At 58.7% G+C, this 57671-nt stretch carries 43 protein-coding genes (1 of these 43 only partly in view); 13 read left to right on the top strand and 30 right to left on the bottom strand.

Annotated features, from left to right (window positions below; translation table 11 throughout):
• From EH31_RS10570 to EH31_RS10545, 6 genes are all read left to right on the top strand, one after another.
• A protein-coding gene (locus EH31_RS10570; protein WP_152553552.1) for an efflux RND transporter permease subunit crosses the window boundary here: on the top strand, positions 1-1359 show its 3' portion. 1848 nt of this gene lie to the left of the window's left edge; only the last 1359 of its 3207 coding nucleotides appear in the window; its start codon lies beyond the left edge, outside the window; it ends in the stop codon at positions 1357-1359.
• Complete coding sequence (locus EH31_RS10565; RefSeq protein WP_034960314.1) at positions 1356-1973, top strand: cation efflux transmembrane domain-containing protein; 618 nt, start codon at positions 1356-1358, stop codon at positions 1971-1973. Before EH31_RS10570 ends, EH31_RS10565 begins: the two co-directional genes overlap by 4 nt.
• A 781-nt stretch (positions 1974-2754) precedes the next feature.
• On the top strand, positions 2755-3087 hold the full coding sequence (locus EH31_RS17270; RefSeq protein WP_081853361.1) for a hypothetical protein: 333 nt from the start codon (positions 2755-2757) through the stop codon (positions 3085-3087).
• Positions 3077-5392: a type IV secretion system DNA-binding domain-containing protein gene (locus EH31_RS10555; RefSeq protein WP_034960310.1), complete on the top strand. Its 2316-nt coding sequence runs from the start codon at positions 3077-3079 to the stop codon at positions 5390-5392. Before EH31_RS17270 ends, EH31_RS10555 begins: the two co-directional genes overlap by 11 nt.
• Positions 5393-5451: 59 nt before the next feature.
• Complete coding sequence (gene mobF, locus EH31_RS10550) at positions 5452-8376, top strand: MobF family relaxase (RefSeq protein ID WP_034960309.1); 2925 nt, start codon at positions 5452-5454, stop codon at positions 8374-8376.
• A gap of 63 nt (positions 8377-8439) precedes the next feature.
• The gene (locus tag EH31_RS10545; protein WP_241765901.1) at positions 8440-9357 is read left to right on the top strand and encodes an HNH endonuclease; all 918 of its coding nucleotides are present in this window, start codon (positions 8440-8442) and stop codon (positions 9355-9357) included.
• An 11-nt stretch (positions 9358-9368) separates the two neighbouring features.
• On the opposite strand, the gene EH31_RS10540 is transcribed toward EH31_RS10545, so the two are convergent.
• The 6 genes from EH31_RS10540 to EH31_RS10515 form a co-directional block, all read right to left on the bottom strand.
• Entirely contained in the window at positions 9369-10004 is a 636-nt protein-coding gene (locus tag EH31_RS10540) for a S24 family peptidase (RefSeq protein ID WP_034960306.1), read from the bottom strand.
• A gap of 328 nt (positions 10005-10332) precedes the next feature.
• Positions 10333-13635, bottom strand: coding sequence for a DUF499 domain-containing protein (locus EH31_RS10535; RefSeq protein ID WP_034960305.1), 3303 nt, complete (start codon positions 13633-13635; stop codon positions 10333-10335).
• An 11-nt stretch (positions 13636-13646) separates the two neighbouring features.
• Entirely contained in the window at positions 13647-16394 is a 2748-nt protein-coding gene (locus EH31_RS10530; protein ID WP_034960304.1) for a DUF1156 domain-containing protein, read from the bottom strand.
• On the bottom strand, positions 16378-20604 hold the full coding sequence (locus tag EH31_RS10525; protein WP_034960303.1) for a sacsin N-terminal ATP-binding-like domain-containing protein: 4227 nt from the start codon (positions 20602-20604) through the stop codon (positions 16378-16380). Before EH31_RS10525 ends, EH31_RS10530 begins: the two co-directional genes overlap by 17 nt.
• A complete protein-coding gene (locus EH31_RS10520; protein WP_034960302.1) occupies positions 20601-24104 on the bottom strand; it encodes a helicase-related protein in 3504 nt (1167 codons plus the stop codon). The genes EH31_RS10525 and EH31_RS10520 overlap by 4 nt, the downstream gene beginning before the upstream one ends.
• Positions 24101-25015 carry a BrxR family helix-turn-helix transcriptional regulator gene (locus EH31_RS10515; protein ID WP_479682498.1) on the bottom strand — a complete coding sequence of 305 codons (915 nt, stop codon included), beginning with the start codon at positions 25013-25015 and terminating at the stop codon, positions 24101-24103. Before EH31_RS10515 ends, EH31_RS10520 begins: the two co-directional genes overlap by 4 nt.
• A gap of 77 nt (positions 25016-25092) precedes the next feature.
• Here EH31_RS10515 and EH31_RS10510 point away from each other — a divergent pair, with 77 nt between their 5' ends.
• The 3 genes from EH31_RS10510 (at position 25093) to EH31_RS10500 (ending at position 29934) form a co-directional block, all read left to right on the top strand.
• Positions 25093-25347, top strand: a complete 255-nt coding sequence (locus tag EH31_RS10510) for a DUF2188 domain-containing protein (RefSeq protein ID WP_241765900.1) — start codon at positions 25093-25095, stop codon at positions 25345-25347.
• A 25-nt stretch (positions 25348-25372) separates the two neighbouring features.
• The gene (locus EH31_RS10505) at positions 25373-26317 is read left to right on the top strand and encodes a toll/interleukin-1 receptor domain-containing protein (RefSeq protein ID WP_034960301.1); all 945 of its coding nucleotides are present in this window, start codon (positions 25373-25375) and stop codon (positions 26315-26317) included.
• A 218-nt stretch (positions 26318-26535) separates the two neighbouring features.
• Complete coding sequence (locus tag EH31_RS10500; RefSeq protein WP_034960299.1) at positions 26536-29934, top strand: TM0106 family RecB-like putative nuclease; 3399 nt, start codon at positions 26536-26538, stop codon at positions 29932-29934.
• Between the two features lie 20 nt (positions 29935-29954).
• Here the strand turns inward: EH31_RS10500 and EH31_RS10495 are convergent, their stop codons facing one another.
• From EH31_RS10495 to EH31_RS10470, 6 genes are all read right to left on the bottom strand, one after another.
• On the bottom strand, positions 29955-32426 hold the full coding sequence (locus tag EH31_RS10495; RefSeq protein ID WP_034960468.1) for a phospholipase D-like domain-containing protein: 2472 nt from the start codon (positions 32424-32426) through the stop codon (positions 29955-29957).
• Complete coding sequence (locus EH31_RS10490; RefSeq protein ID WP_034960298.1) at positions 32404-33957, bottom strand: hypothetical protein; 1554 nt, start codon at positions 33955-33957, stop codon at positions 32404-32406. The genes EH31_RS10495 and EH31_RS10490 overlap by 23 nt, the downstream gene beginning before the upstream one ends.
• A gap of 13 nt (positions 33958-33970) precedes the next feature.
• A complete protein-coding gene (locus tag EH31_RS10485) occupies positions 33971-34585 on the bottom strand; it encodes a hypothetical protein (protein ID WP_034960297.1) in 615 nt (204 codons plus the stop codon).
• A gap of 12 nt (positions 34586-34597) precedes the next feature.
• Positions 34598-35308, bottom strand: a complete 711-nt coding sequence (locus tag EH31_RS10480) for a PD-(D/E)XK nuclease family protein (protein WP_034960296.1) — start codon at positions 35306-35308, stop codon at positions 34598-34600.
• Positions 35309-35378: 70 nt separating this feature from the next.
• Positions 35379-36680, bottom strand: a complete 1302-nt coding sequence (locus EH31_RS10475) for a type II toxin-antitoxin system HipA family toxin (protein ID WP_034960295.1) — start codon at positions 36678-36680, stop codon at positions 35379-35381.
• Positions 36677-37036, bottom strand: a complete 360-nt coding sequence (locus EH31_RS10470) for a helix-turn-helix domain-containing protein (protein ID WP_051699176.1) — start codon at positions 37034-37036, stop codon at positions 36677-36679. The genes EH31_RS10475 and EH31_RS10470 overlap by 4 nt, the downstream gene beginning before the upstream one ends.
• 152 nt (positions 37037-37188) lie before the next feature.
• Between EH31_RS10470 and EH31_RS10465 the strand changes: the two genes are divergently transcribed.
• The gene (locus EH31_RS10465; protein WP_034960467.1) at positions 37189-37389 is read left to right on the top strand and encodes a hypothetical protein; all 201 of its coding nucleotides are present in this window, start codon (positions 37189-37191) and stop codon (positions 37387-37389) included.
• A gap of 1 nt (position 37390) precedes the next feature.
• Here the strand turns inward: EH31_RS10465 and EH31_RS10460 are convergent, their stop codons facing one another.
• From EH31_RS10460 to EH31_RS10375, 18 genes are read right to left on the bottom strand one after another with little or no spacing between them, the layout of a single operon-like run.
• The gene (locus EH31_RS10460) at positions 37391-40093 is read right to left on the bottom strand and encodes a conjugal transfer protein TraG N-terminal domain-containing protein (RefSeq protein ID WP_034960293.1); all 2703 of its coding nucleotides are present in this window, start codon (positions 40091-40093) and stop codon (positions 37391-37393) included.
• A gap of 12 nt (positions 40094-40105) precedes the next feature.
• Positions 40106-41542 carry a conjugal transfer protein TraH gene (locus EH31_RS10455; RefSeq protein ID WP_034960292.1) on the bottom strand — a complete coding sequence of 479 codons (1437 nt, stop codon included), beginning with the start codon at positions 41540-41542 and terminating at the stop codon, positions 40106-40108.
• Positions 41532-42347, bottom strand: a complete 816-nt coding sequence (locus EH31_RS10450) for a conjugal transfer protein TraF (RefSeq protein WP_034960290.1) — start codon at positions 42345-42347, stop codon at positions 41532-41534. The genes EH31_RS10455 and EH31_RS10450 overlap by 11 nt, the downstream gene beginning before the upstream one ends.
• Positions 42344-44065 carry a conjugal transfer protein TraN gene (locus EH31_RS10445; RefSeq protein WP_051699175.1) on the bottom strand — a complete coding sequence of 574 codons (1722 nt, stop codon included), beginning with the start codon at positions 44063-44065 and terminating at the stop codon, positions 42344-42346. The genes EH31_RS10450 and EH31_RS10445 overlap by 4 nt, the downstream gene beginning before the upstream one ends.
• Positions 44062-44811: a type-F conjugative transfer system pilin assembly protein TrbC gene (gene trbC, locus EH31_RS10440; RefSeq protein WP_034960289.1), complete on the bottom strand. Its 750-nt coding sequence runs from the start codon at positions 44809-44811 to the stop codon at positions 44062-44064. Before trbC ends, EH31_RS10445 begins: the two co-directional genes overlap by 4 nt.
• A complete protein-coding gene (gene traU / locus EH31_RS10435; RefSeq protein ID WP_034960288.1) occupies positions 44808-45821 on the bottom strand; it encodes a conjugal transfer pilus assembly protein TraU in 1014 nt (337 codons plus the stop codon). The genes trbC and traU overlap by 4 nt, the downstream gene beginning before the upstream one ends.
• Entirely contained in the window at positions 45818-46453 is a 636-nt protein-coding gene (traW, locus tag EH31_RS10430; protein ID WP_199797023.1) for a type-F conjugative transfer system protein TraW, read from the bottom strand. The genes traU and traW overlap by 4 nt, the downstream gene beginning before the upstream one ends.
• Complete coding sequence (locus tag EH31_RS10425) at positions 46450-46971, bottom strand: S26 family signal peptidase (protein WP_034960287.1); 522 nt, start codon at positions 46969-46971, stop codon at positions 46450-46452. Before EH31_RS10425 ends, traW begins: the two co-directional genes overlap by 4 nt.
• Positions 46968-47354 carry a type-F conjugative transfer system protein TrbI gene (locus EH31_RS10420; protein ID WP_241765899.1) on the bottom strand — a complete coding sequence of 129 codons (387 nt, stop codon included), beginning with the start codon at positions 47352-47354 and terminating at the stop codon, positions 46968-46970. The genes EH31_RS10425 and EH31_RS10420 overlap by 4 nt, the downstream gene beginning before the upstream one ends.
• The gene (locus tag EH31_RS10415; RefSeq protein WP_034960284.1) at positions 47347-47727 is read right to left on the bottom strand and encodes a hypothetical protein; all 381 of its coding nucleotides are present in this window, start codon (positions 47725-47727) and stop codon (positions 47347-47349) included. The genes EH31_RS10420 and EH31_RS10415 overlap by 8 nt, the downstream gene beginning before the upstream one ends.
• Positions 47724-50267 (bottom strand): type IV secretion system protein TraC, encoded by a 2544-nt coding sequence (gene traC / locus EH31_RS10410; protein WP_034960283.1) that lies wholly within the window; start codon positions 50265-50267, stop codon positions 47724-47726. Before traC ends, EH31_RS10415 begins: the two co-directional genes overlap by 4 nt.
• The gene (locus EH31_RS10405) at positions 50264-50836 is read right to left on the bottom strand and encodes a hypothetical protein (protein ID WP_051699174.1); all 573 of its coding nucleotides are present in this window, start codon (positions 50834-50836) and stop codon (positions 50264-50266) included. The genes traC and EH31_RS10405 overlap by 4 nt, the downstream gene beginning before the upstream one ends.
• Positions 50833-51702 carry a DsbC family protein gene (locus EH31_RS10400; protein ID WP_034960282.1) on the bottom strand — a complete coding sequence of 290 codons (870 nt, stop codon included), beginning with the start codon at positions 51700-51702 and terminating at the stop codon, positions 50833-50835. Before EH31_RS10400 ends, EH31_RS10405 begins: the two co-directional genes overlap by 4 nt.
• Complete coding sequence (locus tag EH31_RS10395) at positions 51699-53021, bottom strand: TrbI/VirB10 family protein (protein ID WP_034960281.1); 1323 nt, start codon at positions 53019-53021, stop codon at positions 51699-51701. Before EH31_RS10395 ends, EH31_RS10400 begins: the two co-directional genes overlap by 4 nt.
• Positions 53021-53836 carry a type-F conjugative transfer system secretin TraK gene (locus tag EH31_RS10390; protein WP_034960279.1) on the bottom strand — a complete coding sequence of 272 codons (816 nt, stop codon included), beginning with the start codon at positions 53834-53836 and terminating at the stop codon, positions 53021-53023. Before EH31_RS10390 ends, EH31_RS10395 begins: the two co-directional genes overlap by 1 nt.
• A complete protein-coding gene (locus EH31_RS10385) occupies positions 53833-54402 on the bottom strand; it encodes a type IV conjugative transfer system protein TraE (protein ID WP_034960278.1) in 570 nt (189 codons plus the stop codon). The genes EH31_RS10390 and EH31_RS10385 overlap by 4 nt, the downstream gene beginning before the upstream one ends.
• A 12-nt stretch (positions 54403-54414) precedes the next feature.
• Positions 54415-54702 carry a type IV conjugative transfer system protein TraL gene (traL, locus tag EH31_RS10380; protein ID WP_034960277.1) on the bottom strand — a complete coding sequence of 96 codons (288 nt, stop codon included), beginning with the start codon at positions 54700-54702 and terminating at the stop codon, positions 54415-54417.
• Between the two features lie 34 nt (positions 54703-54736).
• Positions 54737-55069 carry a hypothetical protein gene (locus tag EH31_RS10375; RefSeq protein ID WP_034960276.1) on the bottom strand — a complete coding sequence of 111 codons (333 nt, stop codon included), beginning with the start codon at positions 55067-55069 and terminating at the stop codon, positions 54737-54739.
• 369 nt (positions 55070-55438) lie between these two features.
• Between EH31_RS10375 and EH31_RS10370 the strand changes: the two genes are divergently transcribed.
• The 3 genes from EH31_RS10370 to EH31_RS10360 all read left to right on the top strand — a co-directional run bounded on the left by EH31_RS10370 (position 55439) and on the right by EH31_RS10360 (position 57127).
• Positions 55439-55930, top strand: coding sequence for a hypothetical protein (locus EH31_RS10370; protein WP_034960274.1), 492 nt, complete (start codon positions 55439-55441; stop codon positions 55928-55930).
• Positions 55905-56138 (top strand): helix-turn-helix transcriptional regulator, encoded by a 234-nt coding sequence (locus EH31_RS10365; protein WP_199797029.1) that lies wholly within the window; start codon positions 55905-55907, stop codon positions 56136-56138. Before EH31_RS10370 ends, EH31_RS10365 begins: the two co-directional genes overlap by 26 nt.
• A gap of 161 nt (positions 56139-56299) precedes the next feature.
• Positions 56300-57127 carry a hypothetical protein gene (locus tag EH31_RS10360; protein ID WP_034960271.1) on the top strand — a complete coding sequence of 276 codons (828 nt, stop codon included), beginning with the start codon at positions 56300-56302 and terminating at the stop codon, positions 57125-57127.
• Positions 57128-57671 lie beyond the last annotated feature (544 nt).

The raw sequence follows: 57671 nt of genomic DNA, 5'->3' as shown, positions 1-57671 counted from the left end.
GAGACACGTCTCACACAGTTCCCGCAGGTTGAGCTGGTGTTCTCGCGCACCGGCACGGCCGAGGTCGGAACCGATCCGATGCCGCCGAACATTTCGGATGCCTATGTGATCCTCAAACCGCGAGAAGAATGGCCCGATCCCTCGCTGTCCAAGGATGAACTCGTAAGCGAGATGGAAGAGGCTCTCGGTGGTCTTGTTGGCAATCTGTATGAGTTCAGCCAGCCCATCGAGTTGCGCTTCAACGAGCTCATCGCAGGCGTTCGCGGCGATGTGGCGGTCAAGCTGTACGGAGATGATCTGACCGCCATGACTTCGGCTGCAAACGAGGTCGCCGCCGTGCTGCGCGGCGTCGAAGGCGCAGCCGACGTGAAGGTCCAGCAGGTCTCTGGCTTCCCGACACTCGATATCGCCTTCGACCGGCCTACTATCGCGCGCTACGGGCTAAGCGTCGAGGACGTGGCGCAGTCCGTTGCCATCGCGCTTGGCGGTCGCAACGCCGGCCTCGTGTTCGAAGGCGATCGCCGGTTCGATGTCGTCGTCAGATTGTCAGATGCCAATCGCAACGATTTCGACCAGCTCGGCACCTTACCGATTGTCCTCCCGAATGGTGGGAGCATTCCGCTTAGAGCCGTGGCCCAATTCGAGGTCATCGATGGGCTGGCCGAGGTCCGGCGCGAACAGGGGCGAAGACTGGTCATCGTATCCGCCAATGTGCGGGAGCGTGATCTTGGCTCATTTGTCGAGCAGGCCCAGTCCGAAGTGGCCGCAAACGTCGATCTGCCATCCGCGTCGTTTATCGAATGGGGCGGGCAGTATCAGAACCTGCAGCAAGCGCAGCAACGTCTACTGATCGTGGTTCCGCTCGCCTTCGCGGTCATCCTGCTGCTGCTCTACATGGCGGTCGGCGGATGGGTCTCGGCGTTAGCGGTGTTCAGCGCGATTCCGATGGCACTGGCTGGAGGGGTCTTCTTCCTGGCCCTCAGGGGCATGCCATTCTCGATCTCGGCAGCCGTGGGCTTCATTGCTCTATCTGGCGTGGCCACTTTGAATGGTCTCGTCATGATAACCGCGATCAAGCAGCGGCTCGAAAAGGGTTTGGAGCTTGGTGAAGCGATAGTCGAAGGCGCAATTGCACGCCTGCGCCCGGTTTTGATGACGGCGCTCGTCGCCTCGCTCGGCTTCGTTCCGATGGCGCTTGCGACAGGAACCGGGGCCGAGGTGCAGCGCCCGCTCGCCACGGTTGTGATCGGCGGACTGATAACGGCAACAGCGCTCACACTGTTCGTGCTGCCTGCCATTGTGAGCCTGATTTTCGCGGAGAAATCCGAGCAGGCAAAGGGTCACGGAGAAATGCCATGAGCGGCGATCATAAATTCGAGCTTGATAGTGCTGAAAAGCGGCGAACTCTGTGGATTGTCCTGTGGCTCAACGTCGCGTTGGCTGTCGGTTTCTTGTTCGTCGGATATTTTGCCGATTCTAACGCGCTTCTCGCCAATGGTCTCGACAATGCATCTGATGCTCTTGTCTATATCCTGAGCCTTTTCGCACTTAGCCGTTCTCGAGTGTGGAAGCGCAACGCGGCTCGCCTTTCAGGTGGCTTGCTCCTGTTGTTTGCCGCTGGCGTTATTGCCGATGCAATACGTCGCTTTCTGGAGGGGTCCGACCCTGGCGGCATCGAAATGATGGCTATGGCTGCGATCGCAGCCGTAGTGAACCTCATCTGCCTCCGCCTGCTTCAAAACCTCCAGCAGAAGGACGTCAGTCTGCGTGCCGCAACGACTTTTAGCTTCAACGATTTTGTAGCAAATGGCGGGATTATTGTCGCAGGGCTGGTCGTCACGCTTACTGGCGCGAATTGGCCAGATCTATTGGTCGGCATCGCTGTTGCCGGGATCGCGATCTATGGCGGGATCGATATCCTGCGCGATACGCACAAGGATAAGCATGAGGAAGCCGGCACGACCCACAGTTAGGGCAAGAGCAAATAGGAAGTGTGCCCTTGCTTCGGGGATTGATGCTGGCTCTCGCCTCGAGGTTTCTGGCGAACTGCAGCTTTACCAGCATCCATATTGCCTTACTGAACATGAATAGGTTCTCGGTCAGCGATACAACAAGCAATGATCTTTTTCATTTGCGCTTGAAGTTGGCATGAATGCCCGTAGCCTTCAAGACTATATCCAGCGAAAGGAAGGCCCGCTTTCACCCCCAAAGTCGCTCCTAGCTTTAGGGTATTTGAACTGCCAAATGCGGTCGTAGCAAGTGGAGTTGCCACAGATAAACTACAGCACGCCGAGCTATTCGCGTTAGTAAATTGCGGGCTCAGTTCGCCCTGCTGCAGTGGCTATTTGTTACCAAAGCGGACAGCAAAGAGAACAAGCTTACGTCCTTACGTCTTCCCCTCAAGCCCGGTTTGGGCTAGGAAATCCGTGTGAAACCAGTGCCTTTTCTGTGATTGAACGGACAGGGCTTTGGTTGATCAGACCATGCACAAATGGGGAACAACTTCGCGCACACCCTACCCCGCGAATTCGGGAATTATCATTCTGATTTTATTGTGAAATCCCGTTTTGGGCGGAATCAACCCGTCTGCGAGTAGAGCGGGTTTGCGCTGATCCGCGTGCAACTCACGTCGTTATAGTGCATTGTAATCATGTCATAAACTTTCGATTGACTGCGAGTTGTTCACGATTTATTCTTTTTGTCACCTTCCGCAAGGTGAGCCAGGTTCCGTCGGCCCGACAAGGAACCTGTTTCATGACCCGACAAGATCGGCTTCAGACATTCGTATCGCTTCCCGTGGGCAACTGGGTTCGCCAGTCTGCTGCGGACCAGGGCGAAAGTGTCAGTGTCTTCATTCGCGACCTCATTGTTGCAGCCTGGCATCTCGATAACGAGACAAAAGACAGGCCCGCTGGTCTCGATCCGGCGCGCCAAAACGTCTTCATTTCTGTGGCTCTCGATGCCCTGCTTGCCGGTCATCCGGACCCGGCATTGCGGGACCGGGCCCACGAGGCTTATCGCCGCCGTCTCGAGCGGCTAGGCCTTCCACTAAGCACCAACATGGGAGGCCAATCCCATGAAGCATAACCTCCTCAACTTCACCCGCGGAAGCCAGTTGCTGGGACACTTCGCTTTCATGTTTGCAGCCGGCCTCAAAGGCCCTGTGATCCTCACGACGCTTGTGGTTCTAGGCACCTGTTACTGGGAAGTTCGAACGAGCCTGACCGATCACCAGTTCTACCTGGTCTGGATGCATATCTATGCCAGCCTCTACGCCTTTATGGAGTTCGATCCGGCAAAATTGGTCAACCTCACTCTGGCCGATGGTGGCAAGGTCGGTCTGCCTTTCGCGGTGGTTCGCGAGTTCCCTCCCATGCGTGATGCAATCGACGCATTCGTATCCGCGACCAAGCAAGGCTTGCTCATATCAGCTGTCTTTCTTGCGCCAGCTTTTGTGTTCTTCTGGTGGTTCGCCGAGCGCTTCGGTGGCCGCTCCAAAGAACGTAAGCACGAGCGCGGAGCCATGCTTGTTTCACTCGATGAACTCGAGGACGAAATCGAGCGCTATAATCGCAAATATCGCGCTGAGGAGCTGAGCCGGAAGCTCGGTTGGAAATGGCGGCTCGCAAGTTCTTCTGCGCTGGCGGAAGCCGGGCATTACATGCCCGCCCACCTCGCCGGAGTTAGCTGGCCATGGCGGCTTGAGCAAAGCCATACCATGCTGATTGGAACAACCGGGACCGGTAAGACCGTCGCGCTTACACAGCTCGTGACCGAGGCCCGTCAGCGCGGTCAACGCGCGGTGATTTTCGATCTCACCGGCGCCTTTATCGAAGCCTATTACGATCCTGCCCGCGACATTATTCTAAACCCGATCGATGCGCGTTGTCCGGTGTGGAGCGTCTTCAATGATTGCTCGAGCGAGGCCGAATTCCATGCCGCAGCCGAGGCGCTGGTGCCCCATGATGGCGGCGGATCGGAACAATTCTGGGTGCTTGCGGCTCGTATGTTGTTTGTCGAAATGTGCCTCCATCTCTCTCGCAAGGGAACAGCGACCAACGAGGCCCTGGCGCAGAAACTCATGACCGCGGACCTGTCCGAAGTGCACAAGCTGATGCGCGGGACAATGGCCGATCCGCTCACCGCTCCGGAAGCTGCACGTATGGCGGAATCGATCCGTGCGGTGTTCAATGCCAACGCTAAAGTGCTGAAGCTCCTGCCCTCGGAAGGTCCACGCTTCTCGGTCCGTGACTGGGTTAAGGGCGACTGCGAACCGGGTTCGATCCTGTTTCTTTCAGCGCGCTACGTCGACATGAGCATCTCCTCGCAATTGCTCACTCTATGGCTCGATACGGCAATGAACACGCTGATGACACTCGAGCGCACGCAGGACCTCAAAATGTGGTTCCTGATCGACGAGCTTGGTGCCCTCCATAGACTGCCCGCGCTCGAAAAAGGCCTGCAAACCGCGCGCAATTTCGGTGGTGCGATCGTCACCGGCGTCCATGCCTTTGCCAAGCTCAAGGAAATCTACGGCGAGAACATGGCCATGACACTGTCATCGCTTGCGCGGACCAAGCTGATCCTGGCAACAGCTGATCGCGAGACCGCGACATGGTGCTCAGATTTCATCGGCCATCGGCAGGTGCGCGATATGGAGGAAGGCTTCAGCTACGGGTATAACAATGCCCGCGACGCAGTGAGCCTGACACCAAGGCGGCAGGTGGAGCCTTTGCTCCTTCCCGACCAGTTCATGAACCTTCCAAGGCTGTCAGCTTACATCAAGTTTCCTGACGGTTTCCCTGCCGCCCCGGTTTCGCTCATACCCCGTTCGCGCGATCGTATTGCCGAGGGTTTCATTCCTCGCGAGAAACCGGCCTCGAAGAGCACACGGGGTTCGGGCACCACCTCGGCGAAGAAGCGAAAGACCATGCATAAAATGGACGGTGAACATCCTGCGTCCAATGATGACGGTGCTGGAAAGCCTGTCGATCCAAAGCAGCTCAAACTCAATCTGGCAGGACGTGATATTCCCCTTGATGAGGCGCGAGATCATCAGCAAGCGGATTCCCGCGAGCAGTTGGAGGCATGGCGTCAGGCCGGTGAGGCCAGGTCCAGATCCGGCGGCAATGCAGTCGTTGATGCGTCTGCGACGCTGCCACCATTTGCCGTGCAAACGGGCGATAACTCTCTGGTCGAGGCTGGCAAAAAAGACCTGGCTGAGGCCGGATCTGCCAACGCCAAAACCTCCGACAAAGCTCTTTCTCCTACCCAGAGACCATCACGCGAGGGTGAGCGCCAGCCAATCAGGCCGGCCGAAAAGGATCTGCGAGAAGGCGTTGTAAGCGATCCGCCTGCGAAGGATTTGGGAGAGTTTGAGCCCGATATGTGACGTGAACTAGGGAAGGGATTTTTCGGTCTGGAGGGGAGCCGTGACGAGGATCAGAGACGATGCTTTCCGTTGCCAATGTGCGCTCACCTTCGGCTGCAGCGGCCTACTTTGCCGCTGACAATTACTACACCGGCGCTGATGCGGATCGCTCGGGTATCTGGACCGGTAGAGGCGCCGAGCGACTTGGTCTTCACGGCAGTGTCAGCGCTGAGCAGTTCGACGCCTTGCTGCGCGGAGAACTGCCCGGCGGTATCCAGGTAGGTAATGCTGGCCAGTCCCACAGACCCGGAACGGACCTCACATTCTCGCTCCCCAAAAGCTGGTCGCTCCTCGCGCTCGTTGGTGGGGACAAGCGGATAATCGTGGCCTATCGGCGAGCGGTGGTCGAGACCTTGCGCTGGGCCGAGACCAACGCGGCACAGACCCGGATGGGCAGCAAGGAGGGTTACGGGAAGGTCGCGACCGATAACCTCACAATCGGCCTCTTTCAGCACGATACCAATCGCAACCAGGAGCCCAACCTGCATTTTCACGCGGTCGTCGCGAATGTCACTCAAGGCCCCGACGGCAAGTGGCGGGCGCTGCGCAATGACAAGCTCTGGTCTTTCAACACGCTGCTCAATTCGATGACCATGGCCCGCTTTCGCATGTCGGTCGAGAAAATGGGTTACGAAGCAGGCCCGGTCGGCAAGCACGGCAATTTTGAAGCCGTCGGCATTACGCGAGAGCAGGTCAAGGCGTTCTCTTCGCGCCGCGAAGAGGTCCTCGATGCGGTCCGTCAGCTTGGCGAGAACTCCCCAAAGTCGCGTGACGTTGCCGTGCTTGCTACAAGGAAGAGCAAGGAGCCTGTCAGGGACCGTGAAGGCCTCCTGGGGGAGTGGCAGCAAAGTGCAGGAGAGGTCGGGCTTGATCTACAAGCGATGATCGATGCATCACAGATGCGGGCAGCGGCTAAGACCATAGCAAATTCCAAAGCGGAAAGCCTTCTCCACCGCGGCATGGCCAAGCTGCGAGAATTTGCGCAGCGGATAAAAGGCGATCCGGCAGACCCGCTGATCCCCGCCCATGTGCTTAAGAAAGACGCGCCTTCCATCGCCGCTGCGCAGGCTGTCGCTTCCGCGGTGCGCCACCTGTCGCAGCGCGAAGCAGCTTTTCCCCGCGAAGGCCTGCTCAAAGTAGCACTGGATTTCGGGCTGCCAACGACAGTGGATCGTGTCGAAAGACAGGTGAAAGCACTAGTGCGGGAGGGCGCGCTGGTGCGCGGCAAAGGGGCGCATACTGGCTGGGTCGCAAGCAAGGAGGCTTTGCAGCTTGAAAGAACAATCCTTGCCGGTGTCGACGCGGGGCGCAGCGCCGTAGCGCCAGTCCTCGAACGCAAAGACGCTGTTGCACGCGTTCAGGCGGTATCAGCGATCAATCACGGCATCACGCTCAATCCCGGCCAGGAAGAGGCGGCCAGCCTGGTGCTTTCATCGCGCGACCGGATCGTCGCGATCCAGGGTGTTGCCGGCGCCGGGAAGAGCAGCGTGATGAAGCCGGTCGCCCAGCTTCTGCGCGAGGAGGGCAAGCAAGTGCTGGGTCTCGCCGTGCAGAACACGCTCGTCCAAATGCTCGAACGCGACACGGGCATTCAATCCAAGACCATTGCCCGCTTCCTGTCGCAATGGGGCCGCCTTCTGGATGAGCCCGGTAACACTGCCTTGCTGGGTGAGGCAAAGAGCGCGCTCGGCGACCATGTGATTGTGCTCGATGAAGCCTCGATGGTTTCGAACGAGGACAAGGCCAAAATGGTCCGCCTCGCCAACCTTGCAGAGGTCCATCGGCTGGTGCTCGTCGGCGACCGCAAACAACTTGGCGCGGTTGACGCTGGCAAGCCCTTCGCACTCGTGCAGCAGGCGGGTATCGAGCGCGCCAATATGGAGGTCAATCTGCGCGGACGTGATCCGGTGCTCCGGCGCGCCCAGGCCGCTGCGCAGGAAGGTCGGATTGATGATGCGCTGAAAGCGCTTGCGCCAACGACCATCGAGGCCAAGGGAGACAGCGCGATCGTTGCCGCCGAGCGGTGGCTTTCGCTTAGTCCCAATGAGCGCGCCAAGACTTCGATCTATGCTTCCGGACGCGCCTTGCGCTCGGCCGTCAACGATGCGGTGCAGGAGGGGCTCAGGGCCAATGGCGAGCTTGGACCGCGTGCCGCAAGACTGACAGTTCACTCCCGGGTAAACGCGACACGGGAGGAACTTAGGTATCCCGGCACTTACCGCGCCGGGATGGTCCTGAATGTCCGCTCGCGCGACAGTTCCCAGAAGCTGTCGAAGGGCGACTACACCGTGCAATCCATCGACCACGCCCGAAAGCGTGTCATGCTCGAAGACAGGAAGGGACGAAAGCACACATTCAGCCCCTCGCGCCTCAGACCAAGTGGGAGCGAAGACCGTTTCTCTCTGTTCGAGCGCAAATCGCTCAGACTTTTTGAGGGCGACAAGATCCGTTGGACAGACAACGATCACAAGCGCGCATTGTTCAATGCCGATCAGGCGAGGATTGTCGCGGTGGATACCAAGGGCGTTAAAGTCGAAACGTCAGCGGGCAAGGAGCTCCGCTTGTCGCGCGGCGATCCCATGTTGAAGCGCCTCGATCTCGCTTATGCCTTGAACGCGCATATGGCGCAGGGGCTGACCTCGGATCGCGGCATAGCGGTGATGGACAGCCGCGAGCGCAATCTTGCTAACCGGCAAACCTTCCTCGTCACGGTGACCAGGTTGCGCGATGGTCTCACGCTTGTTGCCGACAGCACAGAAAAACTTGGCCGCGCAATCAAAGCAAACAGCGGCGAGAAGAGCTCGGCGCTCGAAGTGACGCAGCGTCTCAAGTCAGCAGCGGCAAAAGGCATTGCGCAAGGTAAGGCCAATGAAAGCGCTGCGCCTGCGAAGGATCCGCCGGAACTGACAAAGGAGCGAGTAAAGCCATTTGAAATAGGGATTTGATGTTTGATGGCCTGGACGGAGCTGGTCTTACCAGGCACGATGCATTCAAACGGGAAATGCGGAGTGTCGTCAGTGAAGGGCGTGTTCGAAATCAGCGGCAATTCGCGCTACGACGACCTCATCACCGAGCGGTATCATTTCCCCTCGCAATATCTGTCCGAAGCCAAGCAGCTCGAGAACGATTGGATACTCTACCGTGAGACCCGCGTTTCCGGCGGCCGGATGGCCTACATCGCGACCGCATTCGTTGAGCGGATCGATCCCGATGAGACCGATCCAACCCATTACTACGCGCGCGTCAGGGACTATCTACCCTTCGATGATGCGGTTGCCTATCGCGACACGGACGGACGCTTTGCCGAGCGTATCTTGCGCGAGATGGCCCGTCCGGGCGATGCAGGAAGGACGCTGCGCGGCAAATCGGTGCGCACGCTCGATAGCGACGATTTTGTTGCCATCGTCAACAAGGGCCTTTGCGAGACGCTGGATCCGGACAACCGGATTAGACTTGAGCTCGACGAGCGGTACATTGATGATGCAACTGCGGGACTGCTGGCCGAAGAATTTGGCGAGCGCCGGATCGAGCAGATCCTTGTGAACAAGAAGATCCGATCGGCCGCTTTCCGCAACCATGTTCTCGATGCCTACGACAGCACCTGTGCCGTCACGGGTTTGCGGATCGTCAATGGTGGCGGGAAAGCAGAAGCGCAGGCGGCTCACATCTGGTCCGTCGCTGATGGCGGCCCTGACATCGTGCCCAATGGTGTGGCGCTCTCCGCAACAGCGCACTGGTTGTTTGATCGTCACCTTATCAGCTTCGACGACAATTTGTGCCTGCTCGTGTCGCACAACAAGGTGCCATCCGAGTTGCTGACGCTGTTTCCCCCGTCAGGCCAGCAGATCAGACTGCCGACTGACCCCAAAGATCATCCGCGTCCCGACTTTGTTGCAAAGCATCGCGCGCGCTTTGCCGGTTTCTGAATGTTCGAGGATTAGACCGCCCGACCAAACCAGATCACACGGCCGACCACCTGGATCTCGCACCGGTCGACATCGTCCCAGCTGGGATAGGCCGCGTTGTCGCTGCTGATAGTAATCTTGCGTCCGCCGGGCTTGAGCGTCACGCGTTTGACCACCAAAGCGTCATCGGCCCGCAGAACGTAGATACCGTCACGCAGCCTTGAACCCTCGTCCGATGCATCGACCAGCACTTCGTCGCCATCACTAAGTGTCGGCTCCATGGAGTCCCCCAAAACATGGATGATCGAGAGGCTGGCGCTCTTTGCCCGCGTCAGCGCGGCGAGCCAGCGCTCATCGAACCCGAAACGGGTATGGGCAGTCTCGCTTTCGGCAATCGCTCCAAAGCCTGCCGACGCATCCACATTCAGCACCGGAATTTCGATCAGCCCGTCGCGTATCGGTGCGGGCGGGCCACCGAGGGCTTGTTCGTCAACACCGAAGAAGCTCGCAAGGACGCGTCTATCATCGTCATCGAGTTTGCGCGGTGAGCCGCGCTTGATGAATTGCTGGATGTAGGACGAATTACGTCCGATCAACCGCGAAATAGCCGAATAGCCGAGCCGTCGCTGCTGGATCAGCCGGTCAAGCTCCTCTCTGACATGTTCCATTGTCTAATTCCTGCTGACGGTCTGAGGAATGAAGGAAATCTCCTAGACTCGATGGAACCTTCCTACTAAGAACAAAACAAGAACACAAGTCTTGAGTGAGTCGAGAAAGCCATGAAGTTATTGGACAGGATAGAGCGTCATCTCAAGGAATCGCACATGTCGGCGACGCGGTTCGGTCGGCGTGCGGTGGGCGACCCTCGGTTCGTTCTTGACTTGAGAGCAGGCCGCAGGCCGCGCAGAAGGACTATCGAGAAGGTGGAGCGCTACCTTGCTGATCGGCCTACTGGCTGACCCGGCAGTTAGCGCCCACACCGTCAGGATATCTTGTTCAACGTATGTCCTTGTCGATAAAGCCGAGAGTTGCCGCGTTCTCCATCAAAGTCCGGACTTTGGACCGATCAAGGCCGCTTGCGACCTCGGCCTCTATCTCGAGCTTCAGCGTCACTTCGCTACCTGGGATAGTAGTAAGCTGTTCGACAATAGCTTCGACAATCTGATGGATGTCTCGGGCCGGCCGATCCGGAGAAATCATGACCGTTCCGACGAAGCGGGTCGGGAGTGTTTCTTTGTCATCGGGCTCTGTCTTGGCAGTCTTTTTGCCTTCATCCGTGGTGGGATCAGCTTCGCCACCAGGAGTACCGCCCTCGGTTGCGGGTTCGCCTGGCTTGGCCGGAACAGGGCGATGGGCCTGGGCAACATCCGGCTTGATAATGATACTGTCGCGATCCACAACAATGTGCGGACTTGTCGCCTTGTCGATCAAGAGTCCAAGATAGCTTTCGGAGCTTTCATCCCACTTCTCGGCATAGGCAAACGGACCTGGAAGCATCCCTGAGACGGCCGCTTGGACGGCCTTAACGAGGACCGATTGGTCCTTCAGTCGGGGGAGGTAGGTGTACCGGTTCAAATATTCCCACAGATCCCGCAATAGCAAGTGCGGTTTGCCGTTCCAGATGTAGCGTTGTAGATCGCGGTCCAGCCTCGTCGGACCCAACTCTGGCAAGAGTCCCTCATCGCTCGCAAGTTTCTTGCTGGCTCTGGACAAGAGCCCATCCTGCGCTGGAATTTTGCTCGACGACCATTCGATGTCAGACTGCGCATCTTCCTGATGGGGGTAGATAAGATAGCACCAACATTCGCGAAGTCGTGTTTTCATTGTGTCCTTGGCTTCGCTCAGCTTCGCTTCCGCCAAGGCAATGTCGCTCTTCTTCAAATCGAGGCGCTTGTCGTCCTTGACGATCGACTCCCAAGCGAGGGCCGACCGAACCGCGTCTTTCAACCCATCGAGTTGCCGCGCTTCCGCGCTCAAAAATACCAAAGTGTTGCGATAAACGCGCGGCGTAGAACCGCGCTGCATCAGGATGTCCTTAGCTTCGACTTGAGCATCGGACCCTTCGCGAGCGTTGTGTGCATGAGACACACCCAAGACGACTGCGCGAACTCCACCCGTTTCATCGGGCACTTCGGCCGATGATGCAGGTGCAACTTGAACAGCATCGAAGTGCCCTCGATCTGCGATGCCATTGACGTATTTGGTGAGCTCCTGATCGATCGTGACCAAGATCAGTGCGTCTTCCAGCTGGTTGGCGCGATCGGCTGCGAGCCGGTTCAGGCTCGCGGTCATCGAATACCAGTAGCGACCGAGATCGCTGTGCATGAACTTGGCCTGGTTCGTTAGGCGACGAAGGGCATCACCGAAGATTGCTGGTCGCTCACCAGGCTGTACGACGCCCAGGTTGATCTGCTTGTCGTCAAGTCCGCGGTTTTCCTCCTGATAGGTAGGTGCTGAGCCCATGAAAACCGCTCGCGCCACGCGTCGGGTTGCCGAATACCGGTTAAGGTTGGGTGCCGACTGGTCGATCTTGTATGGCGTTGAGCTGGCACCGTCGACGTCTCCCGCGATGATCGACTGCCAATTGACGTCTAGGTAGTGTAGCAGCTCCGGTTCGACGCGTGATGAACTGATACCCACACTGCCGGGCATGATCATGACCGAGGGATCGTTGCTCATCCAAAGCTCATGGATGACCTGCGCCATGAGCCGCAATACACCTCGCGTACGCTGGAATTTTTCGAGCGAACCCCAACTGGTGTAAAGCTGGTCGAACAACTCGGGGTGGATTGGGTAGGCCTTCTCGAGCTTGCGGCGATAATCCTCGTCTGAGCAGCCCTGAGGGAAATCGTTCGAGTTTTCTCGATACAGCTTCGCGAATTGTTTGAGTGTGTTGTCTTTGTGGTGGTGCCTATCGCCAGGGATTTCCTTGAAGAGCCGACGTCGTACAATCTCGTAGCTCTCCTCTTGTGAGGCAGGGCGCCAAGAAGATTCGACACGAGAAAAGGTCTGCTTGAGGCGTGCCAAGGCTTCTTGGCCACCTTCGCCCCCGACCTCGATCTGTGACGCGGGCAACGAAGCCACAAGCAGTGTGCCCGGGCTGGCCTTGACCGCTTCGGTGAGCGATTGAACGAAGGAAAGGTTCGCATCGAACGAGCCCGAAGGAAGGCTCTCGACCTTGTAGATCTGACGAAGGTAAGCGACCCATTCGTCGATTAGGATCAGGCACGGTGCGCACTTCTTGAAGATCGCTTCGAGCAGGTTCGATCCAGGCGCGATGCCGTTTGCGTCATTGTCGGCGACCATATCGAAGGCTTCAGCGCCGCCCAGCTGCCAGGCAAGCTCGCCCCAAGTTGTCCGGATTTCCCGACCACCTGCGACTTTCAATACGTCTTGCGGGCCACGCGAGGTTCCAACAAGAACTGCCCGATTGACTTTCGGGGGCACGGTGAGCTCGCTCTTCGACAGAAGCTGATCCAGCCCTGGCAAATCCTGAGCTGGGGTCTCGCCGACCATATGGTAAAGCGCGAGCATTGAGTGCGTCTTGCCGCCGCCAAAGTTTGTCTGCAGTTCGACGACCGGATCACCGCCATTTTGCGAAAGTCGCTTCGCTGCGCCGACCAGAAGCGTGCTCAATCCATCCGTAAGATAGGTTCGGCTGAAGAACTCCTTGGGATTGCTGTATTCCGAGGGAGCGCTGCCAGCGTGGACCTTGCCTAGATCAGCTGCGAATTCTGCCTGTTGGAATTCACCGGTGGCTACATCCTGATGAGGTTCGACGACTTCACGCCAAGGAAGGAGGCCAGCCACGGTCTCGACAGAGATATTGAGTCGCTGTGTTTTGCGCCGCTCCTCATTGCGTTGCAGCTCTGCATATTTGGTGCGCAAGATTGTTTCGCGCATCTTCGAGATTTCTGCTGCGGTCTCGCCTGCGCTGATGGCCTCCATGAGACGCCGCATTGTGTCGAGTGCGCGTTCGGCGTCGTCGTACGTGAAGGTCTCATTGTGCGACAATTTGTTCCGCACATCGAGAAGCTCCGAAACGTAAGATCGCTCAGGATGGCCAAGGACAGTGGCGAAAGCCTCCTTCCACATGAACATCATGGTCTTCAGGAGGGAAGCCTGATCCCACGCTACATCGCCTTTCGAATTCGACTTCAGACCATTGACACGATCGACAACCTCGAGCTGCCAATGTCCTTTGAGCGAATTCTCGAGGCGCTTTTCCACGAAGGGGATTAGTGCCTCTGGAAGAAGCTCCATCCCTTCGAATACATATTGACGGGTAGTCTTTGCCATGGTCGCTTACCTTAAAGATCGAATGCTGCTTGGCCGTCGCGGCGAGTGTCGTGGATTTTCGCGGCTTCGCGACTAAGTTCGGTCCAATCAGCAATAATCGCGTTGTAGGCAGTCGCCTCTTTGGCATCCTTTCGCTTGTTCGCGCTGATATCGTAGAGGCAATAGGCGAGGTCTTTTGCGGCCTCTGCTCTTGCTCCAATCATCCTCATCATGCGGACGGTTTCCCAGGAAAGTCCGCCTTCCTCATGTAACCTGAGAAGATGCTGCAAACATTCCCAGATCGTAAGATGGTCATCTTCTGTGGGCTCCCAATTTGCATCTAACTCCTCACGAGGGATGAGGCGCACCTTCCCTGCTGCGCTTTCTACGATTCCTGCGTGCCTCACGCTCTCTACAGAAATACCTCGGGCTCGGGCGAGGTTGTCTGCCGCCCCATATTCTCCTGCCTTCATCCCATTCTGTTCAAACCATGTGATGGCAAAGCGGGTGTCCGCGTCAAATTCACCTTGGATGCCGCCCAAATAGTCGTCGAGCTCAGCATTAATAAGTTGAAGGGCTGCTTTGACTGTCATTGGCTTGTCGTCAGCTTCTAAGACGGCATTATAGCGCGAGAAGATTCCCATTCCCGGGCCAATGGCGGACTGTGGCATATCAGCGGGTGCAATGCTTGCAGCTTGAAGCTCAGCGATCGAGGGGGGCAACTCACGCTTCAGAGCGCGTACAAAGTCAGCGCGAGTTATGGTCTCAGCTTCTGCCCGTTTCTTACGGCAGACTAAGACGACTGAATTCGCGAGAGCATTCATACCCTTCTTAAGGGCGTTAACAGCTTCGGTTCTTACTGGCCAGGTTCCGACAACGCTGAAGCCTGATGCAATGACTGCCTCTAAGAAAGAACTCCAACCTGGTGAGGATATCCCGTCCTCTTCGATCTCAGATTGCTTGAATGCATAAAAAATGGCCGCTGGAAACTCACCCGACGACTGCGCAGCTAGTGTCGTCATCGCTTCCGTCATGCCGGACATGAAATGAGCTTCGGCCGCCTCTGAACCCCCAAAGCGAGTAGTGCTAGCCACCAGTTCCTCCTGTTTAGGAACAGATATAACTCCCATCACATCTGGGTAGTCAGACTTGAGGCTGCGACGAAGCCATCCATAGAAAAAATCTGACAAATCAGCATATTCTATGTTGTCATAGTATGGGGGGTCGGTGGACAATACGAAGTTTTGAACGATTGAATTCTTCTCTGACGCATTATGCTGGAAAACCCTGCCTGCTTCTAGAAACGTCATCGAATCTAAGACTTCGGCAACTGATAGGGCCGTGCCGGCAATATCCCCGCCAGCTCCGGCGAATGGGTTAGTCTCTGCGAACGTCCATTGCATCGGCAAAGCTTGTCTACCTAACGCCCCAGCCAGTCTGCCCATGCCAGTTTCCCAGATTGCTAGGGAGCAGTTTCTCGTTAGAGCTTTGCTGATGGCGAATGCAAGATAGAGTCGTACACAAGATATGTATTTATCGAGTTCATCGCTCTTGAAATTACTTTGTGGTCGATTTCGGATTTCTCGGTCCAAGCCTTTCAAAGTATCGACAAAAGCATTTATTGAGCAGAGCTGTCTTTTAGTGAACACATCTCCAAACTTTGTCATACCGTAAAGCGGGGTCTGGAAGTTTCGATGCCTAAGCGGGATCAACGTTTCGGGCCGCCATGATTTTTCAGCCTCGAGGGCAATTTTTTCCATTTCTGGAGTGGGTGAGATGTAGTCTCTGCCGCTCTGAGTCTCGACCACGACCGCCATCAGTCGTTGACCCATTTGTCCCGCCTGAGCTTTTTCGCGGACGTATGCTAGCGGGATTGCTTCGCCTGTTACTGCACAAACGGCACCGGTTCGCCCAACGTTTGGACCCGGTACTGGTCCGGAATTGTGGCGCACTTCAAAGTGATAGTCAGTCTTTTCGTCGTTAGCGACGACATCGACCCAAACAGTTCGGTCCTTTTTGCGGAGAAGATGAAAATTACGGACCAATGGAGTTTGAAGGTCCGGCAGGGCTGGATTAGGGCTTGGAACGGTTCTAGCCCAGATCCAAGCGATTACGGTCGCCTCTCCACCTCCAAATTTTTTAGGCAATTTGACTTTGGGATAAAGGTGCGAGACGCGCTTCCATGCCTCATCGCGCATCCATTCTCCATAGTACTTGACGTCCTCGGCAAGCCCTTCAGCGTTGCGATAAAACTGTCGTTCCTTTGGGCCTGAATGGATCGCAGGCTCGTCCTTAAACTGCGGTGGGATCTCGATCATGGCTTTCCCGATCATGACAGCGACCGGATTTAGGTCAGAGCCATAGGCAGGAAGACCAAGCCTCTGCGCCTCAAGCGGAATCGAGCCTCCTCCCGAGAAGGGATCGTAGACAGGGGGAAGCTCACCGCCACAGCTATTACGTATCTCTGCTCGTGCCTTTTCGAGGACCTCTTCGTTCGTCGAATTCTCCCACTTCACCAGATCTTCGATGATGGCAAAGAGCCGCTTGCGCTCAGCTTCCTGAGCCTCGTGCGTCGGAAATTCCTCGGGGTTGCTCGAAGGGTCATCGACCAGCTGGGCGAACAAGACAGCGCGGCATGCAGCAAGAGGACGGCGCGCCCACCAAAGGTGAAGGGTCGACGGGTGTCCATGACGGATCGACTTCTCGCGCGCGGAGGCTTCGTTGATCGCCTCGAGCGGGATAGCGACTTCGATGAGCTTTTTCTTATAGGTCTTTGTCATGTTCAATAACCAGTCGGTAGGTAGCGGGATGAAGTGCGAGCACTTCGCGTTCCCGGAGTTGAATTAGGTGGTCGCCGGGAACCTCGATGGGGTCGCCGTCTGGGTCGCTGAGAACAAGCACATAGTTTTCGCCGCGTTCGAGCATGCCCCAGATTACCGCGTCGAGTTCGAGCGGCTCGCGTTCGAGGCAATGATCCCTTGGCCAATAATGCTTGAGGAGGTCCCCATCCTGCGACCTTTGCTCCCAGGGGAATGACGCACCATTGGCTTTTCCGATCGTGCAGCCCTGATCGTTGAAGAATGAGCCGTCACCATCTTTGCGAAACCCTTGTGACAGGGCGAAACGCTCCATGATATGAGGCTTCACATCGCGCGGTTTCCGAGGATGTACGACTGCCGGTTCGGCTGCGTGTGGATTTTCGTCCGTGTCTTCGATGTCGGGGACGTCGTCTTCCTGCGCATGAGTATTTAGGTGTTCAGGAGCGTTATCGGGAAATGTTTCGTCCTCTTCATCGTCGTCAGAGGCACTCTCTGTCTGATTGGAGGGTGAAGGATCGCGGTTGGGCGCTGCTTTGTGAGCAGGCTCATCACCGATCACTGGCTTTTGCACCCTCGGTGCCTCAGCTTCGGGAAGGAGCTCGAAATTTTCCTCCATGTAGCTGCGCACGAAACCCGCATCCCTGTCGAAACAGAGCTTGATCGCATCGACGATGTCAGCGCGCCGGAATGCCTTGCCAATCTCCTGCGCAACGCCCTTGGCAAGTTTGGCGAGCGGCTTGCGCACTGCGTAGAGGCGATCTTCGATCCACAGAGCATCTGCTTTCCGGGCAGTTCCGGCGGGCTTCCCGTCAACGTAGGGAAGAGTTTCCAGTTCTGCGCAGCCATACCAGAGTGTCTCGCTGAGCTGAGATGCAAGCACGCGAAGCTTATCGCTATCGTCCCCATCTTCCAGCTTGATCCGAAGGAGCATGAGTCCGAGCTCTTGTAGCCAAGGCCGTGCCTCGCCTTCGCCATTCTCAATCCGATCGAGTTCCAGTCGCTCATCGATCTGCGCGGCGAGAGCCGGCAGCTGTGAAAATGGCATGGCCTCGGCCACTTCCACCGGAAGCAGCCGCAGATCGGCCGTTTGTTCTTTCACCCAAGGATGCAGGTGCGCGAATGCAGTCAGAGTCTGCATTGAAAGGCTGCACTTCAGATCTGAGACTGGAGTCCATTCGCCAGCGAGATTGAGCCAATGTGCGCACTCATTCCAGATTCGAACAGGAAACCTTGGGAGCAGTCCGCGCACGCGGCGAAGGTCTTCCGGCGACAATATCGAGCCCGACGGAAGCTTGCCCAGCCAGCGCATGATGAGAACGCCAGTCGGGCGGTCTCCAACACCGATCTTGCGCCATAGCGTCAGGTCACGAACTGAAGCCCTGATGACAGGGGCGTCTGGGATCTCCTCGTCTCCAGCGTTGAGGAATACGCCTTCTGAGCCCTCCCATTCTCCAGCTTCCGTCAGGATTAGTCGTTCATTTCGGAACGCCGCGCAGATCGATTTGAAGATGTCGGTCGAGCACCCATCGATCAGTTGATCTAGTCGCCGATACCACTTCTCAACCTCGTGCGCGGGAGCGGTCTTCGAGCTGGCGAGTGCGCTCAGCCGCGCCAGCAACTTTTCGGGCCCTGTCGGCTGGTCGGAAACGCCAATTAGCTTGAGCCATGGCTTGCTCGTCTCGCTATCGAGCGATTTGTGGACGAAGGGCTCTACATCCATCAGCGCTTCTGTCTCGGGCGCGCGCATCAAAAGTTCGGTGGGCTTCCTATGGGTGCCGTGCGTATCGCGCAGACATGGCTTGTCGGCCAGTTTCATCGCCCAGGCAGGCGTAAGCCCTCGCGTGATAACGCGACGCGTGTGACCGTTTGACGCGCGCTCGGTCAGCACGCCGGTCTGATAAGCCGAAAGTTGGCGCGGCGACGCCAGCAGACGTTCGGCCACTTGCGCCCACACCGTCGGCATTTCTTCGGAAATTTCTTCCCAATGACCCCAGATATCGGCGTCGAAATCCCAATCATCGAGGAAGAAATTTGGATCGGAATAGCGAGGCTCGAAACGTCCAGCGAAGCGCCTCGTACTCAGTTCCGATTTCGCGTCGCGTGTGCGCCAGATCCACTTCCGTTTCTCATCAAACGGAACAAAGTTTCCGAGCCCAGATCGGCCATTGGCTACCCAGGTTCGCCATTCCTCAGCGGTGCATGAGGAGAAGGTCTTGGAGTAGTCGCCGTGGAGCAGATGTTCCTCAGCCCAATCGTCGGGCAGCAACAAATCGAGCGATCCGTCTTCGTCATAGAGGACGATATCATCGACAGTTCGGAAGTGCCGGTCCTGGCTAACAAACCTGAAATTGTCCTCGATCTGTGCGCCGAGCTTGGCTGCGATCTGCGCCAATCTCACAGAGTCGCTGAGCGTCACTCCCTTCCGATTGAAAAAAGACGCCGCGACCGTGTCGATGACCTTGCCGGTATCACTCGGTTCATCGAGATCGATTTCCTCGAAGACGTGTGAGGCACGTTCGACCTGCCGCTTGAGGGCGTTGTCCTTGTTTGTTTCGGCCGCGCGCTTCTGAGTGGTCAGGTAGCGCGGCCAATTCTGGTTCAGGACGGACAGGTGATCGCCGAGAAACTGCCAATCATCCTCCGATGGAACGATCTTCTGCTCGCCAAGGCGCACCACTTCAGAGGAACTGAAAAGCACCGACTTGCCTTGCGCCGGCACAATCTTCATGGCCGAACGGTCGGCAAAATAGCGATAGCTCTGCAGCAGTCCGCCGACATAGGCCCACAAGGCAAGAAGGTTCTGCCAGGCTTTTGGCTGAGGAAGATGGCGATCCTGCAGGCACCGCAATATGGCCTGAGGTTCGATCTCCTCGATTACATTCCAGTGCTTCAGTTTCTCGAGGTTATCCGTCGAAACGGCCATCGCTATAGCCGGTCGCGAGGCCTCGTCGAAAAAGCCAATCGCCTGCTTTTGCGGCCAGACGTCATAGATTTCGCGCGGAAGCAGCACTGCACCCAGTGATTCCACACAGTTTCCGTCTTCGGTCAGTGCGATAGCTGCTTCCGCAATCTCGGCTTCGAAGGCTTCCACGACAAGCGCTCCGCAGGCGCTGTCGAGTGACGTCTTCTTGCGATCCACGTCCGGCATGGCGTCATAGGCTTTGGCGCGATCGGACAGCCGCAGGTCAGGTCGCTGAAGCCAATTTTTCAGAACTTCGGCCGCCAGCTTCCCGGCCCGCTCAAGCAGCCAGCGATTGGTCGGCGAGATTGACGGGTTCTTGATCTTGAAGCGGGTTGGGTCTTGGATAAACGGCGCATTGATGGCGAAGGGTAGTTCGGTCTCGACACCTGTCGGCAAGACGACGAACAGTCGGCCCTCGACCCCAATCACGATTTCAATTTGGCAGGGTGGAAACTCCATCTCCTGTTCGGTGCTTAGGAGGCGCTCCTGGCGGATCTCGTCCAACGCCTCAGCCGGAAAGTCCTCCGGCTCCGACCGTGCGAGCAGAAACTTCTCATCGAGGTTGTCATGCTGCGCGAGCCACTGCGACCCTTTCACAGGACCTTCGCCGCAGGAGACCCAGTGGATCACTTCCTCGCCTATCCGGATCTTCCGAATGTTCTTGAAAAACAGCAGCGAGACAGGGCTCTTGGTCCAATCCTCGAGATTTTTCTGAAGCTCGGTCTTGCGGTGCCGGTCGAGAATTTCGACCCGCACTGTAGTTCCGCTATTCTCCACCTGCTTCTGATCGATCCAGAAAGGCTCGGTAAAGCGCGTCCGATCGAAGCCAACCGAGAGGGTTGGGGTATAGAGCTCGACCCTATCACCGAGGCTGAACGTGCTCTTGAAGCCGATACCCCGAAAGCCGATCGTATGGAGAGCACGCTTATTCGAATAGCCGAAGCGGCACAGGGAGGCGAAGTGCTCGTCAGTGAAATCCTCGCCATTGTGCTCAAAGACGAACGCATCGCCGTCGATCCGTGCATGTGCTTCTGTCGCTCCGGCATCGTCGGCATTCTGCAGGAGCTCTGAAAGAATATGCCGCGGGCTCTGCACCTGCTTGAAAAGCTGGTGCCAAGGACCGGCAAGTTCCGGATCGGCCTCAAGCTGCTCCCAGCGCTTCTGGGAGCGATGCCTCACAGCTTCAAAATAGGCGGGCTGCTTACTCAACGTGGGGCTTCCGCCTTGCTCAACAAGTGCTTCAGTTCAAACTGCTGTGCAGTCACACCGAATGGCGGTTCCACCTCGAACGGCCGCCAGACGTAAGCAGGGTCGCCGGCGTCGCCATCGTCCACTAGTACCACCGCCAGTATATAGTTCTCCGGCATGTTGAGGGAGGTGATGATCTCGTTGCGCGTGACCATTACAGTGGTTGCGCCTTCGACCCGACCCTTCACTTCAATAAAGCGTAGGTGCTGGGTTTCTGGATCCAGGGAAACGATATCGTAGCCGATCTTTTGGGCGGAGACGTCTTTCGGCTCGTTTCCTAGTGCCCGCTCAGCCGCGATGACAGCGTCCATTGCCGCGCGCTCGATTGCCTTGCGAGCTTCGCTGTCCTGAGAGAACGCTGTTCCCGCAGCGTCATCGCCGTGCCCCAAGTTGCTCAGCAGGCCGCGCGGGATCACGACCATTCCGCCGCGAACGCGAGGCGGCTGCGAGCTGATGAACTTTTCCTCTTCCAACTGGTCCTGGCGACGCTTCAAACGCTCGGCGAGGTCTTCCGCGCGGCGCCGGGCGTTTTGCCAGCTGAGCCGCGTCTTTTTGCCAGCCTTCTCTTCCTCCTGGAGTTCGAAAGCGCGGCTGTCCCAGTAGTTGATCTCCTTCTTGAGGCGCAGGTTAACCTCATGCTCGACCTTCGCGATCTCGGGCAGGCGGCGCGCCTTAACTTCAGTAACGTGCGATTGAGCGAGTTCGACCGTTGCGAAGTTGACCGCTGTCTTTTCGAGTTCCGCAGTCAGCCAATCGGCCTTCAGCTGATCCTCCGTGGCGACGATTTCTTCGCTAGTGGCAGGCCTTAGGTTGAGATGCGGAGCGATCCCGGCGTTGACCGTGCGGCCAGTCTTGTCGATCGCTGCGAATTGCAGCTTCTGTGAAATGATGTGTTGCTTGCCCAGGCTCGTATGACGGCCGTCTTGGACACTATGCTCGAGAAGGAAGATCGCGGAGATATCAGTGCCATCGTCGGCATCGTCGACTAGGACGGCTCCCTGCTTCATGAGCTGATCGTACTGCTCACGAATGATGCTGATGACCGCTTCCAGCAGAGGATGCCCAGGGTAAACGAAGGTCGCGACCGGCTGCTGGTTGATTTTGCTCTTCTCGAAGCAGATGCGCTCGTACTTCTTCTGGACAGGAGCGCCGGTACCGATCTGCCGATCCCGCTCGCGGATGCGGATCGGGACATGCGTGATCTCCCACCGCCCCTCCTCGCGTGGCTTGAGCTTGCCGCCGAGTTCCTGAAAGGCCTCCACGAAGAAACTCTGAATATGGTGCGGCTGCAGACGCTGCGCTTCGGCTTTCTCCATTTCGAGGCGCAACTCGTGCACCTTGGCTTCCGGCATCGTGTCGTTGGTCAGCGCTCGGCGCTTGAGCAGATCCAGCAAGTGCTGCTGGTCGACGGCTCCATCGACCTGATTGAAGAGACGTTCGCGGACTTCGTCCTGCTCGCCATACTGGATGGCCTCGAACAGTAGGTCCTTCAGCGCGACCCCTTCGAACAGTTCTCCGAGGACATCGTAAACGCGGCCGCCGAGCGCCACACGCGCAGTTTCGAGCTTTTCCAGGAGCCGGGCATAAACCTCGCCTTCGCGGGTATCGGCCGCGACAAGATTCCAAAGGTGGCAGACCTCCTGCTGACCGATACGATGGATACGTCCAAACCGCTGCTCGAGCTTATTTGGGTTCCAGGGCAGATCGTAGTTCACCATCAGGTGGCCGCGTTGCAGGTTCACACCTTCGCCGGCAGCGTCGTTGGCAATAAGAACCAGCAGGTCCTTGTCCTGCATGAACCGTTCGATGACTTTCCTGCGTTCCTCGCGCGTCACACCTCCATGAATGACATCGACTGCTTCGGGTTTTCCGAGGCGAGCGCGAACCTTGTCAGTCAGATAGTGCAGCGTGTCCTTGGGCTCAGTGAAGATGATCAGCTTTCGACGATTGCCATCCTTGTCGACCATCAGCTCGTCGTCGAGAATCCGGTTGAGCTGTGACCACTTCGCGTCCTCGCCGGCTTGGAGGACTTTCAATGCCATTTCTTCGAGGCCTTTGAGGGTCTCGACTTCGAGCATGAGTTGCTCGACCGTTTCCGCGCTCGTGGCGCCGGTCGAGATCAGATCTTCGAGGTCATCGATTTCGTCCTGGCCAAATTCCTCGATGTTGCCGAGGACTTCTTCACTCACGATGCTTTCGTTGAATGCGGCCCGCTTGCCCCGTGCAGCAAGCTGCGCTTCAGCCAGCTCGCTCTCGAGGCGCTCACGACGACGCTTGAGTGACTGATAAATCGCTGCTGGCGAGGATGCGAGGCGCCGCTGCAGGATCTGCAGAGCGAACCCCACATTGTTGCGCTTCTTGCCATCGGTCTCGGTGAAGCGCTGGACGCGGTTCATCTCGGTCCGCACGTACTCAGTGACCGCCGTGTAGAGAGCCGCCTCCTTGGGCGACAGATCATACTTCACAGTATAGGCGCAGCGTTCCGGGAAAAGCGGGCGACCGTCAAAGCGCAGCAGCTCTTCCTTGGTCAGGCGGCGCATCATGTCTTCGGTGTCCGCGTAGTGGACCCCGTCGCGGAAGCGTCCCTCGAAACGATCCCCGTCGAGCAGGGCCATGAACAGCTGGAAGTCCTCTTCCTTGCCGTTGTGCGGCGTCGCCGACATCAGGAGCAGGTGGCGGCAAACTTGGCCGAGCTTTTGACCGACCTGGTATCGCTTGGTGTATTTCACGTCCCCGCCGAAATAGGTCGCCGACATCCTGTGTGCTTCGTCGCAGATGACGAGGTCCCATTCCTGCGACTTCATCAGCTTTTCCTGGAGCTCTTCGTTGCGCGCCAGGACGTCGAGGCGAACGATCAGGCGATTGCGATCGTTGAATGGATTTCCCGATCGTGACGTCTCGATCATGTCCCGCGTGAGGATATCGAATTCGAGATTGAACTTCTCGCCGAGTTCGTCCTGCCACTGCTCGACAAGACTGCCGGGCGCAACGACCAGGCAGCGATCGAGATCGCTCCGAGCGATCAGCTCCTTCATGAGCAAACCTGCCATGATCGTCTTGCCCGCCCCAGGGTCGTCTGCGAGCAGGAAACGCAGGGGTTGGCGCGGCAGCATCTCGCCATAGACCGCGGAAATCTGATGCGGCAGCGGATCGACAAGGCTGGTGTGGATGGCGAGATAGGGATCGAAGTAATGGGCCAGCTTGATCCGATTGGCCTCTGTAACAAGTCGCAGCAAAGCACCGTCGGCATCGAAAGACCACGGACGCCCACTGGCCTCAACTTCCAAACGGTATTCATCGTCGCGGTAGAGCGTCCGCTCGGCCACCGTTCCGTTCTGATCGCGGAACACGACATTCACTGCCTGATCGCCGATCCAGTCGACGCTGACGACCTGGACGGCCTGATTGGGAGCAATGCCGCGAAGAATGGCCCCACTCTTGATGTCTTCGAGCGTACTCATTTGCCCCCCGCTGCGTTCGTAGCCGTATCACTAAAGATAAGACCCTGCGAAGCATTTGATTTGTCGAGAGCTTCTTGCACGTCCCGTTTGTTCACAGCAATGATATGCTGGCGACGAGGGTCGTCTTTCTCCGGACTTCCGAGGAGGCCAAGCTTTTTCAGAACATAAAAAAGCATCGCATACCGGACGCTCACCGTGCCCTTGCCGTCAGGGAGCCCATAGTCCTTCGCAACCACTAGTTGCTGGCTGGGGGTCAGGCCGGGGTGCGGCGCGATGATGATGTCGAAATAGTTGTGCCAAAGCCAATCGGCCGCGCCGGATTCCCCGGATGCAGCAAACTCTCCAATCTCGAGAATTCGCGGCAGCAAGAAGTCTTTGAAGCAATGTTCGAGGTGGCAGTAGGCCCGCACGTGCCAGCGAAATCCGTCGTACCCGAATGCATGCGGAGTGATGCGCCGCCAAATGGGATCGGGCCGAACCCTGTTCATTGACTGGTAGAGCACGTCCACCGATCGATCTTCGCGGACAGCCCTGAGGATGGCGCGGAGCACCTCGATATCGACCTCGCGGCGGGGAGTGAATGCAGCATCCGCCAGAGGCATGGCGCCGAACCACGAATCCTCCACAGGCACGACGCCTTCGGTGACCGATCGCAGCCGAGAGAGATAGACATCGGGATCGGGGTCGAGAAAACGCAGCATGAATTCGGGTTCGGCCAGATAGCGCTTTGCCCGGGTGTCATAGCGCACGTTACCCGGCGCTCGTTCCTGGTAGAGGCTGAGGTCCTTCGAGGCTTGCGGCACCGACACGCCGAACTGCTCGACCAGGTCAGAGCGGTTAATCTCCCCTTCCCAGAAGAGCCGAAACTCAATGAATTCGAGACGTTGCTCGACACCCCAGCGCATAGCCATATCAGTCCGTATAGTTTCTAGATTGACAAATCTGTATTATAGGTATAGTTTATATACACACTGAGCGATTCGAGTCAATGCGCACGGAGGATATGATGGCGGACCGATATGTAACCAAACACGACAAGGGCTGGGCCGTGAAAGCGCCCGGAGCAAAGCGAGCCAGCAGTGTGCACGGCACCCAGAAGGACGCCGAAAAGGCTGCCAAGAAGACGGTTGGAAATCTCGGCGGCGGTGAAGTCCGCATCCAGGGACGCAATGGTCGTTGGCGCGATTCTGACACGGTTGCGCCGGGCAACGATCCCTACCCGCCCCGCGACAAGAAGCATTGATCGGCATTTTCGAAAGGCTGTCACGGTGAAGGCTTTCATTTCCTATTCGCACAAGGACGCGGGCGCGCTCGACCGGTTGCACACGCATCTGGCGATGCTTCGTCGTGAAGGCGCGGTCGAGGCTTGGTTTGATCGCGAGATTCTGGCGGGCGGGGAGCTTGATGCCGAGATCACCGCGCAGCTCGAGGGGTGCGAACTCTTCTTGCTGCTCGTCAGTCCTGACTTTCTCGCTTCCGACTATTGCGTGGAGCGTGAGATGCAGCGCGCACTCGAACGTCATGCTGCAGGCGATGCCCGGGTTGTCCCGATCATCATCGAGCCTTGTGATTGGGCGGCATCGCCGTTGCGACAGCTGAAGGCGCTTCCGCGCGACGGCAAGCCGGTCAGCGAATGGACGAACGAGAACAACGCCTACCTCGATGTCGTGAATGAAATCCGCCGTATCCTTCGCACCGAAGACCGGCCGGAGACGGGAGATGCCAGCGCGGCGGGGGCCGTCGCCAACGAAGCAGGGGGCGCGTCAAGGCGCTATCGCGTCAAAAGGGACTTTGATGAGATAGATCGGAGCGACTTTCGGACAGCGGCATTCCGCTCGCTGCGAACCTACTTCGAGCAAGCCATCGCCGAAATCGATTCGATCGACGACGTGCGCGGTCGGTTCGCGCCGCTTACGGAAACCTCCTTCAGCTGCACCTTGGTAAACAAGGCGCGTGATCGCGGCGTGGCGCACATCACGGTGCATTGCCGGGGGGGCAGTCACGGCTTCAGCGACATATTCTATTCGTTTTCGGAGAACGCGCCGGACAACACGGCGAATGGCGGCTTCAGCATCAAGGCCGACGAGTATGAGCTTTATCTAGCGCCAATGAATTTTGGCTACGGGCGCGAAGACGAGCGTCTGACCCCTGAGGGTGCGGCCGAAGCGCTTTGGGCTGAATTCCTTCAGCACGCGGGAGTGACCTATGACTGAGAGTGTGCGGTTCCGTTGCCAGAACTGCGGCTACCGCTTCGAGACGGAAGTGCTCGACGAGGCCGAACGGCGGGAAGCCCGGCGCCTCGATCGCCCCACATCTGCTGTCCATTGTCCAGAGTGCCATCGCACCGACATCCGTCGCGGCTGGGAGTAATCAACCGCGACTCAGGTTCCCGAAGTGAAAAGTAGCCAGGTACTCAAGGAGGGCAAAGCTCGTGAAAATCCAGAATGATCAGCTTCGCTTCAGCGCGACCGATTTGGTCGGCTACCTCAATTGTCGGCACCTGAGTGGTCTTGAGCACGCTGTTGCCAAAGGGGAGCTGGCGAAACCCAAATACTACGATCCGCTGCTCGAAGCTTTGTGGGAACGCGGGGCCAAGCACGAGCAGGACTATGTCGAGCACCTGGCCTCGCTCGGGCTGCACGTCGTGCGTATCGACGGCGTCGAAATTACGGACGAAGCCGTTGCTGCGACGCACGAGGCCATGCGCGCAGGCGTTGACGTCATCGTGCAGGGCGCCCTTCGTTCGGGCGCATGGGTCGGTCGCGCCGACATTCTCCGGAAGGTCGATACGCCGAGCGATCTCGGCGGTTGGTCCTATGAAGCTGTCGACACCAAGCTGGCCCGCGAAACAAAAGGTGGGACCGTCCTCCAGCTATGCCTCTATTCCGAGCTCATCGGCGAGGTTCAGGGCCGTATGCCGGAGTTTGCGCACGTCGTTCCACCCTGGACCGATTTTGTGCCCGAGCGCTATCGCGTCTCCGATTTCGGGGCATACTATCGCCAGGTGAAGGCAGGCATGGCCGCCAATTTTGCTTCCGGAAATCCGCAAGAGACATATCCGGAGCCGGCTACGCATTGCGATATCTGCGTCTGGAGCACCCGTTGTGACAAGCAACGGCGCGACGACGACCATCTTTGTCTAGTGGCAGGCATTTCGAGCCTTCAGATCGCCGAACTCAAGGAGCACGGGGTCACGACAGGTACGCAGCTTGCCGAACTCGCCATGCCCTTACCCTGGAAACCAGAACGCGGCTCGCTCGAGAGCTTCACGCGCGTTCGCGAGCAGGCCCGCGTTCAGCTGGAAAGCCGTCTTGCAGGAGAACTGAAATTCGAGCTCCTTGCACCAGTCCCCGGATTTGGCTTGGCTTGCCTGCCCGAGCCCGATGAAGGAGATATCTTCCTCGATTTCGAGGGTGATCCCTTTGTTGGAGAGCACGGTCTCGAATACCTCCATGGCTTTCATTACATCGACGGCGGTGAGACGCGCTATCGGGGGCTCTGGGCGCTCGATCGCGAGGCAGAAAAGGCAGCATTCGAAACCTTCATCGATTTCGTTATCGCGCGGCTGGAAACTTATCCCAACCTGCATGTCTATCACTACGGGGGATACGAGCCGGGAGCGCTCAAGCGGCTCATGGGCCGCTATGCCACCCGCGAGGATGAACTCGATCGGCTGTTGCGCGGCAAGGTTCTGGTCGACCTTCTCAGCGTCGTGCGACACGCAATTCGCGCTGGCGTCGAAAACTATTCGATAAAGAAGCTCGAGCCTCTCTTCGGCTATGAACGCGATGCCAAACTGCCCGACGCGAACCAGGCTCTGACGCGGCTTCAGCTATGCCTCGAAGCGAACGATCCCGCAGGGATCGAGGCCGAGGATCACGCAACCGTCGAGGTTTACAACCGCGATGACTGCGTTGCGACGCGATACTTGCGCGATTGGCTGGAAGTGCAGCGGCAGAAATTGGTCGAACAGGGAGCCGTTGTTGCGCGTCCGGAAATCGCCGAGGGCGCACCAAGCGAAAACCTCTCCGAATGGCTCGAGTTGATCACGCCGTTGATCGAGGAACTTACCGATGGGGTTCCGGTCGATCCGGCCGATCGGTCGGCCGAGGAGCATGGTCGCTGGCTGTTGGCGAACCTGCTCGAATGGCATCGCCGCGAGGAGAAGGCAGGCTGGTGGGAATACTTCCGTTTGTGCGACCTCTCTGCCGAAGATCTGCTGGATGAGCGCGCGGGCCTCTCGGGTCTTCAGTACGTCGAGACAGTGGGTGGAACGGCAAAATGTCCGATCGATCGTTACAGCTTTCCGGCTCAGGAAGCCGACATTCGCCCAGGCAAAGGGATCAAGGTCCAGGGCGGCCAATCGGTCGGTTCTGTCGAGGACATTTCCCGCAGCCACCGGACTGTCGACATCAAGAAAACCTCGGCTATGGCGAGCGAGCATCCCGAAGCGATCTTCGTTCACGAGCATGTTTCATCGAAGCCCATGCAGGAATCGCTCGTTCGGCTGGCACGCTATGTCTGCGAGCATGGCATGTTCGACGGCGATGCCTACCGGCCCGCTCGAGACATGCTCATGCGCGTGGCCCCGCAAGTTGGAGGCGATGCGCCCATCAGGATGGACGGCGAAACGCCGCTTGCCGCCGGTGTGCGGATTGCGCCGCTCGTTGCGTCAGGAGTGTTGCCGATCCAGGGACCACCCGGAACCGGCAAGACGCATACTGGCGGGCACATGATCTGCGAGCTGGTGAAGCAAGGCAAAAAGGTAGGGGTCGTGGCCAATGGTCACGACGTGATCCGCAACCTACTCGACAAGGTTATCGAGGTTGCCGAGGAAACCGCCACGCCACTTGTGTGCATTCAAAAGCCGAAAGGGGGTTCAAAGGAAGAGGCCACCGATCGCCTTCGCTTTGCCAAAAAGAGTAACGGTGAGGTCTTCTCCGCTTTGCATGGCGAATGCCAGCTCGCAGGCGGGACAGCGTGGCTGTGGTCGACCGAGGACGCGTTTGAATGTCTTGACGTTCTTTTCGTCGATGAGGCCGCGCAGATGTCCCTCGCAAATGTGCTCGCGGTCTCGCAGGCAGCCAAAACGCTGGTCTTGCTTGGTGATCCTCAGCAACTCGACCAACCAATGCAGGGAAGCCATCCGGACGGCACTGGATGCTCGGCTCTGGACCATCTCTTGTCGGGGAAACAGACGATAGCATCTGACGAAGGACTTTTCCTCGACGTTACCTGGCGGCTGCATCCCGATATTTCCGGATTCACTTCAGAACTCTTCTATGAGGGCAAGCTTGAATCGAAGGAGGAAACGGCTGGGCAACGCGTCAATGCCAGCGGCATCGCCGGGGGCACGGGGCTCCGCTTCTTGCCCGTCGAGCACGAGGGCAATCAGAACTGCTCACCCGAGGAGGCCGATGTTATCGCAGCCTTGGTAGGCGACATCCTCCAGCAAGGAGCGACCTGGGTTGACCGGAATGGGGAAGAGCATCCCGTCGGAAGCGATGACATCCTGATCATCGCGCCGTACAATGCCCAGGTCTTCGAAATTCAGCAGCGCCTGCCACAGGCGCGGGTTGGGACCGTTGATAAATTTCAGGGGCAAGAAGCGCCGATTTCAATCTACTCCCTGGCAAGCTCCTCGTATGCGGACGCTCCGCGAGGGATGGAGTTTCTCTACAGTCTCAATCGCCTCAACGTTGCGACATCCCGCGCGAAGTGCGTGACGATCCTAGTTGGCTCTCCGCAAGTCTTCGAAGCCGAGTGCCGCACGCCGAGACAAATGCAGCTCGCAAATGCCTTTTGTCGCTACCTCGAGAGAGCGCAATGAGCAGGCCTGCAGGTTTACGCTCAAGATGCGTTGGCGTTCGTGAGTTGCTGGTTGAGCTGGGCATAGTGTTTTAGGAGAAGCTCTGTCTCTTCGCGATCAATGCCTAGAGCAGCATCCAGTTTGCCGACAAATTCGAGTTCGGCCTCTTGATCGAGCCGCGGCCAAGATTGGGTTGCTTTCCAGATCGCGATTGCACTTTTCGTCACGAACCCTGCCAAAGCCGCCTGCTTGTGGTCAGCAACTGCCATCACTGAACGCGCTAGCGCCCATCGCGTGATCGCCACCAAGGCAAAACAGTCGAAGGGCAGTTCTGTCTGATGCTGGCCGATCGAAATCCGTGACAGCAAAGCGGCTTCCGATTTGCTGCCCTGCCACAGGCGTTGGAGAATTCGTCCAACACGGACCACAAACGCGCGCTCGCGATCGTGTTGCTTAGGCTCTAGGTCCAGTGCGAACAACTGGTCTCGCTGTTCGCCTTCTTTGACTTGGAGTGGGCGACGGCACGCCTCGACCATCAGTCGCAGAATGAAGCAGACTTCCGCAGTGAGCTTGCGAGGCGGAGGAGTTTCCTCGGCAGCCAACCGCGCAATGTAGGCTTCGAAGCAATCGACCGCTTTCAGAATGTCGAGGCTTTGCCTTTCGGCCTCATCACGTCGGTACGTACGCGGTTCTCGAGGCGGCGGGTCCCCGTTATCGCCAGCTCCTCGATCGCCGGACTGCTCCGAATTGTTATCTCCGTCGCTTCCATCGGCTCCATCGCCGCCGTCGGGCACCTCGTCGCGATAGAGGTCCTCCTCCTCCTCATCCGCCTGGCCGATGCCACGAAGAATGATCCTTAGGAGATTGACTGCATCGGGGTCGTCGAAATTGAGCCGACTGCTATCGCCCTTGGACGGTGCGCTGGCCGACATTGCCTCTCGGAAGGCTTCAGGACTCTCGTAGTCGAAGAAAACGTGGTCGTCGCCGTCCTCTGTTCCCTTGCCATGGGCGCGGCCAATGGATCTGACCGTTTTTGCCGCCTTTCGGCGGCTCTCGGGCGTTTCGGAGAAGATGATCGCGGCAAGGCTGGCAAGTTCGAGAAAGTCGCCACCCTCGAGTTCCACTTTCGCGAACGCCGAGCGTAACCGCTTGTCTCCCAAGCCGGGTGCAGCATGGGTCAAACTGACCGCATCGTTGACGATAACGGCACTGGTGAGCATTCCGTTGTTCAGCCGGATCCGTGCGATCAGCGGAAACCGAGGTGTTGTCGGCAGATCGAGTGCATAGTTGCCGCTGCGGACGCGCGAGAATGCAAACTCGCCCTCGGGGATCACGATTGCCGCGTCCTCCGGATCGGCAATTCGTTGCGATGGCATCCAGCGCAGGCTGCTTCCCGCCGCTTCGATCGTGCCAAGAGGAAGCGGTGCGCCGGGTTTCGCTTCGAGCAGTTCCTTCGTCGGCTCCATCAAGTCGGATGGGTCTATCGTCGATGACAGATCGAGGCCCAACAGCTCAAGTGCGGAACCCGACGGAAGACGGCGATAGACCGAACACTCAGCGTTGCGCGCTGCAAGGTCAGTAAGGCCCAAGGCGTCGTCGGAACAGTTAGCACTCCCGTAGACAATATGGTCCCAATCCTCCGTCTGGATCACAAAGACCTTGGCATGGATAAACCGCGCGCCATCGTTACCATCGAAAACCCTGGCAAAACTGACTTGCGGAATGCGTTGGAGTTGATTGACAGGGAACTCGGGGCTGTGGGCACTGAGAGCAATGGTTGTCTTCTCAGGCTTCAAAGCTTCGATGAGGCCTAGCAGGCCTTCGAGTTTTGCGTCCCAATAGGGCGAGAGCACGACAAGCTGGGTCACAGCTGCGCCCCTGACCAGATCGACTAATCGGCTGAGTATGCCAGGTCCGCCACTGGCGTCCTCGCACAGCAGATCGATCAGCGTGCCGTCATTGAGTTCGATCGGTCCATCATTTGCTTCAGTCTCGAACAACCACGCAGCATCGCGTTCGATGAGGTCGAGTTTGCGCTTGACCGTTTCGAGGCCCGCTTCCTGAAGCCACTTTAAGAGATAATCGAAAGCCTTGCGGATCAACTGGCGATTGGCGTTCTCCTCACCGTCGCTGCGCTTGCGCCACCACTCGAATTGGCCGACGATCTCGCGATTCCTGCCCCAGCCTGCTGCGGTCGCGTTGGCAGATCCAACAATGACGCAGCCGGCATCACTGCCCAGTCGAACGCTGATTTTGGGATGGAATGCGCCAGGCACTGAAATTGGCAACAAGGCATAGGCCGTACCGGCACGGCCAAATGACTCTGGCGTCTCGGATATGGCACGCTGGAGCATATTGGCGTCGGCCATCAATATGTTGTTGTCGCTTCCGTAGACGCGCAGCCGATGATGCAGCGAGCCATCGTAGAATGCCGCATCGACCGAGTAGGTTGTGACGATCGAGGTGTGGAAGCCAGTGCGCGCGAGATCTTTAAAGAGGCTGATGCTGTTCAAGGAAAGCCTCCCCATCGCTCGTCACGCCATCGTCGCTGAGATACCCCGCATCTCTCAAAACACGGGTCAAATTGAACAACCGCGGCGTCGTGTAGCCGTACTCGCCCAGCAATCCCTCACTGAGCAGGCCATCTTCCACGAGGAAGTGATATGTAAAAGTTCCTGCCGTCGAGAGCTTACGGCCAGCAATGATCTGATGGTCGATAACAACGTGCTTCAGCATTACGGCGGCCAAGGCTTCTCCGGCTGTCAGGCTCTGAGCCAGATCCAGGGTCCGCAGAATACCATCGAGCGAGCGACCGTCGGGGCCCGCCATTCGCGCGATGATTGGCCGGACAGCTTCGTCACCTTTCGCCCATCGTGCCCAGAGCAAAGCGAGCAGCTTGAATGCGCTCAACATGGTTTCTTCCGCCGGCCGAACACCATTCCCCAGGTCTTGGAGTATGGGCTCGATCAACCTTAGTTCATCAGCTTCGGAGTCTGCCGCCAAAGAACTGGCCCATTGCGACCAGCTTTGGTTGCTTGCCGGAAGTGAACTTGCGATCACCTTCCCGATCAGGTCCTTTGGTTCGATACCAGAAGGATGGTCTTCTCGTTGCAAGCCGGTCAGCGCGTTCAACGCACCAGCCAAAGCAACCTGCCCAAACTCGTTGGCCTGGTATGCACGCCAGCGATCAAGCGTTTCGGCAGACTGATTGTACACATCGTCATTGGGCAATCGTCGGGCATAGAATGCTTTTCGAAGTGCATCGATGTCGCCGGGGGCGACACCCTTGCGAATGAGGTCGAGAACAAGCCAGATCGTCGATCGCCGCGACACGGCGTCCTTCGTCGTATGATGCGTACCGATCAGGAACTCCCGAAGGACGGACTGCTCTTGAGATCCTGACGGAATCTTGGCCGGATGTATTGCGGCTCCGATATCCTGAAGCTGCTTGGCGGTTGCTTTGCCGGCAAGCAGTACGGCTTCAATGTCGTCGGCGACCTGTCCAATTGAGTGGGCAAATGCGGAGGCCACCGTTTCACCGCGCCCGTTTGTCACGGGCACCGAAGAGCGAGTTAGCCACTCCATCTCGACGAGGGTTGGAGCATAGGCAACGCCATAGTTGCCGCGCGATGCCTGCAGGTAGGTTTGAGGCGAAGTCCTGTCGTCGGTGTAGGGGCGGAAATCTATGCCGTTGACTGCGGCCTCGGAACGATGCTGGCTTGCCCAGTTCGAACCACCCAGGCCGTCGCTGCCTTGCTGACCGTCTACGAGGGTGGCGAGGGCATAGAGGGCCTCGCCGCGACGCATGAAGTTGGCAAATTTTGCTGGATCATCGGAGTGGTGGAGCTTTTCATACAAGCCGACCAGCCACGGGAAATATGCGTAGTATCTCAGTCGGTTGGTAATGTTGGTGATGTTTGGAACCAGCGACTGATAGATCCTGATGCTGGTAGCCTGAAGCCCAAGCGGATCGAGGCCCATCGTCCAACTGCCCGTCTTGGTCCACAGTGGATCGCCGTCGGTTACCTTTGCTTCTGCTCCCACGACATGCTCCCACTCAGCGTTTTATTCTAATGGCGCTGACAAGCTGATCGAAGGTAGCCTGGTGTTTCGCGATTCTATCGATCGCCCAACCAACAGGCTGCAGAGCTTCGTCGAATTCCTCGTCAGCGAATGCTTCTGCTAGCTTGTCTTTCTCAATTGAAATTAGAGCTGCAAGCTCGCCCTTCTTTGGGTCGCACGAAAAACCGCCTTCAACGAGCTGGTCAATAAGCTTGGTTTCCGTACGAAGCAGCGTTTTCCATTCGCGCTGACCAAGCGCGTTGGTTTTTAGGCGGAGACGAATTCCTGCTCCTGCAAAGCCGCAGAAGGCACCAATCCAAGTCTCCGCTTCCTCCCCATCGAGACAATCTGTTTCCTCGAATTCGACGTACAGGTCGTAATTTTCTTCATCGTCATTCGCAGTTCGCCATTCGCTCGGCGCAAACCAAATTCCTTCGTTGAGGTCACGATTGACCTCGCCATCCCAATCTAAGGCTCGCCTGCGATCATCTACTAGATCGGCGACGGCGTTGCCGAGCGACTGGCTCATCGACCCTCTCACGAAACGGAGAGCTGCTTCCAACTCCTCAATGTGCCGAACGATCAATTTACCGACAGAAGTTTCGCTCATGATCTTCAGATCCTAGAAGGCGTGGACGTGATCGCCAAAACTGACGATGAGCTGCTCTGCGAATGAGCGGTGTCGCAGCCTACCTTCGGCTGAGGCTCTCGCGGAGCGCGAAATCTCCCTCCAAGTTATGGAAGGTGTCTGTGAGTTCGGGCTTGCGAACGGGGCAAGGAGGAAAACGTGCGACTGCTTGCCCGTTATTGACGCGCGGCGGTCCATCGATGCCGAATATCTCTCAAGCTGCTGGTGCCCGAGCGTTGCGTCGATCTTTACTTCGATCCCAACAAGATGATTCCGGGACTCGATGACAAGGTCCACTCGATCAGAGATATCTCCGATCGGGCTGAATTCGGTTTCGATCCGGTAGCCATCAGCGAGCTCCTCGCTCCATTCTTCGCTTGGCAATGCGGCATTCAGAACATTTGCCAAGAAGCGCCTTGAAGCGGCCCCGCCAAACTCCGGAAGCCATATTCCAGCGAGAGCAGCAGCATTTCTGACTTCGTCGCGCTTGAGTCCTGAAATCGACCATGGATTGACAAGTCCACCCTCGTCTCTCGCTTGGGAAAGCCCGGTTCGCAGTTCCCCAAATGAACTCTCAAGGTTTTTGAGATGGTAAGTCTGCTTTGGAGCGCGAGGCAGCCCGCCGCGCACCAAAGGGCGCAAAGCCAGAAACGCTTCTTGCAGTCTTGCGACTTCCGGAAGCCTGATCGGACGATGCTGTGTCATGGCATTCTTCTGCCTGCACAGTTGGCCGAAGTCGATTTCGTTTCAACGATTTCCATGAGATTCGGTCCTGCTATCGAATGCTTGAACGAAAGCCGCGCATCGCCCTCTGCGAAATTTCATTCGGCACACCCGCTACGTCGCAGTGCTTCTCCCAGTTGCCGATGGCCTCTTTGATTTCTTCGATCATGGCTTTGATCTCGCCTGTTTTTAGGTCGGCGAACTTCCCGAAAGTCAGTAGGTCCTCGAGTTCGAAGCCATCGGTCTTCCCGGCTAGTGACATTTGGTGTTCGTTGGTCCAGTCGCCGTCAGGATTGTAGGCGTAGACGACATCGAATGCGGGCGAGAGGCTCCAGCGACCCGTGCTATCCATCAGGAAGGCGATGTTCTTGGTGTGGTCGTCTTGGTTGCGAATGAAGACATTGAGCAGCGCGCGGCGCACCTGCTCCTTGATCGCTTCGCGTCCGAGGCCGAGCATGCGGATGGTCTCAATCGCCTGCTCGTAGCTGTATGCGCGAGCGAGGTTGAAATCGAAATGGCGCATTGCGCAAAGCGACTGCATGTGGAGTTTCTTACCCTCTGGCGTGCGGTCGAAGCGCTGGGTCATGAAATGTGCTCGCCCGCCTTCTTCGTGCAGGCGTGAGCGAGCCATGTCGATACCGGCCTCCCTCGCTAGCAGATAACATGCGTATTCAAGTCGCCCGAAGCCCATGGGATCGGCCAGCTCCTTATCGGCATTGCCTGACACGCCGTCGAATTTGACAAGCCATTGGGTATAGCCCGGGCCTGCCGTCAGCTGGCCAGAGTGGAATTCGCCCGTCTCTTCGTTCCAGGCAAGAACGGCCTTGGCGCGCGCGCCACCAGCGGAGGTGCCGACGCGCAGGATTTCCTGAAGAGCATGATGATCATCGTCGCTTTTGAGGACGCCAGAGAGCTCTTCTCTCGCGGCAAGCACTCGGTTGGCCAGATCGACAAGCGGAGCAATGTCAACGGGGCCGCCTTGTTCGCGTCGCTCGCCTGTCGAAGGCTCGAACTCAAGCGCGCCCATGCCTCTGCGACCGGTGTAGCAGAGCCGTTCAACCGGATCGAAGCTGTCAGTTGTTCGGCCCTGTTCAGTGAGCCATCGGTTGATGAGGGCGTTGCCGAACTTATCGGGTAGACTGTCAGCGAGCATTCCCGGCAGTCCCTTGAATGTCTCGTAATTCAATGCAGGAAAGTCATAAACACCGCTTCGCAGCGGCATTGTCAGCGGTGCCACCTCGATACCGCTGCGGGTGAACTCCGGAGTGTATTCGAAAACCCCGACATCGCGGTCCTCATCCCACAGAATTGCGCCGATCTGCCGACCCCAGAGATTTACGACTGCGCGGCTCATGGGGCTTCGTCACCCCAACTCCAGTCTTCACTTGGCTCGCTTGCCGAGGGTTTCCGCACTCGCTGCCGCGCTCTGCCCGTGTCCGATCGCGGATCAAGCGGGCTCAGCTTAGCGTCGGGTACGATATCCAGAAGGCGATCTTCGATATCGAGCGCTCGCATGATCCTCGCAAGGCTATCGATTGTCCCGCCATTGCCTGATTCCAAGCGTGAAAGTGTTGAACGCGAGATGCCTGCTAACTCTGCAAGCTCGGCCTGTTTGAGATTGCGTGATATACGATAGGCTTCAAGCTGCTGCCCGAAGTCGGACAGCAGCATCGAGAGTGGACGCAAGTCTGATGAATTATAATGCGTCATTATCGACACGTTACCTCAAGAATGGATCTTTGTGTAGCGATTTTGCGTCTTTACATAGCAAGCTATAATGTGTCAATATCGATGCGTAATCGCGATAAGGCCAGTTAATGCGTTAATATCGATACGTTATGACTGAATTAAGGAGTGCCGGTATGCCCGATGAGAAAAATCATAAGGATAAGGACTGGGAGGGCTTCCGGGAGATCGATCGCGCCATCGCTGAGAACCGACGAGCAAAGTATCGTTGGCAGAAAGCTTGGGCCGACCCGTGGGAGCGAAGAGCCTTAATCCTTGCTGCCTTGGTGGCGGCAGCATTCATAGTCTACGTCATCATCTATGACGGTTTGATATGACCTACCATTCCTTCACTCCATCAGCCGCCTCGGCAGATGCTCCTTGGGCGTCCCGAGTAGTCCGATCAAGCCTTCGTCTTCGTTGCTCAATACTTCGAGAGCCCTCTCTCTGCTTCTGGCTGACGTCGCGCGCGATCTCTTCTCGGCCATCTGACGGATCTCCGAGAGAGTTTGGCGCGCCGCCAAGCTGAACCGAGCCGCGCACACTGCTCGCGCTTCCGACATTTGGCCGGGTCACTGGCGCTGCATCAGGCAAGACAAGCTCGCTCGCGATCTCATCATTGAGCCCGTCAGCATAGCTTTCCACAAACCGCGCTTGCAGTTGCTGTCCTTGCGCGCTCATCTGAAAATCGATGTCATCAAAGCGCGCCTGGCCATAATAATCGCGGTTGGATTCGATCTCGGCCATGCCCCATTCGCGATAGGCCTGGCTTAGATTCAAAGTACCAGCTGCATTGGAACTCTCATACCAGCTGGCCTGGCTCTCGAGCCGATTGGCTATCTCCTCGGCGCGGCGCGCTTCGAGCGTATAGCTTTGCGCTTCGGTAAGGGAAGTTGTGACACCGGCTGCGCTACTCGAGACAAGCGCTTCTGAGCTTGAACTGGTCTCACGCAAGAAACCTTCTCTCGAGCTAGACCAATTCTGACTCTCTGAAATCTGGCTGAGTGCATTCTCGATGCGCGAACGATCTTCCGAGGCGATCCCTATATCGCTGTCGGTCCAACTCTGGTTGCGCCCCCCTTTTACCACTCCGCTGCCGCTGAAGATGTCCCCTTCCGCCTTGGCTCCGACCCCCGCATCGCCATTCAAGAACCATGAGACCGTGATGTCGTCCGATGCCCGGCGGGACAGGCCAAACTGCTGCTGCAGTGTGTTGGACGCATTGTCGAGCTCGCTGAAGGTTCGGCCAATGCTATCGTTCGTTGACGTTCCGCTGACCGTCTCATTGGAGCGGGACCGGGTGTAGGCATCGCGCAGCTCGCTAAAGCGTGTGACCGCTGAGCTTGTCGATTGCTGTGCGAGGTTGGAGAAGGATTGGCTTTGGCTGCGGCTTTCGCTCGCCATGGTCGACAGCCTGCTTGAGAAATCCTGACCAAGTGTCGGGGTGAACGGGTAACTCGAATTTGGGACTGCAGCGAACTCGCCATCGGGAAAGCTGGTCGTCTGAGTGCCAGTGTCGCTGATGCTGCGCGTCTGCGTCGCACCATAGGCGATATTGGGTGCGAGGTTTCCTTGAGCGAACTGCCGCGAGAACACGTTCGAATTGTCGATGTTCGAGTTGCCCAGAGAGACATTGCCCGTGCTGGCGTCGCGTGCAGCTTCTTCGGCTGCGTTCTGGCTCGGGTTCAGATAGCTCGTCGCTTGCCCTGAGATCGCCAGCGCGCCGCGCGCCACGCCACCAGCAAGAAAGGGAATTGAGGCCACAAGATAACCGGCGAGGATGCCGATATCGCTGTTGACGTCGCTCATTCCGGCAAAGGTCGAAAGACTAAGGCCTGAACTGCCGCCGGCAGCAGCAACATCGCCAGCACCCTTGAACATCAGGATCATGTGCAGGATCACGAAGAGTGGCCCCCAGGCCGCAAGATAGAAGAAGCCCGTGACGTAGCCTCTGAGCGCGATCGGACCTGTCTTGGGCATCAGGAAAAGTGGGAAGAGGACCGGGAACAGAGCGTAGAACACCACGGTCAGCACGACATTAAGGATCGGCACCCATTTCATGGCGTTATGCGCAATCGAGGAATAGGTGCGCTCTGTCTGGATATCGGCTCTGGTCTGCGCAAACACATCCACACTGCTCGTCCCGCTTGATCCGGCAAAGCCATGCATTGCCTGGTTCATGGCGTTGATGGTCAGCACCTGGCGGAAGATGTCGCTCGCGCTGCGAGAGATGCCGGTGAGATATTGGTAAGCGACCGGCAGGTCCGCCATCAGTTTGGTCTTGGCGAGCGCTTCGCTCTGGCGCGGATAGAGCTGGCGTCCTGCCACCAGCGTCATCTCATCGATCATGTTCGCCCATTGACCTGAAAGCGCGGTGTAGGCTTCGCGGCAGGTGATAATCGAAGCCGTGACGCTGTCGTCCGCCTGCCGGGTGAGGAATTGCTGCGCTCGTGCCGCACTTCCCGGCGCAATGCTTGCCCAGATGTCGTCGCTCTCAGAAAGCTCCTTCATCGAGTAGCGGCCGAGCAATAGGTCATAGAACACGCATTGCTGGACGTGTTCGTCGAAGTTGGTGGCGAACTCAGGATCAGCAATGCGTAGCGATTTCGTCGCCTCAAAGAGGCGTGCGCCGTAGATCATGCCGTTCTTCGAATAGTTGAGATCATCAGGCAGGCCAAAGACGAGCTCGGCCGAGCGGGTCAGATAATCACCCGCCTGACTGGTGAAACTCGCCATCAGGGCGAGGCCGAGCGGAACGTTGGCGACCGTTGCCGGTGCGAGGCTGGGATTGACGCGGTCGGTGACCTGCACGTCCATCCGCGGAACCATCAAGCACATATAGATGAGCGTCGCGCCGAGGAACCAATTGAGCCATGCGCGCCAGTCCTGGTTAAACGCCACCACGATAACCGCCAGCGCCATCCCCATCACCAGCGCGACCTGTATCAGGCTCTTATAGCCGCCAGCGCCGGTCCATGCGGCGACAGCGTTGAGGACGTTAACGATGTACTCGCCGCCGCCAATCGTGAAGATCTCGACCATTCCGCCTGCTCCCTATGGGATGATCGAACGGGACTGCATCCCGCGTGACCAGTCGAGGGCAGCGGCCATCGACGGCGACATCGAAGCTGCCAGCATGTTCTCGATCATCGCCGTCTTCTCGATGATCTGCATAATGGCTGAGACCCGCGCTTGGCCGGTTGCCTGGCGCTGTGAGAGGCTTGAACGCACTTCGGCGACCTGAGCGCGCCAGATGGCGAGCTTGGCTTCATCGGCCGCGATGAAGCTCGCCATCGACCGGCCAGCCTCGGCCGTTATCCTTTCGAGTATGGCATAGAGAAGATCGATGCTGGCTATCTCGGCAAGCGTGTCGCGATCATCAGTGGGCATGCCGCGTCCGTAGGCGGCCTGAACTGTCAGGATCTTGTAGAGCGGGACCGAGGCTACCTGCAGGAGCTCCTTCTCTTCGTTCCCAATTGCGGTATCGCTGCGGATCGCCTCGACCATGCTACCAATGAGCCGCGCCACACGAGGCCGGATGGCTTTCGCGCTCGTCAGGCTCATCTGCTGGAAGCTCGGATCGAGGCACTGGTCCGGCTCGTCGCATCGGAACACCCGCACTGACTGACCCTGTGTCCCGTCAAGCAGCGCGGTTACCAGAGTTGATGAGGCATCGCCTGCGAAAGGCACAAACTTGCCCGCCTCGTCATCGCTTGGTGGAACATAGATCACCGTGCCGATGAGCGTCATCGCATATTCGGCGAGGTCACGGTCGAAGGTCCCGCCGGGGTTGAAGAACGCGCTCTTTTTGAGGACGTGCCAGGTATAGTTGCGCGCGACGCCGGGATTGACGTCAGCATAGTCAGTGCCGGCGCTGTCGTTCGTTGAAGCGCGTTGGCCCCTTGTGCCGCAGCCATGCTTGGCCGCGGCGTAATCGGTGAAGATCCCTTCCGAATTGCCGATCGCCTCGCAGATCGCCTTGTCGGCCAGATCGCCCTTGGGCCAGATGCCGCCGACTAACCCTTGCGCCATCTCGCAGGAGTTGATCGAGAGATTGTTCATCAGCTGCGCTTTCTGACTGAACTCCTGCATAATCTTGTTGCACTCGGGGCAGACGGTATCGATCGCCAGGCTGAAGGCGAACCCGACCGCGTTGTTCGCGACCGCCTTCATGAGCGCGACCATCTCGCTTGCATTGATGAAGGAAAAGGACCCGGCGAAAATGTCGATCCCGCCGCAGCCGGCCCGTGCTCTCGGGAGTTGCAGATTGGCGATGTTGGTCGTCTTTTGCGGAAAGCGCGTCCAGACATTGCCGAGGCTGTAATAGCCTGCTGACTGGCCTTCGAACGCGGTCGGGCCGGTGACATTCGCCGCCGCCCCCATATCGTCCATGAACCGGTCCATGCTGTCGCCAACATTCGCGGCGACAGGTGAAGCAACCATGCTGGCTGCGGCTATGGTGAGCGCCGTATTGCGAATGCTAGTAATCATGTCCGGCTTCCTTTGCGGTGAGGAGATAGATGCGGTCCTGGAGTTCGTCGGCCGAGAGAACGCCGTAACCGATCGGGATCGGGCGCTTCGCGACGCTGTCCCACAGCACCAGCGCCGGCGTGATCCCCGGCTCGAGCCCCATGCGCGGACGCTGGCCGCTTTCGACCTTGTAATCGGGGAAGTGCTGAGACGGTCCGCCGTCGGTTGAGATCGCCCGCACCGTGATGCGCCAGCGATCCGCGACCGACCTGACGATTGGGCTCATGACCTCGCAGGCCCCGCAGGTCTGGGAAAAGAAATAGAACAGGCCGTAGCGCTCGGAGAGCCGCGCCATCACCGCATCGCGGTCGGCAGCGCGGGCGTCCTGCCATTGCTTCTTGGCAAGCGCGCCGACCGGGCGCTCAAGCGTGTAGTCGAGTTCGGGATCCTGCCAGATGGCGCGCTGCCAGACATCCGAGAACAACGAAGCTCGGTCGAGCTGTGCGCGTTGAAAACGGATATAGGCGGTGACGTTCTCCGGTGTCGGATAGAGGATCGCGCGGGCTTTCAACTCGCGCAATTCTTCGGTGATCGCGTCGAGCTGCTGCGTTGCCGGCACTTCCTTCGCGGGCTGCTCCTTTTCGGGTTCGGCTGCTGGCACTGGCTTGACGCAATAGAACCAGTAACCGAGCCGGCGCTGCTCGCAGTAGAGGCTGTCAGCGGTCGTCGCCGCCTCTGCCGTCTGGGTTTGCTGCGCAGCTGCCGGGCCGGGGTTCAGAGCGGCGAGCCACACGGTCAGGACGGTTATCAATTGGCGGCGCGTCATTGGCCACTCCTTGCGGAATAGTCTTCGATCTTTTGTTGGATGAGGACGCTGGTCTCGAGTTCGTCGGGAAGCCGCGCCGCCTCGGTAAATTCAGCATAGACTTCGCTGAAATCCATTTGGCTGAGATCCAGCTGCGCGAACTCGTCGAGGGTGAAGCCCTCGCATTGCTCTTCCTTGGGTTTGTCCCAGGGCTTGGGAAGCTGCTTGCGGCCTTGTTCCTGGAGAATGCGCGAGAGCTTGCTCTCAAAGCAGCAATAGGCCTTTCTCTTGGTCAGGCAGACGCCGAGGAATTTCTTCGAGCAATAGGTCCCGACATAGGCGCACAGGCCTTGAGCATCGCGTTCGTGGAGCAAAACTTCTTCGCGGTCGCAGCCAAGCGCGACCAGCAAGCTGATGCCGGGGATCAGTGGAAAGCCTTTGCCCTTGCAACAGTTGAGAACGCCAAAGACCTTGGACGAGCAGGTGTTTCGGGTTCCCCGGAAAAGTGTCAGCGTGTCCGGATCGAATTGGCCGCGCGCTTCGTCCATCGCATGGAGTGCAGTAACCGCATCCTTGAATTCGTCATTGGCGGTGCGCTCGATCGTCTCGCAGGACCCGTCGATGCAATAGACATCGCCGTCGCAAACGAATTGCTGCGAGTTCTCCGTTTCTGGAAGCGGGCATTCGTAGATACGCTCCCAGGTCTCACATGGCGTCTCGTCGGTGATGCAAACTTCGCGAACAAAGCGGCAGGTGCCCAGCTGCTCAATGTCCGAGCAATCGCTTGCTGCTTCGCGCGATGTGCAGCTGTATTGGCGTTCCCATTCCCAGCAACTTTGTGTGACTGCCACCCCATCGATGATACGGGTTTGGGGGCTATCATCACTGCAGATTTCGGCCTCGAGCGTGCAATCCCCGTCTTCAGCGAGCGGCAAGCATTGAGTTTCATCGCGAGCGGTCTCGACCGTGTTTTGAGTGGTGATTGCAAAAGGCGAGTAGCGCGGATCCGGCGCATCACAGGTAATTTCAGCGATCGGATCACCGGGCTCGGTGCAGAAGCGGCGATATCCGTCGTCGCGCCATTGCAAGCAGAGGCCAGGACGATAGCCGGTCACCCGGCACTGTCCTTGATCAAAACTGCTGCAGAGCGGCAGGTTTGGAGCAAAGCCAGTCTCATTGCAGAGATAATGCCATTGCTGGCGCTGGGTCACGCTGGCGACGAGCGGGACAGAGCATTGCCCCTGCGATTGCTCGATCCTTGTGCCTGTGTTGCATGTCGCAGTGTAAGTGCCAGCTGACCCGGAACCAGGTGGCAGAGGCACGCATTCGCCCTGGCTGCCCGAAATCGACATACCACTGGTGTAATCGAGCGGAGCTTCATTGATTGCCAGACTGCGGGCTATAACCGCTTCAATGTCGTTGCTTTCAAAGCGTGCGCGATTGGCGAGGCTGTCGCGCACCACGCGATGGCCCTGATGGTTGCGCGATGTAGCCCCGGCAGCGGCCTCGATCTGGTCAGGATTGTCGGCAAGCCGTTCGAGATCTCGCACCGCTTGTCGGTCGAAATTGGGAATGTCGACCGCATCTGGCCGGGCCCGCGCGGCTTGCTGAGCATCACCGCGCAGGCTCTCTCCGAAGGTCTTGCCTTCGGCCCTCGCGTCTTGCTGCTGTGCTGCTGTTGGGAAAGCCAGCAGGCAGGCGACCAATGCCGCTGCGGTTGCGAATGCGCGGAGCCTCATCGCTGATCTCCTTCCAGGCGGTTCTGATGAAGGCGGGCGAGCTCTGCGCCCGGACCACGGCCCGAGGCGAAGGTCTCGAGCACCTCTGCCACGCTGATATTGCCCGCGATCCGGTCGTGCGGCGGTACGTTGCTGGAGCAGTCGAACCCGTCGCATGGCGCAAAATCGGTGCTCAGCATGACGAAGCTCGGCGCGGCCTCGATCTGGAAGGCGCGAAACAGCCGGGGATCGATGCCGAGCGATCCTGCCTCGTTGCTATCGCTCCAGATCGCAGCGAGCCGCTTCTTGAACGCCTCGCTCTTTCCTTGCGGGAAGCCGCGCAGGACGGTGACGCCGCCGGCCCGCGTCATGTCATGGACAAGCGCCTTCAACGCTGCCGGCGGCATCGACAGGCTGGCAAAGGCAATGAAGCGCGGAGTCCCTTCAAGCACTGCTTTCTCGGCCGCGGCCTGATTTGCGATCATCGCGTCCAGGTCGAGGGCAGCGTCCGTCTCGGTGACACCTATACTGTCGCCATAGGATGCGCGGTTGGCCTGCGCCTGAACTTGTGCGGCCTGCGCATCCTCGGTCAGGGCTTCGGCACGTTCGCGGACATTGGTCGCGAGCGCTTGCGCTTCTTCGGTATGCTGCGCTGCACGCTCGCGGATCCTGTCGAGGTCGATGCCGTCGGGAACGCTCTGGGCGAGCGCCAAGCCGCCCAACGAAAGCGTGAGGCCAACGGGCAAAATGATGAGATGCTTGTTCATAGCGCGCAGCAATTCCTTTTGCGCCAGACGAGGTATCCCATGTCTTCGCCGATGGCGGGGATCATCTGTCCGGGTTCCTGAAGTGTGGTGGAGGTGCCGATTGGCGGACAGGCGTAGCGTCCGTTTGTCGCCGGATTGGGATTGGTGGCCTGGAAGCGGTATTGCTGCTTGCGCATTATTGGCATCAGGTATTTGCCGCACAGGCCTTTGGAGCCCATCGTTCCCCAGGATACGAGTTCGCGGTGGAGCTTGTAAGCAAAGCGCGAAAGCACGAGCCGCGAAGCCTGGACGTGCCCGATTGAAGCCGAGACGTTACCGTTCATCGGGTACATCGACCCCTGGCAGCCCGCGCACCAGAACATCTCGTCGAGTGGCAGATTGGCGGTCGATGCGGCGCAATCCGCAGCGCAGGCGGCAAGCGCGAGCGGGTTGGCGAAGAGCACCGCCTCGGGGTTGATGATCGCGGTGAGTTCGCTGTCCTGCCACAGCGGATCGATCTCGGAGATATAGAGAATATCGATCGAGCCCGGCTCGAGGCACAGGAAATCGGCGACGATCTCCATCCAGTAGATCAGCGGATAGGCGTACCAGTGGACGTGCCAGCTCGAATAATACTGGCTGGCGCCGCCGACAGCTGAAGGACCAGAGATCGAGCGAAACCCGATATCGAAGCCGGGATCGAGTTTGGTGCCGCCGAGATTCACGAAACACCACGGCTTCATGCTGACATCGGCAAGCCGGACCGGCTCCCAGAACCCCATCGCGATACCGGGGCGAAGACCGCACAGGCAGACCGGCAAGTCAGGATTGTCGGGATCAGGACGATTGCTCGGCCAGATTTCGAGCCCGCCGACCGAGATCGGGAAGAGGCAAGACCAGCAGATGTCGGTGATCGGATTGACGAAGCTGCCGGTGCATTTGCCGGGGCCAGGATCGGCCGAAGCTGGCGAAGCAAAGGCGAGCGACAATGTCGCTGCAACAAGGATGAGAAAGGCTCGGATGCTGCTCATGGCCGGGCCTCTCGGGGCGGCAGCGCGATCTCGCTTACTTCGAGGAGACGTCCGTCCTGCTGCACGCGCGCTGGCACAGATCGAATGCCGAACTTTGCTGTCAGCTTGCCGCCCTGATCGAAATAGAATCTTCGCTGGCGGGCCTTCATCAGCTCGAGCGGGGCGCCTTTCACCAGGATCAGCTTGGCATTGGCATCCTGCTTCAGGGCCCAGGCAAGCTGGTCGGGATCGTCGCCATCAAGGAACAGTAGGGGGCTGCGCAACTGCACGCTGTCGAGCGGATTGACCCGCGTTCCTGCGGCATGGATCAACTCGCCTTTCGCACCACGGATATCAGCAGCCAGCGTGATCGTTGGGTCGAAACTCCAGCGTCGGGCTTCGCTCGCCCGAACAAGTCCGGCGACGGGATCAGGCCTGTTCACTCGCGCAATTGTGCGGCGTTTCAGTTCGTTGTTGAGCCGTGCGGTCTCTCCCGATTGTTCCATCTGGGTGAGGCGCGAATGGATCTGTTCAAGCAGATCGCGCTCGATCACCGGAAACACCGTGCCGCGCTGGCCATAGTCGCGGGCCAGTGCCTGCGCTGGGCAGAGGATAAGTGCGAGCAGGATCGAGGGGGCCAGGAGCTTTTTCACAGGATTGCCCTCCCGCTGCCGAGGATCTGACCGCGACACACGAACCCGATCTCGGCGTAGCGGCTGTCCAGCCCGCGCGGATGGTTAGTCCCGGTGTAGAAGCAGTCTTCGGGAATTGGACCTTCGGGGCCTTTGTGAAGGGCGATGCCGAGGCTGGTCTCTTCGAGGCGAGTGGCAACCTTTTGGCCGTTGACGAATACCACTTTGCCGTGATGGCTGACGACATCGCCCGGCACGCCCAGGACCCGCTTGCCGAAGAGCTGCGCGCCTCGTCCGAAGTGCGCTTCGACGAGCTCGCTTTGCGGTGGCTCGAAAAAGATCAGGCTGCCGCGCGCGATTGGCGCGTGCTTATCGAGCCAGAAGGCCCAGTTGGGCAGGCTCGGGCTCGCATTGATCAGAAAGGCGTGATCTTTGCTGAAAGCATCGACAGCGCTCCATCCAACGGGAAGCATGACCAGCGCGGTCAGCACGAGCGGACGTTTGAGTGTCTGTAAGATCCGTTTGTTGAGGCTTGTCATTGCTCGCCTCCTTCTCCGAGCTGGCGGGCAATCCGCATGCGCAGTTCATCGGTTGCGTCGGGAACACCGCCCGCGAGCACCGCTTCACCGACCAGCACCACGCGGCCATTTGTTCCCATCTCTGTCACCGCGCGTTCGGAGGCTTTCAGGAAGGCGAGAACACGCGCCTGGCTGGCTTCGGGATCCTGTGCCCCACGCGCTTCGGCATCGACGAAAGCGGCAATGGTCTCGGCGAGCCGGACGGTGACGATCTCCTGGCGCGGCTCGCTCAGCTCGCGGCTGACCCACGCTGCCCAAAGAAGTGCACAGGCGATCGCTAGCACCGCTACAATCCGCACCAGCAGGGCGCGCTTGAAAGTTGGCGATTGGCTCGTATCAGTCACGGCGTGGCTCCCTGTCAGTGTGGGTCTCGAGGTCGTCGATCAGCCGCTGCAGAAAACGCGGCATGCGAAACAGCGTCACCGTCCCGGCCGTGACAAGGAAGCCAATCTGCAGGTCCAAACTGAACAGGCTGCGGCGCAGGGTGTCCGCTTCAAGGTAACGGTCCGAGAGATTGCCCAGCTGCGCGAAAAGCGCGTGCAAGTCCCAGCCTGCGACAAACAGGAACAGAGCGAGCGGCAGGCCAAGCGCGATGCAAAGCGACGTTGCAGCAAAGCGCGTCGTTTCGATCAGAACGAAGCATGTCCCCTGCATGATGGGCAGGAGCGCTCTGGCATTTGGCGGTTCGACCCGGTCGGTCAGATGAGAGACCATCATTGCCCACCTCCTGCGACCATGCGGATCGCATCGGAGAGAGAGTGCCCGCGCCGCTCATGATCCTGGATCGCGGCATAGGTGTCCGGATCGGAGGAATAGATCGTCGCCGAAAAGGGATCGAGGACCAGGCGTCCGACCGCTTCGGTCTCAGGCCCTTTAATGAAGATCTCACTGTATTCGGTACCCGATCGCTTCAGGGAGCGGATCAGGGTCTCGGTGCGATCGTCCATGTCGAGCCGCGCATTCGCCCTGAAATCCGCAATCGTCTCGGCTTTCTGCTGGAGCACCAGCATCCAGTCGCTGTTCTCGAGCGCGGCGCGCGCGCCATCCGACTTGTAATAGTCGTTCAAGGACTGGGTCGCAGTCGCGAGCGCGCCGCCATATTTGCGCGCAGTCCGGGCATAGCTTTCAACGAATTCGCCCATCGAGCCGCCTTTGAGCATCGCCCAGGCCTCGTCGATCAGCAGCAGCTTCTTGGTGGCACGCGATGAGCGCGTCATCGCCTGGCCGGTCATGAACATTATCGCCGAGAGCACAACGCTTCTGAGTTCCTCGCGGCTTGCAAGATCGCTCATCTCGAAGACGGTGAAATCATCGTCGAGCGCGAAACTCGCTTTGCCGGAGAAGAACCCGCCATAGCTGCCGCCGCGGCAGAAGGGCGCGATCGCGGTGGCAAGATCTCGGCCCGCTTCGCTATCCGAGCCTTGCAGCGCGTGCGCAACATCGTCGACCGATGCGCCGCTGCCCAGCGCGTCCCAGGTTGCGGTGACGGCCTGATCGATCAGGCCGCGCTCGGTATCGCTGGGCGCTGAGCTTGGACGCGCCATCTGGCCCACCATGGCCTTGATCATCGCGAAACAGTCGAGCCGATAATCCTCGTCTTCATGCGCGCGCGCATCATCGACCATCGAGAAGGGATTGAGCGAAAATCCCGAGGCGAGCGTGAACTCGACAAAGCGCCCGCCCTGCAGTTTGACCGAATGCTCGAAACTGCGTCCGTCATCGATCACCACGACCTTTGCGCCCGCGCCGCGCAAAGCCGCGCAAAGCTCCTGCAAGAGCACGGACTTGCCCGAACCCGATTTTCCGCAGATCGCGATATTGTGGTTGCCCGCATCGTTCTCGAAGGGCGACCACCAGAAGGGCTGGCCGCGCCGGCCGACGAGCAGCAAGTGCGGGATATTGCCGCCAAGATACTCGCCCTGCATCGGGGCGATATGCGCCGCCGTGGTCGAGAGCATGGTCTTGAGGCGCTTAAGGCGCGCCATGTCGTGGGCAAGCCCGTCCGCAAGGCTTAGCGGAAAGGCCGCGACAAGGCCTTGCAGCTGAAGGAAGCGTTCATCGGCGAGGTCCCAGCCAGCCGCCTTGTAGACGGCCTTGATCACCCGCTCATGCGCATCGCCCTCACCGAGCGGCGAGATGCTTGTGAGCCCGTAGAAGAGTTTGACGAGCTTCTTGCCCGCCTGGAGCTCGGCCTGAACATGGCGCCATTCGGCCGACTGCTCGGCAAGCTTTGGCAGGAAGCTCGCACTCTTGGTCTGGCTGAGGCTGGTCGTGCGCATGAACTTGAAGCCCGCCCGCGCCGAGGCGGCTTCCTGGTCAGGATAGACGAGGCACAGCATGGTCGCCGTCGGACAGGGGAACCGAAGCTTATCGGCGAACATGTCGCCGATAAGCCGTGCGCATTCCCATGGCGCCCAGCGTTCCGGAGTCGAACGAACGGCATAATGGCGCACATCGAAATGGTCGGGATAGCATTCGCCCACTTCGGGATTGCCGTGCGCATCGCGCCCGGTCTCGCGGAACCGCTCGGTCCTGAGGATCATGCGATCACCCTCGACCTCGAGTTCGATATCGCGCCGGATCGCTTGGGTATCGAGCGTATCGTGCGGGTTCCAGCTATGCGTGTCCGGTTCGTGTGCCGTCGTGGGTGAAGTCAGCTCGTCGATCAGCGACAAGAGGCCGTTGGGGCGCAGTTCCTGCGCTTGCAACCCGAGCGATTGGAGCATGCCCATCAGCCCTTCGCGGCATTCGGAGAGCTCGGCATCGGTGACGTTACCGGGCACCGGCACACCCAGCGAGACGATCACGCGGGCATTGCGAGCATGGAAGGGTGCATGCGCCGAACCCGAATTCCAGACGAGATCATAGAGGCGATTGGTCCGCGCTCTCGCGATCGCTTCATAGATGCCGCCTTGCTCGTAGCGCGGAGCAAACCAGGGTGCGACGACATTGCCGATCCGCGGAGATGCGAAGTTCAGGACCTGGAGGCAGGCACCCTGCGGCAGTCCTTCGGAAAAGAACTGCCCAAGGATCTCGCCGGTCTGTTCGTCGGCCCCGATGAGCGGCGTGACTTCGAGGACAAAGCCTTTCGAGCGCGCGTTGCGGTAGAGCTTCGCAGCTTCGTCATAGACCCGGTAAGGGAGCCAGTCGGAAAGCATGTCGAGCCCGAAATGTGCCCGTTCTCTTTCAGGTCGCGATGTATCGGCAAAGAGCTTGCGCGACAGCGCATCGCGTGCGGCAGCAAGGGATAGCGTCACTGGCTCTCTCCTTCATCTGTGTCAGGGTGGGGGACCGGCTCGCGGGGAGGGGAAAACGAGCCAAGTCCCCCGGGTTCCGGCGCGTTGGCGCCGGGCATCGCCGGAACGGGCTGCAGGGGGATAAACAGCTGTTCCGGCAATTCTTCGTCGTGGTTGTCTCGAGGTGCGCGGTCTGCCTCGCGGGTTGCGGCAATGGTCGCGCCCAGTGAGCGAAGGATGTCGCGACGCCCTTGCGGTGCGCGCCAACCCGTTCCGACAGCTTCGGGCAGCGTCAGGTGCACGACCCGCGCTTCATGGTCCCGGCCCGCTTCATCGCGGTAGGCAGCGATGACGACCTGCAGACGTCGGACCGCCTCGCCTGTTCTGGGCAAGGGCCGGTGCGTTTCTTTGGCGTCAGCCCCGTCGATGCCGGTTGCCCCGGCATCAATCGCCGAGGTGGGCGCGCAGGTTCCATCAGGCGCACGGCAGGCGAAACTGCCGTTCACATTGCTTCCAAAGCTGGTGCAGGCGCTGGCGAGGACCAGCGGCGCTGCCAGCGCGGCTGCCCGCGGGATCGAGAGCCGGCTCATTGTCCGCTTCCTTTTGGGTCGGCTGCGAAGCGGCGGATTGTTGCAGCATCGCGGTAGCCATGGATCACGGCCCCATCGCGGGCGCGCACGATCACCGGCGTACCGTTGAAACCGTTGGCCTTGGCAAAGGCCTCGTTGGCATCGAGCGCCTTGGCTTTGCTACAGGCCTTGCGGCTCGCGGGAGCCTGTCCGGCATAGGCCGCATGCAGAGCCTTTACCGGATCCTTTGCGCAGATCACCGCTTCGGAAAGCTTGCGGCTCGCTGCACCGAAGATTGAAATCGGCCGCTCTTCGACATGGACCTTTGCCTTTGCGAGTTCGCTCGCGAGGCGCTGGCAATAGCCGCATTGAAAATCCGAGAAGACCACCAGCTTTTCGCCCTTGGGGTTGCCCCAGTGGATCGCGCCCGCTGCCGGAAGGGTGGAGAGATCAACATGGGCGGCAGCCGCTCTTGCAGGCCGTTCACGGCCCGGTCGGGCTTCGCCTCCGGCCCGCGGCGCACTGGCGGCAAGCAGGTCTGGGTTGAGTTCGAGCAGCCGCGCAGCGGTTACGTCACGCCGTTCTTCCATGTCGTAGAGCCGGCCCACGAACAGGTAGCGCGCTGTTTCGTCGATATAGAACAGCGTGTCGTTCGAGACGACTTCACACCATGGTCCGAGCCTGTCGCAGTCGATTGCATCGATGGGCGTTTTGGGCAGGCGCAGCTTCAGGGCCTGCGCAACATCGCTCGCCAGCGCCGCAGCCGATGCCGGCATGGCCGTGACGGCCGAAACCCCGAGGGTAAGCACGGCGGCGGCACCTGAGCAGGCCAGGGCGAAGTGGGCGGCGCGGGCCTTCAGGCCCGGCCGATAATCATTGTAGTTCATTGGGAAGAGCTCCTGACATGGACGCCGTCGAGAAAGACGATCTCGACCTCGATGCCGGTCGGCATCTCGACGACTGGTTGATATTGTTCTGCGCGTTCAATGAGGTAGCGGGATACGGTGTCAGCAGCGTCGCCCGCGCCTTGCCCGAACCCGCCAGCAAGAATGTCGGTCGGTGAGAGGGCTTCGCGCTGGCCGTTGCTCCCCACTTGTCCGGTGAAGATGCCGTTGGCGTTGGCGGAAAAGCCGCGGCCGAAGCCGCCCACAATCCCGGCGAGCAGCGCCTGACTGACGAGGCTGCCTTCACGGCTGACCACGCGGCCGCGTACTCCCGACTTGCCGGCAAAGGAGATGAAGCCTTTGACTTCGCTGACCGCAAACCGTCCGCCGGGCTGCGCGCAGGTCATCCGCACCAGCTTGACGTAGACCTTCTCGGCCGAGAGATCGCCGCGCGCTGCACCGTTGACGAGGCAGCCGGTGATGTCGGTGGTGAGCAGCTTGTTGCCGCGCATGACCGAGCGGGCCGGACCGGTGATCCTGAGGACCACGGGAAGTGGATCGCTCTGGCTCGCAACGCCGGTCGACGCATCGACGCCGACGATGACCGTTGCCGGTGCGTAGCTGTTGGGCGGCAGGTAGTCGCGGCTCGCTTCGAGCAGCAGGGCAGGCGCTGTCTCGGTGCCTTTCGGCTTGCCGTCCTTGCCCGCATCATCGGTGAAACTCATCAGGCTGAGCTCGCCGCCCTGTGCCGGTGCCCCGGGCTGCGGCGACTGGATTGCCGCAGCGTTGCTGACCCCGGGACCATAGGCCGGCGGTGGCGGCACGGGTAAAGGCTCTGATGAGGGTCTGGTCGCCTGGCTTAGCTGCGAGCGCAAGGCGGCGTTTTCGGCCGAGATCGCATCGATCGCGGCTTGGCCGTCGGAGCGCATCTGCGCGTTCTCGCTGCGCAGCGCTTCGAGTTCCTCCTGAACCTGCGAGCGCGGCAGCTGTGCTTCTTCCAGATCCTTGATAGCCTTGCCCTGCGCATCGAGCCGGTTGCCGTAGCTCGCGACGAACTCGCGCTGTGACAGGTTGCGATTGACGAGGCTGCCGGTGTCGATCGTCGTAGCGCCATTCGCATCTGCGCCAGCGTCGTCACCGTCGTCGCTGAAGATGAACATCCCGCCGCCGATGAGCGCGATGGCCCCGATCCCGGCGAGCAGCAGTTTCTGGCGCTGCGCGATCTGCGAATTGAGATTGCGGCGTCCGCTCTCACGGGCTTGCGGCGAGCCTGGCACAGGCTTGGCCTTGGGGCTTTCCGGTTTTGCTGGTGCGACTGCCATCACTTGAGCCCTCCCTTCGCGAAGACGAGGAAGGCGCTGGTGGCTTCACCGGGGGCGAGGCTTTCGCGGCCATAAGCAAAGGCAAGCGCGCCTGCAGGCGCTTCGCGCTCTTCCGCAAGGGCAAGGCTCTCCTTGCCGAGGTTACGGATGAGGAAGCGCTGCCCGGTGAGTTCATCGCCCTGGTATTCGGCGACGAGCTGAACCTCGATCCCGCCAGTGCGGCGCGGCGCGGAGATTTCGGCGCGTGCGGTGAAACCGGGCAGGACGGCATCGCTCGCCATGGCTTCGATCAGGCGGATTGCGGCGTCTTCGGGGCCGGTTTCGGCCTCCCATTTTGTCGCCTTGGCTTTAGCAAGCGCGGGATTGGTGATGAAAAGCTGGGTCGCCTCCTGCCCGCCAAGGCGACAGGCGAATTTGTAGACATAACCCGCTTTACTGGTCGCAAAGAAGCTGACGCGGGCCGCAGCGAATTGCGGAGGCACGGAGATATAAATGTCTCCGCGCACCGGCTCGTGCGTCACCTGGAAGTCGTTATAGGGAAAGCCGCTTGCGATCTTCGAGACATTGGCAAAGCCGTCATCGATGAGCGCGATCCGGGTGAGTTCACCGCGTGCCAGTTCGCAATCGATAGTCGCATTGTCGGCTGCGTCGACGAACTGGTCAGCATGCGCCGGAACAGGCGCAAGTGCGAAAGCAATAACGGCAAGACCGCTTAGCTTGAGCCCGGGATCGGGACGTCGTGTGGCGCCAATCGCGAAACAGGCAAGGCCGGTTCCGGCGAGCGCAGCGGCCAGGGGAGATGGGATAAGGCTCATTGCCCAGGTTCCTCTTTGTCGGTGGGAAGTTGTTCGAAGCCGGCGAGCGCAAGGCTCAGACCGCGCTGCGACCAACGGAAACGAAAGGAGCGGCGTTGGCTCGCGATCACTTGCGCGCCCACGAAGGTCTTGAGCGTACCTTCGACCGTGGATGTGAGGCCCTTGGGATCGACGTATATTTGAGCGATCACGAAGGCCTGGGAGATGTCCGAGCCGCGCTGCTCCTCAACGATTTGGACGAGCTCGGCTTTGAGCGCGCCGTGCGAAGCCGGATCGGCAAGCTTCAGGATGTTGGCCATCCAGTAGTCGAGGCTTTCGGGCGCCCGGTTAAGGAGCATCAGCGCCGTGTCGCGGGTGACAAGCTCGAGATAGGGCGCGTCGATACCGCCGCTCGAAACGGTGATCCGCTCGGCTGTAATTGGCACAAGGACGACCTTTTCGTCGCTCGCAAAGGCTGCGCCGAGACTGCCCAGCGTGGTCAGCCCCAGGACGCCCGCCAAAGCGGCAAAGCGATTGCGCTGCCGCAGAAAACCCTGCGCCTGTTCGTGTGCGAATTCTGCTCGCATGGTTTCCCTCCCTCAGCCCGCGAGCAGGCGGCAATGGGAGGGCGGCGTGGCCTTCAGCCCCAGGAAACTCCCGGGCAGGTACCAATACGCGGCGTGCACCAGCGCCGATCCGGCACCGCGAGCCTTTGCCTTCCGCAAGGCGAACCAGGTTCCGGCGGCCAGGCCGATACCGATGAAAATGTGCTGCGCGAGAATGCCCCAGGCGAAGGGAATGAGAATCCCTGCGAACTCGTCGATGGTCCAGAAGCCGATAAGCTCCGGATCGTCGAGCCGCCGTGGAACAAGATACCTGTCGGCCATGATGCCGCCCTCCTGTTGTGACCGGGTCTGGGGGTCAGATGACCGCGGTCACGACCGAGGTGACGATCGGCACGCCCGTGCCGACGCCGATGCCGACGCCCACCGGCACGGCGATCTGGCCGAGCGAAAAGCGGCCCGAGGCAAGCCCGATCAGGCCGGCGGCGAGGCTGAGCACCGTGATGATCTTGCCGCCCGAGCCTTCGAGGAAATCGGTGAACTGGTTGAGGGCAGGATCGAAGGTGGTGTCGGCGCCAGCGAAAGCGGCGCCGGCGCAGGCCAGCGCAACGAAGCCCGGGAGGACATAGTCGCGCCGCGGAATGCGGCCTACGGCGCGGCGCTGGGCCGGAAGGGCAGTCTTGGTGGTCATGGGTGGAACCTTTCGAGAAGATGGAACATCAGCCAGCGATGCGTTCGCTGTATGTTCTTTCCTCTCTCGAGAACCGACCTGTAGGAAATCGGGAAATGCGTTTGGGCCTGCTCAACCAAGCGAAAAGCGACATTGAGAAGGCTTGGAGACGGGATCCGAGCAGGCCGAGCGCCTGATCGCGCCAACTCTGCCGGGTTCTGATCGGAGCTTGCCGGATTCTGCGCGAGCGCGGCCGAAATATGCGCGAATCATTGAAGGAAGCTGATTCGTGACTTCCTTCATGTTCTCTAATTGTTCTTTTCGTTTTCCTACAGGTTTCCTTTCGAGCTAGCCGGTCAATCGATCACCGCTAGAGATAGGGATTCGTAGATGACTGACATGACGCTCTTTGCCGAACAACAGGTTCGCGCTGACCTCGCCAAGCTTCTACTCGCTGCTGTTGAAGCCAGCGGCAGGGCGCGCTGCAACGTCGCGCGCGACGCGCAGATTCATAAGGATGCCTTACGCCGCGTCCTTGCTGGCGAGCGGTCGGCAAGCCTTGGCGAGGCCTTGCGCATTCTCGCGGCGTGCGGCGTAGCGCCGCATGCGCATCTGCTCCTGTTCCTCGTCAGCGGCGACGATCATGCGATTGCGTGGCTGCAATCGGACCTCGCGCAATTCTTCGAGGTCTTTTCCGGTGAACTGCCCTCGGCGATGGAGCGTGTCTTGGGCAACCAGGTTCACGACGTGAAGCCGCGCTGGGCTAAGGGCACCGCGCATCGTGTTGCACGGCTGCTCTCCGATCACATCGATGAGCTCGAGCGTAAGGACGCATTGCTTGGCGATGTCTTCGCCGATGCCGAAGGAGGCCATCGTGGTTGAAGAGATGGACAAAGGAGCGATAGAGCCCCGCCGGGTGACGCGGCTCATTCGCTTGCCCGAAGTGCAGCACCGCGTCGGGCTTGGCCGTTCGACAATCTATCGCTGGATGAGCGAGGGTAAGTTTCCGAAGCCGGTAAGTCTGGGGGGATATTCTGTTGCCTGGCCTGAGAACGAGATTGATGAATGGATCAGGCGGAGAACCCGTTAGCCAAAATCTCCATTCGGAGTTTATGCCTCGACAATTGACAGCTGAAGCAATCGTATGACGTTTTTTATCAATACTTCGAAACGTGCTTAGGAGAGACTTTTCGGTTGCTGTCGGAGTTTGGAAAGTTAGGTTGAAACTAGCAACCATTTGAAGGGGGGCCAATGGCAATTCTAAGACGAGAACAGAACCTTCCGTCCGAACGCAAATTAGACGCTAGAGCTGAGCCAACATCTGATGGTAGCGACCTTTGGCTCACGCACGTTACGATGGCGGGATGGGCAGACGAAATCCTCAAATCTAAGAAGATTGAAACGCGCGAATGTAAAGCTCTAAATAAGAAGCTTGCCTACTTCTTTGCACTCAAACCTGCTTACGGGCAGAAAGCCGACTTAGAAAAATCAGACCAAGTTTCTAGATTTCCAGCAGTTTTTATCATCGATCCAGAGAATTTGGCAGCTCCGTTTCATGTGTATCCTTTCGATACCGGAGGCGCATTGAACGAAACGTTTGGAGATTGTCCAGATCCAACAGTCTTTCTGGACGACTATGAACTTTCTCCAAAGCTGCAAGCGGCTGAAGCTCATATCGCGTGGGCGTTTGGATCGCGAGAGGCATATTATGACGGTGAGGTAAAGTCTGAACTGCCGATGTCGTTACCAAGCTTCGACAAAGTTGGGAGGAGCTACATAGCGATAGCGAGACTTGAATCGTCACGGATAAATGCACCAGATGGAAGGTCTTGCGCTATTGAAGTCGCATACTCTTGCAACATACCCCTGCTGGAGCATTGTCGTGCTGTGGTCTTGCCCAAGCAGCATATTGAGGATGAAGATGGATCTCTAAGCGAAGTGTTAGATCTAATACGCGCAGCCGAAATCGAAGAGATATACTATGATTGGCAACCAAATGAATATCCGAAGCACTACGCCGATCAAATCACAAACATCGTGAGAGATTTATTGGCTTCGAAAGGAGTTATCGATGGATAGGAGTTCAGAGTTTACTCTCTGCGGCTTTCAGCGGGTCTCTCGGAATGGATTTGCTCTTCCATGTTATTGGCGTACTGATGGGGGGAACCTATGGTACGTAGCGCGCTCCGCCGTTAGCGGCGATCCTAATTCTCGTATCATCGGCTTTGATAGCTATGGAAGCGCGGAAATAGAGCGTATCGGGGTAGCCTACCATAGAACTGCTATGGTCGGCGATATCTGGCACGATGTGTTTCTTTGGAAAGACAGAGTACATGTCGGGAGGCGCTATCAAATTATTTTAGAAGTGGACGATATTCTTGACGAAATCATCGAGGATGCGCCACTAACTGCATTTGACTTGCTCTTCGACAATGGCAGAGACGATGTGCATCTAGCGAGGTCAGCTGCCTCTTGGCTGAGGCAAAGGACGATGAGTTCGTCGGCAAAACGTGCGTTCTCTACCGGAATTCTTGGGCGTGTGGCGCGCCTTCGTTTCAGGCGACTAGTGAGCCAACACTGCCCAGATCTTCATTTCGATGACTCTGACTTCCGAATTGTGGAA

The organism is Erythrobacter longus, assembly GCF_000715015.1.
Taxonomy (GTDB): Bacteria; Pseudomonadota; Alphaproteobacteria; order Sphingomonadales; family Sphingomonadaceae; genus Erythrobacter; species Erythrobacter longus.
The sequence above is the reverse complement of the archived record's forward strand: the minus strand, read 5'-3'. Positions and strand labels throughout refer to the sequence as shown.

Bases quoted from the DNA above. Each gene is read 5' to 3' on its own strand.
- EH31_RS10365 (WP_199797029.1), top strand. From the start codon at position 55,905: ATGCCGAAGGAGGCCATCGTGGTTGAAGAGATGGACAAAGGAGCGATA.
- EH31_RS10450 (WP_034960290.1), bottom strand. From the start codon at position 42,347: ATGACGCGCCGCCAATTGATAACCGTCCTGACCGTGTGGCTCGCCGCT.
- EH31_RS10455 (WP_034960292.1), bottom strand. From the start codon at position 41,542: ATGATTACTAGCATTCGCAATACGGCGCTCACCATAGCCGCAGCCAGC.
- EH31_RS10530 (WP_034960304.1), bottom strand. From the start codon at position 16,394: ATGACAAAGACCTATAAGAAAAAGCTCATCGAAGTCGCTATCCCGCTC.
- EH31_RS10445 (WP_051699175.1), bottom strand. From the start codon at position 44,065: ATGAGGCTCCGCGCATTCGCAACCGCAGCGGCATTGGTCGCCTGCCTG.
- EH31_RS10475 (WP_034960295.1), bottom strand. From the start codon at position 36,680: ATGAGCCGCGCAGTCGTAAATCTCTGGGGTCGGCAGATCGGCGCAATT.
- EH31_RS10555 (WP_034960310.1), top strand. From the start codon at position 3,077: ATGAAGCATAACCTCCTCAACTTCACCCGCGGAAGCCAGTTGCTGGGA.
- EH31_RS10485 (WP_034960297.1), bottom strand. From the start codon at position 34,585: ATGAGCGAAACTTCTGTCGGTAAATTGATCGTTCGGCACATTGAGGAG.
- EH31_RS10470 (WP_051699176.1), bottom strand. From the start codon at position 37,036: ATGACGCATTATAATTCATCAGACTTGCGTCCACTCTCGATGCTGCTG.
- EH31_RS10395 (WP_034960281.1), bottom strand. From the start codon at position 53,021: ATGGCAGTCGCACCAGCAAAACCGGAAAGCCCCAAGGCCAAGCCTGTG.
- EH31_RS10400 (WP_034960282.1), bottom strand. From the start codon at position 51,702: ATGAACTACAATGATTATCGGCCGGGCCTGAAGGCCCGCGCCGCCCAC.
- EH31_RS10405 (WP_051699174.1), bottom strand. From the start codon at position 50,836: ATGAGCCGGCTCTCGATCCCGCGGGCAGCCGCGCTGGCAGCGCCGCTG.
- EH31_RS10510 (WP_241765900.1), top strand. From the start codon at position 25,093: ATGCGCACGGAGGATATGATGGCGGACCGATATGTAACCAAACACGAC.
- EH31_RS10460 (WP_034960293.1), bottom strand. From the start codon at position 40,093: ATGGTCGAGATCTTCACGATTGGCGGCGGCGAGTACATCGTTAACGTC.
- mobF (WP_034960309.1), top strand. From the start codon at position 5,452: ATGCTTTCCGTTGCCAATGTGCGCTCACCTTCGGCTGCAGCGGCCTAC.
- EH31_RS10370 (WP_034960274.1), top strand. From the start codon at position 55,439: ATGACTGACATGACGCTCTTTGCCGAACAACAGGTTCGCGCTGACCTC.
- EH31_RS10465 (WP_034960467.1), top strand. From the start codon at position 37,189: ATGCCCGATGAGAAAAATCATAAGGATAAGGACTGGGAGGGCTTCCGG.
- trbC (WP_034960289.1), bottom strand. From the start codon at position 44,811: ATGAACAAGCATCTCATCATTTTGCCCGTTGGCCTCACGCTTTCGTTG.
- EH31_RS10385 (WP_034960278.1), bottom strand. From the start codon at position 54,402: ATGCGAGCAGAATTCGCACACGAACAGGCGCAGGGTTTTCTGCGGCAG.
- EH31_RS10360 (WP_034960271.1), top strand. From the start codon at position 56,300: ATGGCAATTCTAAGACGAGAACAGAACCTTCCGTCCGAACGCAAATTA.
- EH31_RS10425 (WP_034960287.1), bottom strand. From the start codon at position 46,971: ATGACAAGCCTCAACAAACGGATCTTACAGACACTCAAACGTCCGCTC.
- EH31_RS10515 (WP_479682498.1), bottom strand. From the start codon at position 25,015: ATGGCTATGCGCTGGGGTGTCGAGCAACGTCTCGAATTCATTGAGTTT.
- EH31_RS10520 (WP_034960302.1), bottom strand. From the start codon at position 24,104: ATGAGTACGCTCGAAGACATCAAGAGTGGGGCCATTCTTCGCGGCATT.
- EH31_RS10535 (WP_034960305.1), bottom strand. From the start codon at position 13,635: ATGGCAAAGACTACCCGTCAATATGTATTCGAAGGGATGGAGCTTCTT.
- EH31_RS10480 (WP_034960296.1), bottom strand. From the start codon at position 35,308: ATGACACAGCATCGTCCGATCAGGCTTCCGGAAGTCGCAAGACTGCAA.
- EH31_RS10390 (WP_034960279.1), bottom strand. From the start codon at position 53,836: ATGAGCCTTATCCCATCTCCCCTGGCCGCTGCGCTCGCCGGAACCGGC.
- EH31_RS10375 (WP_034960276.1), bottom strand. From the start codon at position 55,069: ATGACCACCAAGACTGCCCTTCCGGCCCAGCGCCGCGCCGTAGGCCGC.
- EH31_RS10565 (WP_034960314.1), top strand. From the start codon at position 1,356: ATGAGCGGCGATCATAAATTCGAGCTTGATAGTGCTGAAAAGCGGCGA.
- traL (WP_034960277.1), bottom strand. From the start codon at position 54,702: ATGGCCGACAGGTATCTTGTTCCACGGCGGCTCGACGATCCGGAGCTT.
- EH31_RS17270 (WP_081853361.1), top strand. From the start codon at position 2,755: ATGACCCGACAAGATCGGCTTCAGACATTCGTATCGCTTCCCGTGGGC.
- traU (WP_034960288.1), bottom strand. From the start codon at position 45,821: ATGAGCAGCATCCGAGCCTTTCTCATCCTTGTTGCAGCGACATTGTCG.
- EH31_RS10540 (WP_034960306.1), bottom strand. From the start codon at position 10,004: ATGGAACATGTCAGAGAGGAGCTTGACCGGCTGATCCAGCAGCGACGG.
- EH31_RS10415 (WP_034960284.1), bottom strand. From the start codon at position 47,727: ATGATGGTCTCTCATCTGACCGACCGGGTCGAACCGCCAAATGCCAGA.